The 57,671-nt window shown below is 34.8% G+C and carries 47 protein-coding genes and 1 pseudogene (1 of these 48 running past the window's edge); 41 read left to right on the top strand and 7 right to left on the bottom strand.

Going from position 1 to position 57,671, the window contains the following annotated elements; translation table 11 throughout:
* The first annotated feature begins 342 nt into the window (after positions 1 to 342).
* From BCR26_RS04725 to BCR26_RS04735, 3 genes are all read left to right on the top strand, one after another.
* Positions 343 to 810, top strand: coding sequence for an NUDIX hydrolase (locus BCR26_RS04725; protein ID WP_069697881.1), 468 nt, complete (start codon positions 343 to 345; stop codon positions 808 to 810).
* Positions 811 to 1,421: 611 nt separating this feature from the next.
* A complete protein-coding gene (locus BCR26_RS04730) occupies positions 1,422 to 2,957 on the top strand; it encodes an ABC-F family ATP-binding cassette domain-containing protein (protein ID WP_069697882.1) in 1,536 nt (511 codons plus the stop codon).
* 172 nt (positions 2,958 to 3,129) lie between these two features.
* Positions 3,130 to 9,171: a SpaA isopeptide-forming pilin-related protein gene (locus BCR26_RS04735; protein WP_069697829.1), complete on the top strand. Its 6,042-nt coding sequence runs from the start codon at positions 3,130 to 3,132 to the stop codon at positions 9,169 to 9,171.
* Between the two features lie 65 nt (positions 9,172 to 9,236).
* Here BCR26_RS04735 and efaA read toward each other — a convergent pair whose 3' ends face one another.
* The 4 genes from efaA to BCR26_RS04755 all read right to left on the bottom strand — a co-directional run bounded on the left by efaA (position 9,237) and on the right by BCR26_RS04755 (position 13,158).
* Positions 9,237 to 10,169 (bottom strand): Mn/Fe ABC transporter substrate-binding lipoprotein EfaA, encoded by a 933-nt coding sequence (efaA, locus tag BCR26_RS04740; RefSeq protein ID WP_069697830.1) that lies wholly within the window; start codon positions 10,167 to 10,169, stop codon positions 9,237 to 9,239.
* Between the two features lie 5 nt (positions 10,170 to 10,174).
* Positions 10,175 to 11,026, bottom strand: coding sequence for a metal ABC transporter permease (locus BCR26_RS04745; protein WP_069697831.1), 852 nt, complete (start codon positions 11,024 to 11,026; stop codon positions 10,175 to 10,177).
* Positions 11,023 to 11,781 carry a metal ABC transporter ATP-binding protein gene (locus tag BCR26_RS04750; RefSeq protein WP_069697832.1) on the bottom strand — a complete coding sequence of 253 codons (759 nt, stop codon included), beginning with the start codon at positions 11,779 to 11,781 and terminating at the stop codon, positions 11,023 to 11,025. The genes BCR26_RS04745 and BCR26_RS04750 overlap by 4 nt, the downstream gene beginning before the upstream one ends.
* Positions 11,782 to 11,952: 171 nt before the next feature.
* Complete coding sequence (locus BCR26_RS04755; RefSeq protein WP_069697833.1) at positions 11,953 to 13,158, bottom strand: serine hydrolase domain-containing protein; 1,206 nt, start codon at positions 13,156 to 13,158, stop codon at positions 11,953 to 11,955.
* Between the two features lie 223 nt (positions 13,159 to 13,381).
* On the opposite strand from BCR26_RS04755, the gene BCR26_RS04760 reads away from it, so the two are divergent.
* From BCR26_RS04760 to cydC, 11 genes are all read left to right on the top strand, one after another.
* On the top strand, positions 13,382 to 14,347 hold the full coding sequence (locus BCR26_RS04760) for a ribose-phosphate diphosphokinase (RefSeq protein WP_069697834.1): 966 nt from the start codon (positions 13,382 to 13,384) through the stop codon (positions 14,345 to 14,347).
* 88 nt (positions 14,348 to 14,435) lie between these two features.
* Complete coding sequence (gene rarD / locus BCR26_RS04765; protein WP_069697835.1) at positions 14,436 to 15,335, top strand: EamA family transporter RarD; 900 nt, start codon at positions 14,436 to 14,438, stop codon at positions 15,333 to 15,335.
* A 76-nt stretch (positions 15,336 to 15,411) separates the two neighbouring features.
* Positions 15,412 to 16,557: a cysteine desulfurase family protein gene (locus BCR26_RS04770; RefSeq protein WP_069697836.1), complete on the top strand. Its 1,146-nt coding sequence runs from the start codon at positions 15,412 to 15,414 to the stop codon at positions 16,555 to 16,557.
* A 114-nt stretch (positions 16,558 to 16,671) separates the two neighbouring features.
* Positions 16,672 to 17,013, top strand: coding sequence for a DUF1831 domain-containing protein (locus BCR26_RS04775; RefSeq protein WP_069697837.1), 342 nt, complete (start codon positions 16,672 to 16,674; stop codon positions 17,011 to 17,013).
* 159 nt (positions 17,014 to 17,172) lie between these two features.
* Positions 17,173 to 18,297, top strand: a complete 1,125-nt coding sequence (gene mnmA, locus BCR26_RS04780; RefSeq protein ID WP_069697838.1) for a tRNA 2-thiouridine(34) synthase MnmA — start codon at positions 17,173 to 17,175, stop codon at positions 18,295 to 18,297.
* A gap of 212 nt (positions 18,298 to 18,509) precedes the next feature.
* Positions 18,510 to 18,875, top strand: a complete 366-nt coding sequence (locus tag BCR26_RS04785) for a DUF1033 family protein (RefSeq protein ID WP_069697839.1) — start codon at positions 18,510 to 18,512, stop codon at positions 18,873 to 18,875.
* Positions 18,876 to 19,109: 234 nt separating this feature from the next.
* Positions 19,110 to 21,197 carry a DNA topoisomerase III gene (locus BCR26_RS04790; protein ID WP_069697840.1) on the top strand — a complete coding sequence of 696 codons (2,088 nt, stop codon included), beginning with the start codon at positions 19,110 to 19,112 and terminating at the stop codon, positions 21,195 to 21,197.
* 471 nt (positions 21,198 to 21,668) lie between these two features.
* Positions 21,669 to 23,096: a cytochrome ubiquinol oxidase subunit I gene (locus BCR26_RS04795; protein WP_069697841.1), complete on the top strand. Its 1,428-nt coding sequence runs from the start codon at positions 21,669 to 21,671 to the stop codon at positions 23,094 to 23,096.
* Entirely contained in the window at positions 23,093 to 24,109 is a 1,017-nt protein-coding gene (cydB, locus tag BCR26_RS04800) for a cytochrome d ubiquinol oxidase subunit II (RefSeq protein ID WP_069697842.1), read from the top strand. The genes BCR26_RS04795 and cydB overlap by 4 nt, the downstream gene beginning before the upstream one ends.
* A gap of 4 nt (positions 24,110 to 24,113) precedes the next feature.
* Positions 24,114 to 25,844 carry a thiol reductant ABC exporter subunit CydD gene (gene cydD / locus BCR26_RS04805; protein WP_069697843.1) on the top strand — a complete coding sequence of 577 codons (1,731 nt, stop codon included), beginning with the start codon at positions 24,114 to 24,116 and terminating at the stop codon, positions 25,842 to 25,844.
* Positions 25,844 to 27,598, top strand: coding sequence for a thiol reductant ABC exporter subunit CydC (gene cydC, locus BCR26_RS04810; RefSeq protein ID WP_069697844.1), 1,755 nt, complete (start codon positions 25,844 to 25,846; stop codon positions 27,596 to 27,598). Before cydD ends, cydC begins: the two co-directional genes overlap by 1 nt.
* Positions 27,599 to 27,667: 69 nt before the next feature.
* Here the strand turns inward: cydC and BCR26_RS04815 are convergent, their stop codons facing one another.
* Positions 27,668 to 28,648, bottom strand: coding sequence for a polyprenyl synthetase family protein (locus BCR26_RS04815; protein WP_069697845.1), 981 nt, complete (start codon positions 28,646 to 28,648; stop codon positions 27,668 to 27,670).
* A 118-nt stretch (positions 28,649 to 28,766) separates the two neighbouring features.
* Here BCR26_RS04815 and BCR26_RS04820 point away from each other — a divergent pair, with 118 nt between their 5' ends.
* The 14 genes from BCR26_RS04820 (at position 28,767) to BCR26_RS04875 (ending at position 44,768) form a co-directional block, all read left to right on the top strand.
* On the top strand, positions 28,767 to 29,672 hold the full coding sequence (locus tag BCR26_RS04820; RefSeq protein WP_069697846.1) for a prenyltransferase: 906 nt from the start codon (positions 28,767 to 28,769) through the stop codon (positions 29,670 to 29,672).
* Positions 29,673 to 29,696: 24 nt separating this feature from the next.
* On the top strand, positions 29,697 to 30,908 hold the full coding sequence (locus tag BCR26_RS04825; protein WP_069697847.1) for an NAD(P)/FAD-dependent oxidoreductase: 1,212 nt from the start codon (positions 29,697 to 29,699) through the stop codon (positions 30,906 to 30,908).
* 174 nt (positions 30,909 to 31,082) lie between these two features.
* Complete coding sequence (locus BCR26_RS04830; RefSeq protein ID WP_069697848.1) at positions 31,083 to 33,458, top strand: DNA translocase FtsK; 2,376 nt, start codon at positions 31,083 to 31,085, stop codon at positions 33,456 to 33,458.
* Between the two features lie 195 nt (positions 33,459 to 33,653).
* Positions 33,654 to 34,700 carry a bifunctional transcriptional activator/DNA repair enzyme AdaA gene (locus tag BCR26_RS04835; protein ID WP_069697849.1) on the top strand — a complete coding sequence of 349 codons (1,047 nt, stop codon included), beginning with the start codon at positions 33,654 to 33,656 and terminating at the stop codon, positions 34,698 to 34,700.
* A gap of 167 nt (positions 34,701 to 34,867) precedes the next feature.
* Positions 34,868 to 35,098: a hypothetical protein gene (locus tag BCR26_RS18730; protein WP_069697850.1), complete on the top strand. Its 231-nt coding sequence runs from the start codon at positions 34,868 to 34,870 to the stop codon at positions 35,096 to 35,098.
* 1,115 nt (positions 35,099 to 36,213) lie between these two features.
* The gene (locus BCR26_RS04845; RefSeq protein WP_069697851.1) at positions 36,214 to 36,603 is read left to right on the top strand and encodes a YjdF family protein; all 390 of its coding nucleotides are present in this window, start codon (positions 36,214 to 36,216) and stop codon (positions 36,601 to 36,603) included.
* A gap of 198 nt (positions 36,604 to 36,801) precedes the next feature.
* A complete protein-coding gene (locus BCR26_RS04850) occupies positions 36,802 to 37,503 on the top strand; it encodes a GntR family transcriptional regulator (protein ID WP_069697852.1) in 702 nt (233 codons plus the stop codon).
* A 139-nt stretch (positions 37,504 to 37,642) separates the two neighbouring features.
* Positions 37,643 to 38,392 carry an ABC transporter ATP-binding protein gene (locus BCR26_RS04855; protein WP_069697853.1) on the top strand — a complete coding sequence of 250 codons (750 nt, stop codon included), beginning with the start codon at positions 37,643 to 37,645 and terminating at the stop codon, positions 38,390 to 38,392.
* Positions 38,382 to 40,205: an ABC transporter permease gene (locus tag BCR26_RS04860; protein WP_069697854.1), complete on the top strand. Its 1,824-nt coding sequence runs from the start codon at positions 38,382 to 38,384 to the stop codon at positions 40,203 to 40,205. The genes BCR26_RS04855 and BCR26_RS04860 overlap by 11 nt, the downstream gene beginning before the upstream one ends.
* Before the next feature lie 244 nt (positions 40,206 to 40,449).
* Positions 40,450 to 41,517: a dual-specificity RNA methyltransferase RlmN gene (rlmN, locus tag BCR26_RS04865; RefSeq protein ID WP_069697855.1), complete on the top strand. Its 1,068-nt coding sequence runs from the start codon at positions 40,450 to 40,452 to the stop codon at positions 41,515 to 41,517.
* A gap of 131 nt (positions 41,518 to 41,648) precedes the next feature.
* A complete protein-coding gene (locus tag BCR26_RS17940) occupies positions 41,649 to 42,263 on the top strand; it encodes a hypothetical protein (RefSeq protein WP_084387022.1) in 615 nt (204 codons plus the stop codon).
* A 29-nt stretch (positions 42,264 to 42,292) separates the two neighbouring features.
* Positions 42,293 to 43,177: a hypothetical protein gene (locus BCR26_RS17945; protein ID WP_139124884.1), complete on the top strand. Its 885-nt coding sequence runs from the start codon at positions 42,293 to 42,295 to the stop codon at positions 43,175 to 43,177.
* 30 nt (positions 43,178 to 43,207) lie between these two features.
* A complete protein-coding gene (locus BCR26_RS18480; protein ID WP_169818856.1) occupies positions 43,208 to 43,384 on the top strand; it encodes a hypothetical protein in 177 nt (58 codons plus the stop codon).
* A gap of 178 nt (positions 43,385 to 43,562) precedes the next feature.
* Positions 43,563 to 44,768, top strand: coding sequence for an aminoacyltransferase (locus BCR26_RS04875; protein WP_069697856.1), 1,206 nt, complete (start codon positions 43,563 to 43,565; stop codon positions 44,766 to 44,768).
* Between the two features lie 38 nt (positions 44,769 to 44,806).
* On the opposite strand, the gene BCR26_RS04880 is transcribed toward BCR26_RS04875, so the two are convergent.
* Together BCR26_RS04880 and BCR26_RS04885 are read right to left on the bottom strand one after the other, a co-directional pair.
* Positions 44,807 to 45,577, bottom strand: a complete 771-nt coding sequence (locus BCR26_RS04880) for a DeoR/GlpR family DNA-binding transcription regulator (protein ID WP_069697857.1) — start codon at positions 45,575 to 45,577, stop codon at positions 44,807 to 44,809.
* Between the two features lie 21 nt (positions 45,578 to 45,598).
* Positions 45,599 to 46,360: a hypothetical protein gene (locus BCR26_RS04885; RefSeq protein ID WP_069697858.1), complete on the bottom strand. Its 762-nt coding sequence runs from the start codon at positions 46,358 to 46,360 to the stop codon at positions 45,599 to 45,601.
* A 192-nt stretch (positions 46,361 to 46,552) separates the two neighbouring features.
* Between BCR26_RS04885 and ulaG the strand changes: the two genes are divergently transcribed.
* The 13 genes and pseudogenes from ulaG to comGF form a co-directional block, all read left to right on the top strand.
* Positions 46,553 to 47,617 carry an L-ascorbate 6-phosphate lactonase gene (gene ulaG, locus BCR26_RS04890; RefSeq protein WP_069697859.1) on the top strand — a complete coding sequence of 355 codons (1,065 nt, stop codon included), beginning with the start codon at positions 46,553 to 46,555 and terminating at the stop codon, positions 47,615 to 47,617.
* Positions 47,618 to 47,636: 19 nt separating this feature from the next.
* A complete protein-coding gene (locus BCR26_RS04895) occupies positions 47,637 to 48,095 on the top strand; it encodes a PTS sugar transporter subunit IIA (RefSeq protein WP_069697860.1) in 459 nt (152 codons plus the stop codon).
* A gap of 15 nt (positions 48,096 to 48,110) precedes the next feature.
* Positions 48,111 to 49,589: a PTS ascorbate transporter subunit IIC gene (locus tag BCR26_RS04900; RefSeq protein WP_245341912.1), complete on the top strand. Its 1,479-nt coding sequence runs from the start codon at positions 48,111 to 48,113 to the stop codon at positions 49,587 to 49,589.
* A 19-nt stretch (positions 49,590 to 49,608) separates the two neighbouring features.
* Positions 49,609 to 49,908, top strand: coding sequence for a PTS sugar transporter subunit IIB (locus tag BCR26_RS04905; protein WP_069697861.1), 300 nt, complete (start codon positions 49,609 to 49,611; stop codon positions 49,906 to 49,908).
* A gap of 82 nt (positions 49,909 to 49,990) precedes the next feature.
* Positions 49,991 to 50,629 carry a 3-keto-L-gulonate-6-phosphate decarboxylase UlaD gene (locus BCR26_RS04910; RefSeq protein WP_069697862.1) on the top strand — a complete coding sequence of 213 codons (639 nt, stop codon included), beginning with the start codon at positions 49,991 to 49,993 and terminating at the stop codon, positions 50,627 to 50,629.
* A gap of 6 nt (positions 50,630 to 50,635) precedes the next feature.
* Positions 50,636 to 51,496 carry an L-ribulose-5-phosphate 3-epimerase gene (locus BCR26_RS04915; protein ID WP_069697863.1) on the top strand — a complete coding sequence of 287 codons (861 nt, stop codon included), beginning with the start codon at positions 50,636 to 50,638 and terminating at the stop codon, positions 51,494 to 51,496.
* The gene (locus tag BCR26_RS04920; protein ID WP_069697864.1) at positions 51,486 to 52,196 is read left to right on the top strand and encodes an L-ribulose-5-phosphate 4-epimerase; all 711 of its coding nucleotides are present in this window, start codon (positions 51,486 to 51,488) and stop codon (positions 52,194 to 52,196) included. Before BCR26_RS04915 ends, BCR26_RS04920 begins: the two co-directional genes overlap by 11 nt.
* A 637-nt stretch (positions 52,197 to 52,833) precedes the next feature.
* A pseudogene (locus BCR26_RS04925) lies at positions 52,834 to 54,149 on the top strand (APC family permease).
* Positions 54,150 to 54,712: 563 nt separating this feature from the next.
* Positions 54,713 to 55,684, top strand: coding sequence for a competence type IV pilus ATPase ComGA (comGA, locus tag BCR26_RS04930; RefSeq protein ID WP_069697865.1), 972 nt, complete (start codon positions 54,713 to 54,715; stop codon positions 55,682 to 55,684).
* Positions 55,638 to 56,684 (top strand): competence type IV pilus assembly protein ComGB, encoded by a 1,047-nt coding sequence (gene comGB / locus BCR26_RS04935; RefSeq protein ID WP_069697866.1) that lies wholly within the window; start codon positions 55,638 to 55,640, stop codon positions 56,682 to 56,684. The genes comGA and comGB overlap by 47 nt, the downstream gene beginning before the upstream one ends.
* Positions 56,681 to 56,959: a competence type IV pilus major pilin ComGC gene (gene comGC / locus BCR26_RS04940; RefSeq protein WP_069697867.1), complete on the top strand. Its 279-nt coding sequence runs from the start codon at positions 56,681 to 56,683 to the stop codon at positions 56,957 to 56,959. The genes comGB and comGC overlap by 4 nt, the downstream gene beginning before the upstream one ends.
* On the top strand, positions 56,889 to 57,404 hold the full coding sequence (gene comGD / locus BCR26_RS04945) for a competence type IV pilus minor pilin ComGD (RefSeq protein WP_245676917.1): 516 nt from the start codon (positions 56,889 to 56,891) through the stop codon (positions 57,402 to 57,404). Before comGC ends, comGD begins: the two co-directional genes overlap by 71 nt.
* A gap of 263 nt (positions 57,405 to 57,667) precedes the next feature.
* Positions 57,668 to 57,671, top strand: partial view of a competence type IV pilus minor pilin ComGF gene (comGF, locus tag BCR26_RS04955; RefSeq protein WP_069697869.1) — the beginning only. Its footprint extends 482 nt past the window's final position; only the first 4 of its 486 coding nucleotides appear in the window; its start codon is at positions 57,668 to 57,670; its stop codon lies beyond the right edge, outside the window.

The following is a 57,671-nucleotide window of genomic DNA, read 5'->3' on the forward strand; positions in this document are numbered from 1 at the left end:
TCGTTTGACGCCAGTTAGGAATGAAATCGGCTCGTTTCTTGCCGAGTTGCTTCCGGCTAGCTGCCTCTTCGTTGATAGTTGATCCCTCTTGTTTTTTGAACGGAACATTCTCTTTTTTTAGAAATCAAAAAAGTGAGGCAACAATCAGATGTATTTCTGACTATTGTCCCACTCTCTTGTTGCTTAGGTAAATTATGGTAAAATAAATAGGAATAGAAAACGCATTTATTTTTTGAATCTTTTTGTATAAAGGATTTTTTTATTTAACGAAGATAAGTGGGGCAACTAATTATTTTTTAGTCTGAATGGTAGAAATATAGTGGAGAATTGTGAAAGGTGGGGATGATGTTGGATTGTACGTTTAAGACAAAAAAAGGTCGTTTTAATTATCGTGTGGGTGGAATTATTCTTAAAGATGAAAAAATGCTAGTAATAACAAATTCAAAAGAAAATTACTATTACTCCATAGGTGGTCGGGTTCAAATGAATGAAACGATGGACCAAGCAATTGAAAGAGAAGTTTTTGAAGAGACCGGTTGCCATATTTTAACCAAAAGGTTAGGCATCATTCACGAGAATTTTTTCACCTCCTCAGTTACAAATGAAAAATATCATGAAATTTCCATGTATTATTATGTTGATTTAAAAGAGAAAGTAGTTGAGTGTTTGTCAATCAACGAATTTGGTTCAGAAGAATCATTAGTATGGTTACCATTGAAGGAATTAGAGAAGTTTGATTTAAGACCAGATTTTTTGAAAAATATTTTATCATATGAGAAAACAAGAATCCATCATTTAGTCACAGAATGATTATAAAAAAAGAAGCGAAATTTTCAATAATGAACAATGGAAAAATAGGCCAATCCTTGATAAAATATTACTTCAAAATTTGCTTTTTTTATTAATAATTAAATGAATAACGAATAAATAAAAATAAACTGTCTTTTCAGAATTAGATGTGTTAGAATACATTCTGTAAAGAAAGGTGAGTAAGAATGTTTGTTCTTTCATATAATTTTATAACTAGAATCAGCTCCCAACAAATGAATGTGATGAAGCATTGTTGTGGAGCCTAATAAAAGAAACCTTCATCGTTCTTAACTAAATACTATTTTTTAAGACTGAAACCTAGTCTTATTTAGTGTTGGTTTAAAGAACGAGGAAAGTAATTCTTAATAGTGCTTATTAAAGGACAACGTGTTTCTTGCGTTGTCCTTTGTTTATTTTGGCTGACAAGGGATGAATCAGGGCAACCTATTTATTCCTTTTTTTGTGCTTATTTTTTAATGAGGGGAAGAATAGCTAACGTAAGAAGACGTTGTCTGTTTAGATGAAGATAGAATGGACAATCAGAAACCTGAATACAAATATTAAGAGAGCGTGGGCAACTATCGCTCGCTATGAGAAGTGAGGAAAAAGCAATGAGTTTATTAGAAATTGAAGGATTAACCCAAGGATTTGGTGAGAAGGTGTTGTATGAGAATGCTTCTTTACGAGTCAACAAAGGAGATCATATGGGATTGACAGGTCAAAATGGTGTTGGAAAATCAACATTAATAAAAATAATGACAGGAGAAATTTTACCTGATGAAGGTAAGATTACATGGCAGAACAATAGCAAAGTGGGGTATTTAGATCAATATATGGAAGTAACAGGAAACTTGACGATTAAAGATTTTTTACAGCAAGCTTTTCAACCACTTTATAAATTAGAGCGGCAAATTATGGAACTTTATGAAACTTATGGAGAATTAGGTGATGAAAAGTTATTAGAACGAGCAGGTAATCTACAAATGAAATTGGATGAGAGTCCTTTTTATCGAATTGAAAGTATTATTAAGGATTTAGCCAATGGACTAGGTATTCAAGCAATAGGGATGGATCGTTTTTTGAATGAACTAAGTGGTGGACAACGCTCAAAAGTAATTTTGGCTAAACTTTTATTAGAGGAACCAGATGTTTTATTATTGGATGAACCAACAAACTATTTGGATGATACCCATATTCAATGGTTGACAGGCTATTTGAATCAATTTAAAGGAAGTTTTATCTTAGTTTCTCATGATTACAATTTTTTGAACCATGTTTCTAACTGTATTTGTGATATTGAGTTTGGAAAATTGACAAAATATGCTGGGAATATTGACAAATCTTTTTTACAGAAAGAAAAAAATAAAGAATCTTATTTAAAGCAATACCATGCTCAACAAGCTAAAATAGAAAAATCTGAAGCATATATCCGAAAATATAAGGAAGGAAACCGTGCAACAATGGCGAAAAGTCGCCAAAAGCAATTGAATCGATTGGAACGATTGACACCCCCAGGAAGTATCATGAAGCCAAAATTTTCGTTTCCTTATGAACCAATTGTCTCAACACTTGGTGTTGTAACAAATAAGTTGGAAATAGGCTATAAAAAACCTTTACTAGCACCAATTAATCTCTCAATCCATTCAGGAGAAAAAATAGCAATCAAAGGGTTTAACGGTATTGGAAAATCTACTTTGATTAAAACACTAGTCGATATTATTCAACCACTAAATGGAGAAATCCAGTATCCAGCAAATACTAAAATCAATTATTTTTCTCAAGACTTAACGTGGGAAAATAGTTATCTGACACCATTGACGTATCTGAACAATCAATTTCCAAAAAGTACGATAAAAGAGAGGCGTACTTATTTAGCAAAGTCTGGCTTACCTGAAAAGTTGGTGACTCAACCATTGCGTTTACTAAGTGGCGGAGAGCAAACTAAGGTAAAGTTATGTGAGTTAATGATGATATCTAGTAACATTCTTTTTCTTGATGAACCGACGAATCATATTGATGTCGTAGCCAAGGAAAGTTTAAAACAAGCAATTTGGGATTATCAAGGAACAGTGCTGATTGTTTCTCACGAAGAGGAGTTTTATAGCGAAATAGTTGATCGAATAATAAATTTTGAGGAGATGGTATAATCAGTCAATTTTTGTTTTAACATAAGAATCTATTGATTATTAGAATTTTCTTTTTTATCTATCATTTTTTTGATTTTTGTACTAGAAAATAGTCGAAATATTTTAAAAAAAGTCAAAAACCAGTTATGCTAAATCTATAGGGATAAAATAACTATGGATGGAGTGGGGAAGAATGAAAAAGATAATATCCGCATTTTTAACACTACTACTTTGTTTTCAATTTTTCCCCCCTTTGATTGCAGTGGCAGTTACTATGGATGGGGATGGAGAAGTATCTTTAAGTAATGTCGAAATGGAACCTACCAGTACAAAAAATAGCGCAGAAATCAAAATAACAGTCAACGCAAAAACTATGCAGGCTCAAGAAGCATCAATTGGTATTTCGGCTAATTTCAAATTAAAAGCTATGGATACAAAAGAATTAACAGATACAAAAGGGAATATCCAAGGTACCTATTTAGTAAAAGAAAATAATGTCCAATTAAGCATTAATGATAATGTAGAAGGAATGTTAAGTTTTTACATTGAAGGTGGAATTACTGAAGGTACAAAAATGCAAAAAGTACTATTCAATATGGGAAACTCTTCTAAAGAATTACTATTGCCTATTGATTGGATGGAGTCAAAAACTATAGATAGTCAATCGGAAATATCAAAGGAGAAAGAAGCTGGAAATCAAACTAGCAAAAAGGATAATAAAGATAAGAAAGCTCAACCTAAACAAACTTATCGGGCAGCGATGAATATTGATGACATCTATAATTCTTTAGGATTGCCAGATAATTTTTTAACCTCTATGAATTTGACTTTTGAAGATTCAAATGGAGTTCAAGTAGTTGATCCAACAGTAAATGATACCATCAATTTTAATTTCACCTTTGTTTTACCAGAGGCTGTTCGACAATTAATGCAGGGAGGCGATTATTATACTATTCAATTGCCTGACACAGTAAAAATTGCTCAGGATCAAACATATCTGTTGTCTAGTAATGGTGTCCAATATGCAACGCTTACTATTGATACAAGTGGGTTAGTGACTATTACCTTTACTAATGAGGTACAGGATGCTTCAGATATAAATGGAAACTTTCATTTTACAGGAACATTCAACAAAATAAATATTGGGGGACCAGGTCCAATTATTATTATTCCTGGAACGCATGAAGAGCTACAAGTAACAGTTAATCTTAAGCCAAACTATACTGGTGATAATATTGCTAAAGCGGGCCATTTTGATCGTGCTCAAAATCCTACTGAAATTATTTGGAATGTCGATATTAATGTCGGTCTCAATTCATTAACAAATGCGCAGGTGAGCGAAACTTTTCCAAATGGTACGACCTTTGAAAGCGTTCAAGTATATGAGGTCCAAGTTGATTTCTCTGGGAATGTTGTCGCAGGTTCTGCAACTTTAGTAGATCCGAGCAATTATACAGTGGGTAATAACGGTACAGTGACATTCATTAATCCAATTCAAAATGCTTATCAGATTCAATATACAACATCCATAGATGATGATGCAAAGCCAGCAGCTGGTGGACAAATAAATTTTGTAAACAACGCAGTCTTGCAGTCGGATGGAGTAAATAGTGCAACTGCTCAAGCGACCGTAGCAGCAAATTATGGTAAAGAAATTAATAAAACTAGGGGAAACTATGATTCAAAGAATCAAATTATTAATTGGAAAATTAATTATAATTATGGAGAAAAAAGTATAACGAATGGAATGCTTACAGATACATTTCAAATGTCTGCCATGACCTTGGTTTCAAATTCAGTGAAGCTTTACCCTGTAACCTTTACTAACAATGGAACAGCAATTGAAGGGACTCAGTTAATTGAAGGAACAGATTATAATTTGATTCCAACTGGAGAGGGTTTTCAAATTGAGTTCCTTAATACTCTACAGACTGCTGTGGATATTTATTATCAGACTGGATATAACGGGGTCGTAGATACGACGGTTACTGCTAATAATACTGTGATTACGGAAAGTGGAGAAACAGCTGGTAGTACTGGTTCGTATGTTCAGCAAAATGTTATAAAAAAATTAGGAGCAGTCAACTATGATGCCAAAACCGTTTCGTGGAATATTGCTGTCAATATCAATCAATATTCTATGAATAATTGGCAATTGACTGACACAGCTAGTGTTGGTTTGACGTTGGAAACGAATACCTTTAAAATTTTTGATCAAAATACACAACAGTACTTAGTAGCAGGACAGGATTATACATTTTCCTATGATTCTGTGACAAGAGTTATTAGTGTGGCGTTTATTAATAATTACACTGAAACGAATCATACTTTTTCTGTTTCTTATACAGATGATTATGACACAACCGTTGATCCATCGCCAAATTTGAAATTTGTTAATACTGCCCAAGTGCAATGGGAAACAACTAGCGGACAGACAATAACAGATGAAAATAGCCAAACCTTTGATCCTAATCCGGCAACAATAAACAGTGGATCGAAATCTGGAAGCTACAATGCAATTACAAAATTAATTACTTGGTCTGTGTCAATTAACTATCGAGATGAAGATATTCAAAATTCTAAGATTACTGATCCTATTCTAGGAAATCAAAATTTTGTTCCTAGTTCGATGCATATTTATCACTACACAATAGCTTCTGATGGATCAATCATTCAGGGAGCGGAGTTGACACCTACTGAATATCTAGCATTAGGGATTCAGCTACCTACTGCAGGCAATAATAATACCTTAATCATCAACTTCGCAGATAATTTACCAAATATGTATTTGGTCGTTTATCAAACGAGTCTGAATAACGAACTGATTCATGCAAGTTACACTAATGATGCTATTTACAGTAATGACAGCTACCCGGATTATACCTTAGATGCAGAAGTAACAATTAATCATGGCGATGAGTTGTTAACGAAGAGTGGGGTTCAGGACAGTCAAGGGTACGTAGAATGGTCGGCAACCATCAACGGAGGGCAGTCAACGCTCTATGAAACTGTAATTGTTGATACGCCTTCAGCCAATCAATCAATTGATTTGAGCAGTGTACAATTGTTTAATACTACTGTAGACCAAGCTGGGAATCTCACTCAAGGAAGTCAATTAGTAGCAGGTCAAGATTATTCCATTATACTTGATACGAATAATGTTACTGGACAGCAGGTAATGACGATTGATTTAATTAATAATTATCAAACATTAACTCAAGCATTAATGTTGACCTATAAAACGATGGTTTTGTTGGAAACTAGTAGCGGTAGCGTGACAAATGAAATAGATTTAAGTAGTACTGGAACAACAGAAACTAGTAGCGGTCGCTCTTCTAGTGTGGACGTTGTAGTGGGGAGCGGTGGTGGTGCTGCTTTTGGGGAAATAGGAAGTTTGACTATACAAAAAACAGATCCTATGGGACAGAAGCTGCCATTAGGCGGAACCTTTGAATTGTTAGATAAAAATAAAAATCAAGTTCTGCGTTCAGGAACTGTAGATGTGAATGGATTATTGACATTTGGTGCACTACCTTATGGTTCTTATATCTTGCAAGAAACAGATACATTAACTAATTTAGGGTATACAATTAGTCAGCAATTAGTAGATGGAATTCCAGTAGAAATCAATGCGGCAACGACTCAAGGAACTCCGATTGTTATTCAAAATCAACTAGGGAAAATCCAAATGATTAAAGAAAACGAGCAAGGACAGGCTCTTCCAGGAGCGATATTTCAACTAGAAGTGTTTAATCCGATTACTTCTGTTTGGGAAATTACTGGAACAAATCAAAGTTTGATAACTGATACTGATGGGAACCTGACTATCAATGGGTTATCGCCAGGTCAGTATCGTTTGACTGAGATTCAAGCACCTCAAGGCTATATAAGGAATAGCGAGTCGATTATATTTAATATTGTTGTAAATGAATCAAACCAACTAGTTGCAGTCGGTTTACCGACTTCTTATACAAATTATTTAGCCGCAATTAGCTTCAATAAAACCGATAATCAAGGCTTACCTTTGCAAGGAGCGGTATTCGGTCTGTATAACCAAGAGGATTTGACAACGGTACTTGCAACAGCGACATCAGCTATTAACGGAACTGTTACTTTTGAAAATGTAGGGCCGGGAAATTATGAAATTAGCGAGCAAAGCAGTCCAAGCGGATATTTAACAAATACGGAAGTGTTGACAAATATTGCGGTTCCAAATGTAGCAAGCTCACCAGTGGGAATAATTAATCTTGGGACTACCTTTATTAATTACCAAGGCTCTGTCAAATTAACAAAATATGGGAATAGCTTGAGTGGAAGAGTACCACTCAGCGGTGTGCAATTCAATTTAGAAAATACACAGGAGCAAGTTGTGGCAAGTGGAACAACAGATATCAATGGAAATTTGCAAATTGACAATCTTACTCCAGGAACGTACTACTTTATTGAACAAAATCTAGGTACGAATACCCAATATATTCTGAATACTCAACCAGTGGAAGTAGTTGTGGCAGCGAACGCGTCTGGTGAGCCGACAGTGGTTCAAGTCGAGATGGATAATTATCAAGGGGCTATTCAATTGGAGAAGGTAGACAGTCAAGGAAAACCATTATCTGGTGCGAAGTTTACACTCTATAATAAAGTCAATGATTCAGTTGTTCAATCTGGATTAACATCAGATAGTAATGGAATCGTTAGCCAAGCAAACTTAGCACCTGGGAATTATTATTTGTTAGAGACACAAGCGCCGGTAGATGCTGAGGGTGATGCTTACATTATTAATGATTATCCCATTAATTTTACGATTCCTAGTACTATAGAGGGGGAACCAGATACAATTGATTTACAGCAGTTCCAAAATTTCCAAGGGAAAGTCGGTTTAACAAAGGTTGGGCAAGGTAGTTTACCGATTGCTGGAGCTAAATTCGAACTTTATCAAGCTGTTGGTAGCAATGAAGTGCTTGTTCCAGTGAATGGACAAAATTATATCGAAGCAGATTCAAATGGTACTTTAGCGATTGATGATTTAAGTCCAGGCTCTTATAAATTAATTGAAATTGAAGCTCCAACAGGTTATCTGATTAATCTTCAGCCAATCTATTTTACCGTTCAGGCAGAAGATGCAGGGCAGCCACCGGTTGAGAATTTTTCAATTATTAATTATGAGGTTGGTATTAAGGCAAGAAAAGTTTCTGACAGCAATCAACCATTGCCTGAATATTTAGCCAATGCAACTTTTGAGATTCTCGATTCAAATAACCGACCAGTTCAAGTTTATGATAATCAGAATCAGCCAGTATATAATTTTCAATCAGGTATTAATGGAGAGATTCAGGTTACGGGTTTAGAAGCAGGCAGCTATACCCTTGTGGAAATAGCTGCACCAGATGGGTATGTAAAAAACACTGAGGGTGTTCCATTTACGATTGAAGCAGTAGTAGGGGAACCAAAGCCCTTGATTTTAGATTTAGGTAATATTGTGAACTATCAGGGGAAAATCCAAATTCAAAAACAAGATGAGAACAATCAATTATTAACAGGTGGTCAATTTGAATTACAAGATGAGAATGGTCAGGTAATCAAGGTGTTTAATAAAGCTGGCTTAGAAACAGAGCAGTTGTCGGCTGTAGATGGAGAAATTTTTGCAACAGGAATTCCTCCTGGAAAATACTATCTAGTTGAAACGAAAGCACCAGCTGGCTATATTCTCGAAGATAACCCAAAAGTTTTACCAGTGACTATCAATCAAGCAGGGGCTGGTGAGGCTGGAGCCACATTTACTGGAGCGTTTACTAATTACCAAGGGTCAGTTCTTCTAAATAAATTTTCAGTAGAGGCGAAAAAACCGCTTGAAAATGCAGTTTTCGAGTTATACACAAAAGATGAAAAAGTAATTACCTCTTCTTTAAAAACAAATAAAGAAGGACAAATAGTAGTAGAGAAATTAGCACCAGGAGAGTACTATTTTATTGAAAAAGAAGCACCAAAAGGCTATGAATTGTCACTCGAAAAGCAAGTATTTACTATTAACAAAGCTGCAACTGGAAAACCGGAACAGATAGTATTGACGATGACAAATAAACTCAAACCAGAGGTGCCTGTAAAGCCTAAGAAGTTAGATGAAAAAGAAGGTACAATAGGAAAATTTGGTGAACAAGTAAGGAATGTGTTTGTGATTGTCGGTGCGGTTCTTGTGATAGGTGTTATTGGATACACAATATGGAAAAAGAAAAAATAATGAACTAAGTAAAAAATGGGTGCCAGACTAATTTGTCGGCGCCCATTTTTTTTAGAGGATTCTAGCTATTTTGAAGACAAACCATCATGAATATTGTTTAAATTCCATTCCATCATAGAGTAGTAACTATCGCCATTTTCTCCTTTTTTTGCAACCGAATCAGTAAAAATTGTACTGTAGATAGGCAATCCAGTTTCTTTAGATACTCGTTCCATACTACGTTTATCAACACTTGTTTCTACAAAAAGTGCTGGAACTTTTGTTTCATGAATTTTATCAATAATTTGTGTCATTTGTTCAGGCGTCCCTTGACTTTCAGTGTTAATTTCCCAAATGTAAGCAGCTGTTAAGCCGTATGCTTTGGAAAAGTATTTAAACGCTCCTTCACTGGTTACCAATAATTTTTTGCTTTCAGGAATATCCGCAAATTTTTCCTTTGCTTCACTGTCTAACTTTTTAAGTTTGTTAATATATTCGGTGGCATTTTTTGTATATTCAGTTTCATTTTTAGGATCTTTTTCAATCAAGGTATCTCGAATCACTTCTACATAGGAAATGCCATTTTGAATATCCAACCAAGCATGTGGGTCTTGTTCATTTTCTTTTCCAGCACTAGTTAAATAGAGAGGCGTGACATTTTTGCTGACAGAAAAGTAATCTTCGCCTTCTTTTTTCTTAGAGGTTTCCATTAATTTTAGAAACCAACCGTTTCCGCCAGTCTCTAAATTTAATCCATTGTAAAAGAGAACATCTGCTTCTGTTGATTTGGCAATATCTTCAGGTAACGGTTCGTATTCGTGAGGATCAGTCCCTACAGGCACAATGCTATGAATGTCAATTAAATCTTTTCCGACATTACTGGTCATATCTGCTAGGATGGAATTGGTTGCAACGATTGCTAATTTGTCGTCTTTGGTTTCTTTTGACGAACTACTACCACAAGCGGTTAAAAGTAAAAGTGCAAAAATTGAGCTTAAAAATAAAAATTTCTTTTTCATAAATATTATTCCTCCAATGTTTTTGTTTTATTGACAAAGAAAATCCCTTTTTTAGGTGAGAATAGAAAAGCCAAGATAAAGAATCCTGCTGCAGTTAAAACGATGGTTGCTCCTGAAGCTAAATTATATGAATAGCTAAAAAATAGACCGATAATAGAACTTAAAACTCCGAAAAGAGAGGCTAAGCCAATCATTGTTGGCAAATGATTTGTTAAGAGAAAGGCTGTCGCAGCAGGTGTAATCAGCATAGCAATAACTAAAATAGTACCAACCGTTTGTAACGAAGAAACGGCTACAAGTGTTAATAAAAACATTAAAGCATAGTGGAAAAATTGAACATTTAGTCCGTAAGCCTTCGCCATGGTCGGGTCAAAGGAAGTGATTTGTAATTCTTTATAGAAAAGAGCAACAAATAATAGAACTAAGATTCCAACAATGAGTGTAATCAGGATATCAGAATCTCTGACAGCTAAAACATTTCCGAATAAAATATGGTAAAGGTCAGTGGAGCTTTTAGCAAAAGAAATCATGATAATTCCTAATGCAAAAAAGGAACTAAAAACAACGCCAATCGCTGTATCATTTTTTAACTGGCTTTTTTCAGTGATAAAGCCAATTAACAAAGCAGCTAAAATTCCGAAAATGGAGGCTCCGAAAATGTAGTTTACTCCCAGCATATAAGAAGCAGCAACTCCAGGAAGAACGGCATGTGAAATGGCATCTCCCATCAGAGACATTCCTCTCAGAATGATAAAAGAACCAATAATACCTGAAACTAATCCAACAATGATTGATGTTATCAAAGCATTTTGTAAAAATTGATAACGCATCAACCCGTCAATAAAATTTGTAATCATGCGTCAGCCACTCCTTTAATTATGATGTCTCCCATTGAATCACCATATGCTTCTTGAATATTTCTATTTGTAAATGTTGTTGAAACGGGTCCATTGGCAATTAATTCTTTATTTAAAATAATCAACTCATCAAAGTAATAAGAGACTTTGTGTAAATCATGATGGACAATAATAATTGTTTTTCCACGATCCCGTAATTGTTTTAATATGTCGATAATGACTTTCTCACTTGTCATATCAATTCCTACGAATGGTTCATCTAAAATGATAATATCTGCATTTTGCATCAGAACTCTAGCGATAAAGACACGTTGCAATTGACCACCAGAAAGTTCGCCAATTTGCCGCTTTTCAAAATCAGCTAATTGAACCGTTTCTAAAGCGTTTAATGCTTCGCTTTTTTCTTGTTTACTAGGTCTTTTTAATAAACCTAGTTTGGGATAACTACCTAATAGAACAACTTCTAAAACATTAATAGGAAAAGAGAGGTCAAGTAGGCTTCTCTGCTCAACGTAAGCAATGCGCTTTTTTTCCTCCTTTAAATTGGAGGAACCGATTTTTATCGAACTTGAGTCAGCCTGAACCAAACCAAGCATTCCTTTTAAGAAAGTAGATTTACCTGCACCATTTGGACCAATAATTCCTGTGATTTTTCCAGCAGGTATTGTTAAAGAAATATTATTCAACGCCATCATTCCTTGATAACAAACGGAAAGATTGCTGATTTGAATAGTGTTTGTTTCGTTTTTAGGCATATTTAATTCTCCTTTTCGTTTAACCTTAAAATTAGTATAATACAAAAAAAGGTTTAACACAATATATTTTTAGGTGAGCCTTAAAAATGTGGGAGAGATGAAAAAAACATAAAGAGCTTTTTTCAGTCTCTTTATGTTTTTCTTTGTATGTTATAGAAAATATATCGACAATTACTGAGCTGAATAGAGCTGATTGAATAGTGACTTACCTAATTCTTGGTTGGAACTATTGTCAGGATGCTCATTTGTGGACAAAATCACAGCATTTTGTCCATCTTTTGAAAGGCAGAGCACTGTTTCGAACCCAGATTCTACACCATGTCCATAATAGTAATTGGTGTAGTTGTATAGACCACCAGCATAATTTCCAGTTTCAGAAGAAATCCATAGTAATCCCATAAAATCAGGAGAAATTATTTTTCCTTGCGCAAATGAGCTAAAAAATCTATATAAATCCGCATTAGAAGTAGCGACATTTCCGGTTCCAAGTTCTCTAGTTGATTCAACAGGAGTTTCCTTGACTAACTGAGCATAATCTTGTGATCCTATTTTTTTGTAGGCAGAGGTAGCATTAGGCTGTATTATAAAATCTTGATAAAAGAAGGTCTGGTTTAAATTTAATTTAGACAATATGTTTTGGCTAAATAAATGATAATAATCTTTATCAGTAAGCTTTGTCAGAATCCCAACTAGGAGGGTATAGTTAATAGCGTCATATTGGAACGTCCCATAATTTTCTGATTTAATATGATTGACGGCAAAGTGTATCAACTCGTCATCAGTCATTAGCTGGTTTGGATGTTCAGTTGAATGGAGTCCTGAGGTCATGCTTAACAACTGGCGAATGCTGATTTGCTGACTAGTAGGGATAGTGGGATAAAAAGTACTTAGAGAATCATCTAAGCTTAGTTTTCCTGCTTCCACTTGTTCCATAATTAGAATAGCGGTCATAGCTTTTTGAATCGAACCGATTTGGAATAACGAATTGTAAACATTGGCTATTTTTTGTTCGAAATTAGCGTAACCGTAGCCTTTTTGTAAAATAATTTGTCCGTTTTGAATAATCAATGCAGTTCCGATAAAATTATTTTTTCTAATGGATTCATCAAACGTTTTTGCTGAATTGGTTGTTGGCTCAACTGGTTGGTCAAAATTTTCTTTTTTTGCCTCTTCTTTTTTCTTGTTGTTTGTTAATGATCCAGTAGCAGAGGTAGTCTGATGAGTAGCACTAGAAGGGCGTTTTACTTGAATAAATAGGGTATACATTTCAAGTAAGAGCACACCGACTAAGAGGACTATACAAAGAAGATAGAAGAACGTATAAGGTTTTGTTTGAGATTTTCCTTTATGTTTGGGCTGGCTGCTATATTTACTCATTGATGGACCTCCCTATTAATTCTATTTTATTGTTTCGTAAAAAAATGACAAGTTTTATTTCTTGAAAATAGCATATAAATTTTTACTAGGCTATTTTTAACTAAAAACTTGGGAAAACTTTAAAGAATCCATGCTTTTTTTACAAATCAGTGGTAAAATAATGATGGTAAAAATTCACAGATACATTCTAGTATTACTTATCATTTAAATAACGGAGGAAATCATGACTCAAAAATACGGAGATTCAACATTGCGAATATTCAGTTTGAATGCCAATCGTCCATTAGCAGAAAAAATTGCCAAGGTTGTCGGCACAAAACTTGGTGAAAGTACGGTTCGGCAATTTAGCGATGGAGAAATTCAGATTAATATCGAGGAAAGTATTCGAGGAGATCATGTTTACCTTGTGCAGTCCACCAATTTACCAGTTAATGACCATTTGATGGAACTATTAATCATGATTGATGCATTAAAACGAGCAAGTGCGAAAACAATTAATGTTGTTTTGCCTTATTATGGCTATGCTCGCCAAGATAGAACGGCAAAACCAAGAGAACCTATTACTGCCAAATTAGTAGCAAATATGTTGGAAGAAGCTGGAGCAACGCGTGTGTTAACCCTAGATTTACATACGGTTCAAGTGCAAGGATTTTTTGATATTCCAGTGGATAATTTATTTACAATGCCTTTGTTTGCGCATCACTATCGGGAACAAGAGCTGACAGGTGAAGATATCGTTGTAGTTTCTCCTAAAAACAGTGGAGTACAGCGTGCGAGAAGCTTGTCTGAATATTTAGATGCAACATTAGCTATTGTCGATCAAGAAGAAGTTGATGGAGAGCGTTCAGGCTATGTGATTGGAAATGTTCAAGGAAAAACATGTATTTTAGTAGATGACATTTTAAATACTGGGGATACTCTAATCACTGCTGCTAAAATTTTGAAAGAGCAAGGAGCGAAAACGATTTTAGCTTGTGCTTCACATGCGTTACTTTCAAAAGGGGCGAAAGAGAAATTAGATGCTTCAGAGATAGACCAAATTTGTGTAACGGACTCTGTTTATATTTCTGATGAAAGAAAACCGGATTGTGTAACCATCGTTTCTTGTGGAGAATTAATGGGAGAAGCAGTCAAAAGGATTCATGAAAATACACCGATGAGTCCTTTGTTTCGATTAGAAGAAAAATAGTGACTGGTAGAGAGCTAGGGCGACGAAAAAACGTTGTACTACTCTCTATTTTTGATTTAGAAGGGAATAAAACGGAAGTAGGGAAGAGATGAAGGAACGAAATAAAGGACTTTTATTTGGATTTTTAGCGTATATTTTATGGGGGATTATTCCATTATATTGGAAATTACTTCCAATGGTCAGTCCGATTGATATCTTGTGTTACAGAATTGTTTGGTCATTTCTCTTTATGCTAGGCTACATTCTAATTAGTAGAAATTGGCAAAAATTTATTGAAGAAGTTAAGCGAGTGATAACTGAAAAGAAAAAACTATTTGCGATTATTTGTGCTTCGATTCTAATTTCCATTAATTGGTTTACTTTTATCTTCTCAGTTAGCTCAGGTCATGTGACAGAAGCCAGTTTAGGATATTACATGAATCCACTAGTCAATGTTTTATTAGCAACTATTTTTTTGAAGGAAAAATTAAGTCGTTGGGGAATGGTCGCCTGCATTCTGGCGTTTACCGGCGTACTTTTATTGACAATCCAATCAGGTGTGATTCCTTGGGCATCCTTGATTATGGCTTTTTCATTTAGTCTTTATGGGTTAATCAAAAAGGGAGTAAACGTTCGATCTTATACCGGTTTAACGATTGAAACCTTTGTGATTATGCCTTTTGCTTTAGTCTATTTGCTCTTTTTTTCAAATCAAGGATTTATGTCTTATGAGCTAACGCCTAATTTATTATTGGTAGGAGCAGGGATTGTAACTGCGATCCCGTTATTATTTTTTGCAGAAGCTGCGAAACGAATTTCTTATATTATTCTAGGATTTATTCAATATGTGAATCCAACGTTAATGCTTTTGTTTGCAGTATTTTTATTTCATGAGCCATATACGATGGGACAATTTATTTCATTTGGAATGATTTGGTTAGGTATTTTAATTTTTACTTATGGCAATATTCATACGTATAGAAAAGAACGACAATTTAACCAGCAATAAGTAGAAAAGCATTATTTTGACGATTGTCTGTGACATATGCTAGAATAACTCAAAATAGAAAGAAGAGGTGAGTTTGTTGGAACGAATTTATTTAGATCATGCAGCAACGACACCAATACATCCGCTTGTTATTGAAGAAATGACAGTGGAGATGACGAAAACATTTGGTAATCCATCTAGTGTCCATAGCTTTGGAAGAGAGGCCCATACTAAATTAGAAGAATCCAGACAAATTATTTCCAATAGTTTGAATGTTAGTCCCCGTGAGATTATTTTTAATAGTGGCGGTACAGAAGGCGACAATACGGCGATTATTGAAACTGCATTTTTGAAGAAGGAATCTGGTCAACATATCATTACTTCGGTGTTTGAACATCCAGCGGTCTTAAAAACAATGGCTTATTTGGAAGAACAAGGGTTTGAAGTGACGTATTTAAGGGTTGATTCTAAGGGTCAAATTTCTTTGGAGGAATTTAAGCAAGCACTCAGAGATGAGACAATTTTAGTGTCAATGATGTATGGGAATAATGAGGTGGGCACTTTGCTACCTATTAAAGAAATAGGAGAAATATTAAAAGATCATCCTGCTGTTTTTCATACGGATGCCGTTCAAGCTTATGGGTTAGAAGTCGTTGATCCCAAAGAATTTGGGATTGATTTGTTTAGTATTTCTGCTCACAAAATTAATGGACCGAAAGGAGTTGGCTTCCTTTATAAAAGTGAAGTAGTCCAATTGTTACCATTACTACATGGTGGCGATCAAGAATCTAAAAGACGAGCCGGTACTGAAAACTTGACGGGTATTGCTGGATTAGCGCAAGCTGTGAAGCTATTAACGACAGAGGAAAAAATACTTAGAAAAGAGAAATATCAAAGCTTTCAAAAAATTATTTTGGAAAGACTAGAGACAGCGGCAATTGAGTATCATGTGAATGGCGGATTAGAGAATAGACTAGCTCACATTCTAAATCTATGGATTCCTGGCGTTTCTAGTGAACTACTATTGATGAATTTAGACTTGCAAGGAATCGCAGTTTCGACTGGCTCTGCGTGTTCTGCTGGAACAGTAAAGCCCTCTCGTGTTTTAGAAACGATATATGGAGAAGGACACCCGGCAACAGAAGAATCGGTTAGAATCAGCTTTGGGTTAAATAACACGATTGAACAAATAGAACATTTTGCTGAAGTACTTATTCAAATTATTGAAAGAATTCGTCGTTAACTCTTGCTACATGAGAAACAAAAGAGGAATAAAAATAAAGTTAGGAGTTTGACTGGCAAAAGTTTCAGACAACTAATATAATAAAAGAGACAATGAAATAGAAGAGGTGGAAAAATGGCATTTAAAGACAAAGCAACAGTAGAAGGATCAACTATTTTTTATGTGGTTAATCCAAATGCAAAAAAATATACGTTAAAAGATAATGGTTTTATTGAAACGAATTCTGGGAACTTCCAATTGGTTCGTCCCTTGAATGCAACACCACAAAGTAAAGAAGGATTTAAACTAAAAATGACAATTGCTGCTGACCTAAAAACGTTGAAAATGTCAATTACAACAGCGAATGGTTTGAAATCCATTAACATTTTTAAAGGGGAACAGCATCTAATGAGTCAAGAAAAATTTTATTTCTTGATGGATGGCATGATTAGCAGAGGTGTATTGGAAAGAGCGTAAAATTAGAACTGGCAGAGGCTTTCTTAAGTTTTTGCTAGTTTTTTTGTATAGAGAATTACTTTACATCCCACCAAATCATAGTATAATGAGATTTACTGAAAAGTTACGACCTTCAAATCGTGGATGATTTCAGAATCTAATTGAAATGATGGTGATACAATGACAGATAACAGTAAGACACGAGTTGTCGTTGGAATGAGCGGCGGAGTGGATTCATCTGTCACAGCACTGCTTTTAAAAGAGCAAGGCTATGATGTAGTAGGAATCTTTATGAAGAACTGGGACGATACAGACGAAAATGGTGTTTGTACCGCTACGGAAGATTATAAAGATGTTGCAAAAGTAGCAGATCAAATAGGAATTCCTTATTATTCTGTGAATTTTGAGAAAGAATATTGGGATCGAGTGTTTGAATATTTTCTGACGGAATACCGTCGAGGACGTACACCAAATCCTGATGTGATGTGTAATAAAGAGATTAAGTTTAAAGCGTTTCTTGAGTATGCAATGCAGCTAGGGGCGGATTATGTAGCAACGGGTCATTATGCACAAATTGAACATAAAGAAGATGGTACGGTACGCATGTTGCGTGGTGTAGATAACAATAAAGATCAAACCTATTTTTTAAGCCAATTATCACAAGCCCAATTATCTAAAACGATGTTTCCTTTAGGTGGTATGGAAAAATCTGAAGTCCGAGCAATCGCTGAAAAAGCGAATTTAGCAACGGCTAAGAAAAAAGATTCTACCGGAGTTTGTTTTATTGGGGAAAAGAATTTCAAACAATTTTTAAGTCACTATTTACCTGCGAAAAAGGGAAATATGGTGACAATAGATGGTGAAATAAAAGGTCAACATGATGGTTTAATGTATTATACGATTGGTCAAAGACAAGGGCTCGGAATTGGTGGAGGTGGTGCTTCTCAAGAACCGTGGTTTGTCATAGGCAAAGATTTGGCTACCAATACATTATATGTTGGACAAGGGTTTCATCATGAACAATTATATGCTACTCATTTAGATGCTAGTGAAATTCATTTTACAATAGAAGACGAAATGCCGAGAGAATTTGACTGTACAGCAAAATTCCGCTATCGTCAACAAGATGTTCCAGTGAAAGTCATCTTAACGGAAGATGGAACCAAGGCGAAAGTTATTTTTGCCGATCCTGCCCGGGCAGTTACACCTGGACAAGCAGTTGTTTTCTATGATGGAATGGTCTGTCTTGGCGGTGGCTTAATCGATCAAGCCTACCAAGGAGAAAAAGTTTTACCATATATCTAAAATTGAACTTAAAGAATAAGAGTCTTAAATGGTCTTTATTCTTTAAGTTTTTTCTTATTTAAAAGGAAAAATAGTAACAAGTTTTATCCATAGATCTAGAAAAAATGATAAAATGGCGTAAGGGATTGTAAGCTTTTCACAAGCGGTATAGTTGCATGTTTTTAAGGATGTAACTAAAATGACATATGTACAAAAGAATTGGAGTGGTGGAGATGTATCAAGTCATTACCATGTATGGGGATAATGAGCCATGGTGGTTTTTTGAAGATTGGCAAGAAGACATAGAAAATGAAAAAGAATTTGATTGTTTAGAAGATGCAGAGCGCTATTATATTAAAGAATGGCAAGAGATTTCTTCGGCGTATGAGTACATAAATACTAAAGCAAATTATTTGGCAGCTTTTTGGAATGATGGTGACGAACGTTGGTGCGACGAATGTGATGAGGATTTACAGCAGTACAAAGGATTAGCCTTATTAAAAGATTATCAAGCCGTGACGTTTGAAAATGGTGCTGATTTACAAGAGCGTAATAATCATTGTGGAAAAGTGAAATGCTGTAAAAACATGAAGCTTTAAAAACGAGAAAATATCTTTAACGTTTTGTGGACGTCAAAGGTGTTTTCTTTTTCATTATTTCTAATAAAATATTCCTATTTTCATTTTGGTAGATAAAATCAGAGGAGAACAGTCAGAGTGTGGTAAAATAGAGCTGTTGGAATAAATTGAAGCCGTACGAAGAAACGTATAATTATGAATCGATTTATAGAAGTGTAGCTGACCTAACGAAGAGAAATAGAAGGAGCAAAATAGATGGCAAATAAACAATTAATTATTGCTGAAAAACCTAGTGTAGCAAAGGATTTAAGTAAAGTACTAGGAGCAACACAAAAGAATAAAAATTATTATGAAGGACCGACAGTAATTGTTACATGGGCACTTGGTCACCTTTTAGGGCTGAAGATGCCGGAAGATATAAATAAGGAATGGCAGTCATGGCAGATGGAGACGTTACCGATGATTCCAAAAAACCTAGGGATTAAACCATTGCCGAAAACGGGACATCAATTGAAAGCTATTAAACAATTAGCTAACCGAAAAGATGTATCTGAAGCAGTAATTGCAACCGATGCCGGACGTGAAGGAGAATTAGTTGCTCGTTGGATTTTGGAGTATGTTCATTTTAGTAAACCAGTCAAAAGACTTTGGATTTCTTCCCAGACGGATAAAGCGATTAAAGATGGCTTTAAAAAGTTAAGACCTGCAAAAGAATATGATAATTTATATTATTCCGCCTTAGCAAGAGCCAAAGCGGATTGGTTAGTTGGATTAAATGTCACTAGAGCTTTGACCGTTAAATACCAAGATAGTTTATCAGCTGGACGAGTACAAACGCCAACCCTATCCTTAGTCCGTCAGCAAGAGAAAAAAATCGAAGGATTTCGTCCACAAGCGTATTTTTCAGTAGACTTACAAGTCCAAAAAGAAAAAGCCAAGTTGGTTCAACAAAATCTCTATGCTTTTAAAGAAAGAGATAAAGTCGAGGCTTTTGTAAAAGAATTAAGCAAAGGGAATGGGAAAGTAACAGATATTCAAGAGAAAAGTAAATCGGAACAAGCACCACTTCCGTATGATTTGACTGAAATTCAAAGAGAAGCCAATCAACGCTATCAATTTTCCGCGAAAAAGACGCTTTCTCTCGTTCAAAGTTTGTATGAAATTCATAAGATTGTTACTTATCCTAGAACCGATAGTAAATACTTAACAACAGATATGAAAGCCACCATGAAAGAAAGATTGCAAGCTATTAGCGACTTCTCACCAGAAGTAAAAACCTATATAAAAAATGGTGCACAAGTCAAGTTAAGAAAAGTTTTTCAAAATGAAAAAGTGACGGATCATCATGCCCTTATTCCAACAGAACAACGTCCTCGCTATGAAAAACTAAGTGGAGATGAACAAAAAATCTATACGATGATTGTGACTCGCTTTCTAGGTTTATTTGCGGAAGCCCATAAAACCAAGCAAACCAAAATTACTGTCACTTTTGGTAAAGAAATATTTGTTTTCCGTCAAAGCAAAGTAGAAGTCGCTGGTTGGAAGAAAGAAAAAGAAGAACTTGAAACAACTGTAGATTGGAAGCTAGGGATGAGTGTAGCGCCTTATTTTACAATCAATAAAGAATTAACCTCTCCACCGAAACCATTAACAGAAGGAACATTACTTGGCTTGATGGAAAAACACAGTTTAGGAACACCGGCAACTCGAGCAGAAATTATTGAAAAATTAATCAAATCTGAACTAATGGAGCGTACGCAAAACGGTTTGAGTGTTTCGCCTAAAGGGAAGCAGTTGTTGGAACTGGTTAATCCGTCATTAGTTACGCCTGAATTGACAGAAAAATGGGAAAAAACATTAGAAGCCATTGCAAAAGGGAAACAAAACAGCAATGTTTTCCTAAAAGAAATTGAACAAGAGACGAAAAAACTGGTTTCAGAAATTAGAAATAGCCAAAGTAAATACCAAGACTTTTCAATTACTCAAAAGAAATGTCCAGAGTGTGGCTCTAATTTGCGTGAAAAGAATACCAAAGATGGAAAGATTTATGTATGTTCCAATCAAGAATGTAGCTATCGTCGCCGCAAAGATCCTAAAGTATCCAATCACAGATGCTCCCAATGTCATCGAAAGATGGAAATTATTGATGGGAAGAACGGCGCATACTTCAAATGTAAATATTGTTCCATTACTGAAAAAATGCAAGATAAAAAAGAACGCAGTAAGAAATTAACAAAACAAGAAGAGCGTCGCTTGATGAAAAAGTATTCTCAAGCAGAAGAACCACAAGAAAGTGCATTAGCACAAGCACTAAAAGCAGCTCTAAATAACGAAAAAATATAAAAAGTCAGCGCTATTTTTATAGCGTTGATTTTTTTATCAAAAGATAAGTGAAATTCTCAATTTTTTTCAGTAATCACGGGATTTTAAGAAAAAGTTGAAAAATAAAAGTAAAAAATAAGCCTGAATCATTTGGCTATTTCAAAATAAAGGAGTATACTTTACTTGAAATCATTCATTTTATTTCATAGAATTTTCACAAAACTCAAATAGCTAGAATCACTGAATTTTTTTTAAGACTTTTGAATACGACCGAATAAAAAGTAATTGGATAGAACAATCAAAAAATAACAAGGTATATGAAATTTGATACTTGGAATACATGAAAGCAGTAGGTGACTAAAAAAGTTTAGAGGGTCATACTGTAGAGCGCTGATTGATTAACTATTTTACTCGTATTGTAAACAGTGAAGTTTTTTTGTTTGGCTGAAAAAGCTTTTTCTTTTTGTGAAAATAAAACAAGGAGGATCTTATATGTTGGATATTGTTTCGTTAGCGCGATTCCAATTTGGTATGACAACAGTGTTTCACTATTTCTTCGTACCTTTTTCGATTGGGTTAGCACTTGTAGTAGCAATTATGGAAACAATGTATGTAACGAAGAAAGACGAACGTTACCGTAAAATGGCAAAATTTTGGGGAAATATTTTTCTATTGAGTTTTGCTGTAGGAGTTGTTACAGGGATTATTCAAGAGTTTCAGTTTGGAATGAACTGGTCTGATTATTCCCGATTTGTAGGAGATATTTTTGGTGCTCCATTGGCTGTTGAAGCATTGTTGGCATTCTTTTTAGAGTCGACATTCTTAGGTTTGTGGATTTTCACTTGGGATAAAGTGAGCCCTAAGCTCCATTTGACGTTTATTTGGTTGGTTGTTTTTGGCTCTATGATGTCTGCATTTTGGATTTTAGCAGCGAATAGTTTCATGCAACATCCAGTAGGTTATGTTATTAACAATGGTCGAGCAGAAATGATTGATTTTGCAGCAATTATTGGGAATCCTAAAGTTTGGTATGAATTTAGTCATGTTCTTGCTGGAGCAGTGACGATGGGTGGAATGATTGTTGCAGGTTTAGCTGCATTCCAATTGCTAAAAAAACGTGATGTTGATTTCCATAAAGTCTCAATGCGTGTTGGTTTAGTCGTGACCTTGATTGGTTCAATAGCCGTTTTAGTTGCTGGTGATTTACAAATGAAAGCCTTAATTGAAGGACAACCTATGAAATTTGCCGCGATGGAAGGGATTTATGAAGATTCAGATGATCCGGCTGCCTGGACATTAATCGCTTGGGCAGATGAGAAAGAGCATAAACGAGTATTTGGTGTTGAGATTCCTTATATCTTAAGCATTTTATCTTATAATAAACCTTCTGGAGCTGTAGACGGTATGAATACTGCTAATGAAGCGTTAATCGAAAAATATGGCGAACGTGAAGGTGACTTAAGTTATTTCCCACCAGTAAATGCAATATTCTGGAGCTTTAGAATCATGGCTGGATTTGGTGTCTTGATGCTAATGGTTTCAGCTTTGGGATTATTTTTCACCAGAAAGAAAAAACCATCTCTGTATGAAAAACGTTGGATGCTAAGAATTATGGCGTTATGTACCTTTGCGCCATTTATAGCAAATACGACAGGATGGCTAATCACTGAATTAGGAAGATATCCGTGGACTGTTTATGGGTTATTTACGATTGAAGAGAGTGTTTCACCAAATGTATCTGTCACATCGCTGCTTATCTCTAATATCATTTACTTCATTTTATTTGCTGGATTAGGTGCAGTCATGGTGTACTTAATTACTGTTGAAATGAAAAAAGGACCGGATTACGAAGAGAAAAAATTGGCTGCTAGTCAGTCAATAAGTACGGATCCGTTTGATAAGGAGGTATTTGAAAAATGAGCACGTTACAATTATTATGGTTTGTTTTGATTGGCGTTTTATTTTCAGGTTTCTTCTTCTTAGAAGGATTTGATTTTGGTGTTGGAATGGCTGTTCAAACATTAGCCCACAACGATGGTGAAAAAGATCAAGTAGTAGAAACCATTGGACCTGTTTGGGATGGGAATGAAGTGTGGTTACTAACAGCAGGTGGAGCAATGTTTGCATCATTTCCTTACTGGTATGCTTCTTTATTTAGTGGATTCTATCTCATATTATTTATCATTTTAGTGGGATTAATTATTCGTGGTGTTTCTTTTGAATTTCGTCATCGGATGCCAGAAGGAAAAAGAAAAAAAATGTGGAACTGGACATTAGCAATTGGTAGTTTCATTGTACCGTTTTTCTTTGGTGTTCTATTTATTAGTTTAGTTCAAGGAATGCCAATGGATGCTAATGGTAATATTACCGCTACCTTTACTGATTACATCAATCCGTTTTCAGTGGTTGGTGGAGTAGCGTTAACACTTTTATGCTATTTACATGGACTAAATTACATTACGTTGAAAACAGAAGGACCGATTAGAGAGCGTGCTAGAAATTATGCTTCTTTACTTTATTGGGTACTTTACGTTGGATTAGTTGTTTTTGCTGTATTACTTTACTTTAATACAGATTTCTTTGATAATCATTTCGTAGTAACCTTATTGTTGGTTGCGTTGATTGTTGTTTTAACAGTCATTGCGAATGTGGGTGTGTTCAAGAAGAAAGAAATGTTGGCGTTTCTTGCTAGTGGCTTAACATTAGTTACTTTAGTGGCATTATTGTTTAGTGGATTATTCCCTCGTGTAATGATTAGTTCTATACCAGGAAATGATTTGCTAATTGAAAATGCTTCAAGTACGCCATATACCTTAAACATTATGACTTGGATTACCGTTACAATATTACCGTTTGTGTTAGTCTACACTGGCTGGTCGTATTTTGTTTTCAGAAAACGTATTAAGAATATAGCGATAACAGAGGGGTATTAAACAGATGATTGATAAGGCCATCTTAAAAATGCCTAAAATAAAAAAAGTTCTTGTCTTGCTTGCAGGTTTTTCATTCCTGCAAGCAGTCTTTATTATCGGACAAGCTTTTTACCTTTCTAAGGCAATTACTGGCTTATGGAATGGTGGGCATTTAAATAATCAATGGGATAACGTCCTCTTTTTCTTTGTATTTTACACAGGGCGTCATGTTGTTACTTACTTAAGGGAAAAGTTGCTAGATGATTTTAGCTATCAACGTTCCCAAGAAATTAGAGAAGAATTATTACAAAAGATTTTTCGTTTAGGACCAATTGTTGTTCAAAAAAACGGCACAGGAAACATGGTAACAATGGCTTTAGAAGGAATTAGTCAAACAGAGAACTACTTACATTTAATTTTAATGAAAATGATGAATATGATGATTATCCCTTGGATTATTTTAGCTTTTGTTTTCACTTTGGATATTCGTTCAGGAGTTATTCTATTAGTTGTATTTCCGATTATCATTATTTTCATGATTGTGTTAGGTTATGCAGCTCAAAGTAAAGCTGATAAGCAATATAAAGCTTTTCAAGTGTTATCGAATCATTTTATTGATTCTTTAAGAGGACTCGACACTCTGAAATTGTTTGGATTGAGTAAAAAATATGCAAAAAGTATTTATACAACAAGTGAACGATTTAGAGAAGCAACAATGAGTACGTTAAAAATTGCGATTTTGTCGACCTTTGCACTAGATTTTTTTACGACACTTTCAGTTGCCGTGGTGGCTGTCTTTTTAGGCTTGAATTTAATGAATGGTGGTATTTTACTTTTTTCCGCATTGACAACGTTGATTTTAGCACCAGAATTCTTTTTACCAATTAGAGATTTTGCTAGTGATTATCATGCAACTTTAGACGGGAAAAATTCTTTTCAAGCGATTAAAAGTGTATTAGAATTGCCAGAGGTTAGTCATCAGGATGAACTTGTATTAGACAAATGGCAGCAACACTCTGAATTATCAATTGAGAAATTAACCTTTGCTTATGAAGACTCAACGGAAGCAGCCGTAAAAGAAGTCAGCTTTGCTACAAAAGGCTACAATAAGATTGGTATCATCGGGGCTAGTGGTTCAGGAAAATCGACGTTAATTAATTTACTCAGTGGATTTTTGGCTCCAACTAGTGAAGAAACTAAAATTGAAATCAATCAAGAAAAAATGCCGCATTTTTCTCAAAAAGATTGGCAAAAACAAGTGATTTATATTCCGCAGTCTCCTTATTTATTTCAAGATACACTTGCCAACAATATTCGTTTTTACACGCCAGAAGCGACAGATGAAGATGTTTTGAAGGCTGCTAATTTGGTTGGTTTAGGGCAATTAGTAAACGAGCTAACCGCTGGAATCCATACAGAAATTGGCGAAAGTGGCAGAATGCTGAGTGGTGGACAAGCGCAACGGGTAGCACTAGCAAGAGCTTTTCTAGATAATCAACGCCATATCCTGTTGTTCGATGAACCGACTGCTCATTTGGATATTGAAACAGAAGTAGAAATTAAAGAAAAAATGTTACCTTTAATGGAAAATCATCTTGTGTTTTTCGCAACCCATCGCTTGCATTGGATGAAGGAAATGGATTTTATTTTAGTAATGGATCAAGGACAACTAGTTGAGATGGGAACTCTTGAAGAGCTAATTGCGAAAGATGGTTATTATGTAAAATTAATGAATCAGATGAGGGGGACGAAATAATGGAGAACACCCCAACAAACAAAGAATGGTTAAAGCAGGATCAATGGGTGAAACCCTTTTTGAAAAAATATCGTGTGTTGCTATTTTTTGCTATCTTTTTAGGCTTTTTAACTTTTTTTAGTGCGGGAGCTTTGATGTTTAACTCAGGTTATTTAATAAGCCGAGCAGCTTCACTTCCGGAAAATATTTTGATGATTTATATTCCGATTGTTTTAACGCGAGCTTTTGGAATCAGTCGTCCTGTATTTCGCTATGTAGAACGTTTAGTGAGTCACAATTGGGTACTGAAAATGACTTCTGATTTAAGACTTAAGCTATATCAAGTCTTGGAAAAAGATGCGATTTTCTTTAAATCGAAGTATCAAACAGGAGATATTCTAGGTCTGTTGTCAGAAGATATTAACCATTTACAAAATCTTTATTTACGAACCATTTTTCCAACGGTTATTGCTTGGATTTTATATGTTTTCCTTATTATAGGATTAGGTCTTTTTTCATGGTGGTTTGGGTTGTGCATGCTGCTCCTATTAGGAATTGCGATTTTCTTATTGCCAGCGGTGTCCGTACTAGTGAATGGTGCAAGACAAGAAAAGCAAAAAGTAGCGAAAAATGAGCTGTATAAGAATTTGACAGATAACATTCTAGGCGTTTCTGACTGGGTATTTAGTCAACGTGGCAAAGAATTTGTTCACTCCTATGAAAAAGAAGAGATGAAGCTCCATCAAATAGATAAAAAAATTAAGGATTTTAATCATTTACGTGATTTTCTTTTACAGGTTCTTTTTGGTGGGATTACGATTGCTGTTCTAGCGTGGGCAAGTATCAGATTTCCTGGCAATCATGGCGGAGCAGCTAATTGGATTGCAGCGTTTGTTCTAACCGTCTTTCCTTTAATTGATGCGTTTGCTCCGTTGCCAGCTGCTGCACAAGAAACAACTATTTATAGAGATTCTATTAAACGATTAAATGAGTTGCCTGAGCCACAGCAGTCTGTCCAAGAAGACACACCGATCCTTTTAGAAAATACCAAAATAGAAATTAAAGACGTAACATTTTCTTATAAAGGCTCTTCTAAAAAAGTGTTGAATCAATTGAACTTAACGATTGAACCAAAAGAAAAGCTAGCTATTTTAGGTCGAAGTGGTTCGGGAAAAAGTACTTTAGCAACATTGATTCGTGGCGATTTGACGCCAAACCAAGGAGAGCTTTTATTGGGTGGTGTTCCAACCGCTTCGTTTGGAGATCGTATGACAGAATCAATTGGCGTGATTCATCAAACCCCTTATCTTTTCCATACAACGATTTTAAATAATATTCGGATTGGGAAAGAAGAAGCAAGTGAAGAAGAAGTTTGGCAAGTAATTGAACAAGTTGGATTAAAAGAAATGATTGAAAAATTGCCAGATGGTCTTCAAACAATGGTTGATGAAGCTGGTTTACGATTTTCTGGTGGAGAACGTCATCGTTTAGCATTAGCTCGGATTTTATTACAAGATACACCGATTGTTTTATTAGACGAGCCTACAACGGGCTTAGATCCAATTACTGAACAACAGCTATTAGATACTTTCTTCGATGCATTAAGTGAAAAAACAATTATTTGGATTACCCATCATTTACAAGGAATTCAAAAAATGGATCGTGTGATTTTTATTGAGGATGGTTTGTTGGAAATGAGCGGAACACCAGCACAATTGCTAAAAGAAAATACTCACTATCAGGAGTTATACGCTATTGACCGTGGAACCAACTAAATAGATAGAAAATAGGATGCACAATCCCTTGTTTTTAAGGGGCTGTGCATCCTATAAATCAACTATTCACTAAAAAGAACGTGATAATAGTAATTCTGTAAGCTTTTCTAGTTGTCTTTTACCTACACTTTCTGGTAACGTATCAATATCAGTCAAAGCTTTTTGGGTTACTTTCAAGGCAAAGTATTTTGCTTCATCAATGCCACCTAGTTCTAAAACTAGCTCAGCTACCGCTAACGTCTCTTCAGCAGTGATCTTTTCCTTCTTATCAAGATAAGGCTGAAAACGTTCTGGCGCCTGTTTTATGGCTAAAATAAGTGGTAGGGTATAGACACCTTGGGCCAAATCCTCTAGAACTGGTTTTTTTAGTGTGGTAGTGTCAGCCGTGTAGTCTAAAATGTCATCATAAACCTGAAAGGCAATTCCGATATTTCGACCAATTCGACGTGCGAGTCGTTGGACTTGTTTGGAGGCGTGACCGAAATGGGCTCCTTCCAAGCAACTCAAAGAAAAAAGTTCGGCTGTTTTTCCATTCACACTGCGCAAGTAATCAGAAACCGACATGTCTTTTTTGTAGCGGGTATGCATTTGATCTAATTCTCCAAGTAATAAACGTTTCATTGCATTTGCATTGGTTTTTAAGAAACTAGAACCGTTCATGGTTTCAGACAAGAGTTGGAAAAATTCTGTAAACAACAAATCTCCAGTATACACAGCAACATCTTTTCCATATTTCGATTGAATGGTCACAATTCCTCGCCTTAAAGTAGAATCATCAATGATATCATCATGAATCAAGGTAGCCATATGCAAAATTTCTAGTGAAGCAGCAATTTTGATTAGTTGCTCTTGGTCCTGCTTTGAAGAATCGCCCATTTGTGAAAATAGAAAAAAGAACGCTGGGCGCAGCAATTTTCCACCTGAATGAGTAAGGTCAATTAGTGCCGTTTCAATTTCTTTATTACGTATTTTAACTTGTTGTTCAATTAGTGAACAAGTGTCCTGTAAATTTTGCTGAATCGTCGGGAACTCTTTCCAATAGTCGTTCATAAATCAATAATCCTTTCAATGGTTCAATACTATTGATTGTAAACGAAGTTCAGTAAGAAATACAGTAATTTATTTTATAGGCATTATTTTACAAAAAAAAGTAAAGTAGGAGTATAATTTGGATAGAGAAGTTTTTTTTGAACTAGTAGAAGTAAAAGCCAAGACAGCTAGTGTCTTTCCCTTTTTCATCGGGATTTGTTTTAGTTGGTATCACTATCGAAGTCTTCATTTAGGGTTTGTCTTACTATTTTTTGTTGCGATGTTTGTTTTTAACATGGCGGTAGATATTTTAGACAATTATAATGATTACCTTCATGCGAAAGAAGGGCATGATTATAAAGAAAAAACGAATATTATAGGTCGTGAGAACCTATCTTTACCCATGTTGCGCCGCTGGATCATTTGGATGGTCAGTCTGTCAGCTTTAATGGGTATTGGGCTATCCTTTATTGTTGGTTGGCCGTTATTATTGATGGGAATATATTGTTATAGCATTGGTATTTTTTATTCTTCAGGCCCTAAACCCTTATCAAGTCTACCCTTAGGAGAAGTTTTTTCTGGATTAACGATGGGTTTTATGATTCCGTTGATTTGTATTTATATTAACACTTACGAAATCTTCCAATGGTCATTTGTAAACGTAGGAAGTATTTTTCTAGTAACGTTACCTAATACCTGTTTGATTGCTAACTTGATGTTAGCTAATAATATTTGTGACTTAGAAGAAGATGAGAAAAATCATCGTTTCACCTTAGTCCACTATTTAGGAAAAAAAGTCTCTATTTTATTATTTGTTGGCTTAATTGTTATTGCTTTTTTGTCTATCTTTGTGGCAGTATGGTTTCAATTAACTCCTGTTACGATGCTCTTGACACTGCTGGTCCTACCCTTTATTTGGAAACAGACACGCTTATTTTTAAAAAAACAAGTGAAAACAGAGACATTTAGTTGTGCAATTAAAATACTAGCTGTAGGCGCATTGGCTCAAGTACTATTTTTTAGTATAGGAATAATTTTTTTATAGAAGAGTGAAAAGAGGAGAGTTTTAATGAGTAAACACGTCGTTATTTTAGGTGCCGGATATGCTGGACTTAGAGCATTGCACGAACTTCAAAAAGAAGATCAGGAAATCAAGATTACCTTGATTGATCAAAATGATTATCATTTTGAAGCGACTGCCATTCATGAAGTTGCTGCTGGAATCCAAACGTCAGAACGAATCACGTATCCCATTGAAGATGTTGTAAAAAAATCTTGTACCACATTTATTCAAGCAACAGTGGAAAAAGTGGATAGCTCAAAACAAGTTGTCTGCCTGAAAGATCGTGAAGAAGTATCTTATGATTATCTGATTGTAGCTTTGGGGTATGAATCAGAATCATTTGGAATCAAAGGTGTAGAGGAGTTTTCATTAAAAATGGTGGATATTCCCACCTCTGAAAAAGTCTATCAGCACTTAGTTCAGCAAATGGAGAATTATAAAGAAACAAAAGATGAGAACAACTTAAAAATCGTTGTTTGTGGTGCAGGTTTTACAGGAATTGAGCTACTGGGTTCCCTTGTTGAAGGGAAAAAGAAGTTAGCTGATATTGCTGGTGTATCACCAGATAAAATTCAATTATATTGTGTTGAAGCCGTTACACGCTTGTTGCCAATGTTTAGCGAAAAATTAGGCGATTACGGGATTAGACACCTAAAAGATTGGGGTGTTAAATTCTTACTAGGAAAACCTATCAAAGAAATTAAACAAGACACGGTTGTCTATTTAGACAATCAAGAAACCAATGAGCTAGCCGAACTAAAAGCAAAAACAATTATCTGGACAACAGGTGTCAGTGGAAGTCATGTTGTAGGAGATTCAGGGTTTTCTGAAAAACGTGGTCGTGTAATGGTTAAAGCTGATTTGACTGATTCAGAACACAACAACGTATATATTATTGGTGATTGCTCAGCAGTTATGGATAAAGAAACGAATCGACCTTACCCAACAACGGCTCAAATTGCATTAAAGATGGGGGCCCATGCTGGTAAAAATATTAAAGCTCAAATCAAAGGCCAGTCTACAACAGAATTTAGCTTCCGTTCACAAGGATCGGTGGCATCTATTGGTAATTCCCATGCTTTTGGGGTTGTTGGGAAAAAGGAAATCAAAGGCTATCCAGCTTCAGTTATTAAAAAAGTCATTCTAGATCGTTCTTTACTTGAAACAGGTGGGGTCAAAGAAATGTTAGCGAAAGGTCGCTTTGACTTTTATCATTAAAAAAATTAAGGCATTTGATATTCTTACTAAGAATATTGAGTGCTTTTTCTTTTTTTATCTAGAGACAAAATATAAAACGTTTTCTTTTTAGATTCTATCAATAAAACAAGTGGGGCACTTTTGTTCGGCTCCATTTTTATGTATAATAGAGAGTGATGAAAAGAGGGATGTTAAATGGCACAAAGAAAAGGTGCGAAAAAAAGAAAAACAAAAAAACAAAAGCAACAACAAGAGCATCTTAATTTCATTTTTATTGGTCTTTTCTTTATATTTTTTGGACTATTTGGATTACTAAAATTAGGATTTCTAGGCACATTAGTTGCTAATTGTTTGCGAATTATTGTGGGAAATACATATTCAATCGGAGCATCCCTATTAATGGTATATGGTCTTTTATTGATAATTTATGGAAAAGATTTTCCAATAAAGAAAAGTCGTCCTATCGTTGGTGGCATTATTTTATATTTAGGAATCTTATTATTTATGCATGCCTATTTATTTAGAAATGTTGGTCACACACCCAATGCGATTGGGACCACTTGGAATACTCTCCAAATGGATTTGAGAGGGAATCTTGTATCAGAAAATGTTGGTGGCGGAATGATTGGGGCTGTTCTATATAGCGGAACCTACTTTTTGGTTGCTCAACTAGGGAGTTATCTGATAGCTAGTTTTTTGGTTTTACTAGGTTTATTTTTAATGAGTATGTTGGACTTTCAACAAGTAACTAGTGGTCTTCAAATAATTAGAGAGAAGATTAGTTCCGCAGTAGCCAATAGCCAAGAGCGACAAGAAAAGCGTGATGCAAAACGTTCAGAGAAAAGAGCTGAAAAACAAGCAAAAGCAGAAGCTTTAGCTGAGGAGCGATTAAAAAATGCGGTTCGTGAGCGAACACCAGGGGAAAAATTAGCGGAAGAAGAATGGCAACAAACCGAAAAAATTCCGCAAGAACCTGAACAATTAACGTTAGTACCAATTGATAGCTTTCAAAATCAAGCACCAGAAGATATCGCGCCATTAGAACAACCAATGGCCGAACTATCTGAAGCAGATGAAAATGGTGAACTGGATTTTGATATTTTAGCAGAAGCAGAAGATCGGGACTACCAGTTGCCTCCTTCAACCTTACTAGATTCTATTCCGTCAGCGGATCAAAGTGGCGAATATCAAAAAATTGAAAAAAATATCAGTGTTCTTGAACAAACATTTAATAGCTTCGGTGTGGATGCAAAAGTCGTTAAAGCAAGTTTAGGACCTGCTGTAACAAAGTTTGAAATTCAACCAGCTGTTGGTGTGAAAGTTAGCAAAATTGTTAGTTTGACAGATGATATCGCATTAGCTTTGGCTGCAAAGGATGTGCGGATGGAAGCGCCAATTCCTGGTAAGTCACTAATTGGGATTGAGGTACCTAATAGCACAGTCAGTACGGTATCTTTTAGAGATATTATTGAATCACAGCCCAGTAACCCAGATAAATTGCTGGAAGTACCTTTAGGAAGAGACATTTCAGGGATGGTTCAGTCTGCCGACTTAACGAAGATGCCTCACTTGCTGATTGCGGGTTCAACAGGAAGTGGGAAATCTGTAGCAATTAATGGGATTATAGCTAGTATTTTAATGCGAGCGAAACCACATGAAGTAAAATTAATGATGATTGATCCAAAAATGGTGGAGTTAAATGTTTATAATGGTATTCCCCATTTGTTAACACCGGTAGTAACAAATCCGAGAAAAGCGGCTCAAGCGTTACAAAAAGTTGTTCAAGAAATGGAATTTCGTTATGAAAAATTTGCGGCAACAGGGGTCAGAAATATTTCGGGATACAACGAATTTGTCGCTCAGAAAAATTTGGAAATGGGTGAAAATCATCCTCTGTTACCGTTTATTGTGGTGATTGTAGATGAGTTAGCCGATTTGATGATGGTAGCTAGTAACGAAGTAGAAGATGCGATTATTCGCTTAGCACAAATGGCTCGTGCTGCTGGGATTCATATGATTCTTGCAACACAACGCCCAAGTGTCGATGTTATTACGGGCATCATCAAAGCAAACGTCCCTTCAAGGATTGCGTTTGCTGTTTCTAGTGGAACGGATTCCAGAACTATTATTGATAGTAACGGGGCGGAAAAACTATTGGGACGTGGAGATATGCTCTTTTTACCAATGGGAGAGAATAAGCCTATTCGTGTCCAAGGAGCCTTTATTTCAGATCATGAAGTAGAACGAATCGTTGATTTTGTAACCGATCAGCAAGAAGCTGATTATCAAGAAAGTATGATGCCAACGGAAGAAAGTGCGACCAGTGGTTCTAGTGAAGCCTCTCAAGATGAATTGTATGAGGAAGCGAAAGCCCTAGTGATTGAGATGCAAACAGCGAGCATATCATTGTTGCAAAGACGTTTTAGAATTGGTTATAATCGTGCGGCTCGATTGGTGGATGAATTAGAAGAACATGGTGTAATTGGTCCATCAGAAGGAAGCAAGCCTAGAAAAGTGTTTATTGAACCTCAACCTGAAGAGAGTTCTGAAGATATCGGGCCTGAGCAATAACACATAATCTGAAATAAATAAGAGACATACGTTAAACAGACTGGCTGTTTTAGCGTGTGTCTTTTCTTAACACTTTTTTTGAGAAATTGATGTTCATTTTTCGTATGCTTCTTCAAGTTAATTCTATTATAATTACTGTAACAAAATTTTTTCTTGATAAATCTCAACTATTACTTTTTGAAAAAGGTGAAAAAGATGATAACAAATGAACAGACAAAAAAGAAATACTATCAAGCGATGCTTGAAAAAGACTCAAATTATGACGGAATATTTTTTGCAGGCATTACAACAACAGGAATATTTTGCCATGCAACTTGCCCGGCAAGAAAACCTAAATATGAAAATTGTGCTTTTTATGAAACGGCTGAGGAAGCATTACTTTCTGGATTTAGACCATGCAAACGTTGTAGACCTCTTTCTTATCCAAAAGAACTTTCTCCAGTTGTTCAGCAAATAGTCAGTTTGGTAGAAGAAAATCCTGATAAAAGATGGAAAGACGCTGATTTTGAACGTTTAGGAATCCACGCGGCAACTGCTCGAAGACAATTTAAGAAAAAATATGGAATGACGTTTGTACAGTATGCTCGTGCCAGAAGGATGGGAATTGCTTTGAAGGAGATTAAAGCAGGTGAAAAAGTCATCCATGCTCAAATCGACTCTGGGTATGAATCCTCTAGTGGCTTCAATGACGCTTTTTTTAAAATCATGGGACATTCACCAAATAAATCAAGGGAGTCCATCAATCTTTATGGAAACTGGATAGATACAAAACTAGGTCCAATGCTGAGTATCGCCGATGAAAATTTTTTGTATTTATTAGAATTTGTAGATCGACGAGGGTTAGAGCGAGAAATTGAACGATTAAGACAAAAGTTAAATGCTGCAATTATTCCGGGAAAAACAGTAATCTCTGAAAAAATTGAAGCAGAATTGAAAGTGTACTTTCAAACAGGTCTAGCAAAATTTGAAACTCCCTACCAGCTTATTGGTTCAGATTTTCAAAAAAGTGTGTGGAAAGAGCTTCTAAAAATTGAAAAAGGAAAAACGTCTACTTACAAAGAGTTAGCTGAAAAATTAGGAAATCCTAAGGCAATGAGAGCCGTTGGTAATGCAAATGGCGCAAATCAATTGGCAATCATTATACCTTGTCACCGTGTTGTTCAATCAGATGGAACTATAGGTGGCTATGGTGGTGGAGTAGAAAGAAAACGTTGGCTCTTAAATCATGAAAAAAACGGCTAAAAATAATTTAGTAGCTGCATTTTAAATCTTCACTAAATTATAACATTGCCAACCGGCTATACTAAATCATATATAAAAATAAACACCATTAGTGTTGTATAAACTAGATAAGAATAATCCTATCTTTCAATTAAAAAAAGAAGACTAGGCTCCACTACTAGCAGTTATTGCCAGTAAAAAATGAGCCCAAAGGTCAGGTCTCAGAGCTTCCAAGCTTCAAACTTGGGCTAAATAAATGGCAAGCCCAAGTCATTCACATTGGCTTCTGGTCACGGTTACTGACACTAACTGCTGGTAGTTCCGCTGTTTCTTTGGAAGCAACCCTTTTTTTAAAACGGGTTAAATCTAGAAGAGGAACCTTTGTTTATGCAGCACTTGTGAAATTTTTTTTATTATAAATACATGACTTATGATAAAATATCTTTTGGGTCAAAATTACTTAATATCTACTGAATAAATTACAAATATTGATACACCAGCATTTATCTAGGATATTTACTGAAATAACTGCATGGTTTTTCTTCAAAATCTGGAAAAAGCTATGCACTTTAATTGTTTTGGAGAGTTTTCCTAGTGTGGGTGTTTTAATTTTTGGGTTTGTTAACTGAGTTTGCTGTGAGGAAAGAGCAAGTAGCTTTTAAAGCAATTGGGGAATTGTTTCCTCGCAAAGTACAACTCGTCACAGATAGGCAGTGTTGAGAATCACTGCGATTGCTTGCAGAGCAGATGATGCACAATATAAAGTGGCTTTAGCCACTTTCCTTTCAACTCTCTAAATGCTAAAGCATTAAGAGTTGAAGGAAGGCGAACACAGTGAGCGTTGTTTCATTATAGCTAAAATGGAGGTGCTATTTGCCTTCTTTGTCACCCTGTGACAAACAGTGTTTGGAATGAAATCGGAGTGGAAGTATGTCATCATTGAACGTAGTTGCTTCCGTACTAGCTGCCTCTTCTTTTACTTTAAGTAGGACTCATTTTTTATCATTTTGCATTTATTCAGTAGGCATTCCACTACAGCGAACACAATGATTCAAAATGACATAACTTTCGTCTTATGAAGAAAAGGGAATCAGTTTAACTCAAAAACAGGAACTTTTGTTCACTGATTTGCTCTTTTGCTTTGGGGATAGTTGGTTATTTTACGGATTGTTCGTTGTAGTGTTACTTAGTTGTTTATAAATTGGTGTGGGTTAGTATAGTTTATCGATTTGCTGGGATATGAGCAACTTGATAAGCTAGCTTTTTTATTTTAACCTCTAATTTAGTAAGTCATAGTAGAAAAAAAGAGGACAATCAATCGTCATTGTTGTAGAGCTGAACAATAGTGTATAATAGAAAGAAGGAATAATAATATATATATATATTAATAAAGATAAAAAGAGTATAAAAACACATTTTTTGGTTTGTAGTCCAAAGCAATGATGAATTGTCAGTAACCTTCCCCTCCTTGGGTCGTCCATTACTCTTTTAAACAATCGTTACAAAGGTTTATTAAAGGAGGAGTTTTTATGCAATTAACTATTTTTTTAACGGGCAATTTAGGTGTGGGTTAGTAGAATTTACAGATACAGATGGGCATTTGCAAGTAAGACAACATATTTTTTGGAAAGAGCCCAATGAAGAAGAAATTTTTAGCTTTCTTTCTAGACGCTTGCCTCAATTATTAGAACAAAAGTGGTATGCGGATATAAAAGAAATAAAAGAGCAAAAGCGGGTAAATCCTAAACGGATGCAACGGATGCTTAGAATAGCACGTCAAAAACTAGTCTTATCTACAAAATCCCAACAAGCGATTTCCCAGCAAAGAGATAAGCTAAAAACGATTAAAAACAAAAGGAACAAAGAAGGAAAACAACAATTTATGGAAGAACAATTCAAGAAAAAACAGGAGAAACGTCGTTAAATGAACCTAAAACCAATAACAGACAAGCATGCTATTTTGTAGCAAGAAAGACATGTTTAAACAGTACGCAAAAAATTTGAATTTATATAGATAGAGCTGAATGGATTCTGACGTTTCAATGATAAGCATTAAGAGTAAATATCTCTATAGGTGCCAGATGATTTGGTATAATAAAAATAAAACAAGGATGGAAGATGAATGAGGAGAAAAAGTGTATTATATTTAGAAGTTGCGGATCAAATAAAGTCTGATATTATTAGTGGAAAGTATCCTGTAGGGTCGTTACTACCTACAGAAATAGAATTGGAAAAATTATTTGATGTAAGTAAAATTACTGTTAGGCGAGCAATAGAACTGCTTGCTGACGAAGAGCTAGTTGAAAAGAAGAGTGGTAAAGGAACGACAGTTCTAAGTAATCAACCTTACAACAAGTTGTCAAAAGCAGGAACATTTACGGAATACTTAAATAATTCGGGACAAAAGGTTGAAAAAAAATCTGTAGCTTTAGAACAGGTAACCATATCCGAGGATTCAGAACTTTTTCCTTTTTTTGGCTCTTCGGCCACTAAATTATCACGGTTGTACATATTAGATGGAGAACCCTATATCTTTTTTGAATACTATTTATCAAAAATGTTATCAGATGTGACTTTAGAAGATTTTAACCAGGAATCCTTATATCGTATAATGGATCAACATGGAATAGAAATTGTTAAATTTCAAGACAGTTTTCAACCGATTCAATTGACTCTAGAGCAGCAGCAGACTTTCAAAACAACAGAAACGACCGCTTTAAAACGGATTAGAAAATCATTCAATCCTTCGGGAGCTGTAGTAGAATACTCAGAAGCAATTTACAATACTTCTGTTCATCCGTATGTGATTGAATATGAATCGTAAAAAAGCTTAATACCATAGAATAAAATTACGCAAATAACAAGTTACTTACAATAATGTAAGCAACTTGTTATTTTTTTCAATGTTCAACTTCTATTTTTTATATTAAGCTTGATAAGGTAAAGAAAAGGGAGCGATTAATATGTTACAAGTTGAAAAATTACGGAAAACTTATGGAACTGAAATTAAATATGAAGCATTAAAAGGAATTGATTTAACCGTAGAGGATAGTGAATTTATTGGGATTATGGGACCTTCTGGTAGTGGAAAAAGTACCTTGCTAAATTTATTAGCAACTATCGACCAGCCAACTTCAGGAAATATATTATTAAATGGAAATAATCCCAATAAATTAAATCAAGAAGAAATTGCTAAGTTTAGAAGAAGAGAGCTAGGCTTTGTTTTTCAGAGCTTTAACTTAATGCCAACTTTGACGGTGGAAGAAAATATTGTATTACCATTAACCCTTGACGGTGAGAAGATAGCGGTGATGGATAAAGCGTTAAAAATATTAGCAGATCGTCTTGGAATTGCAAGTTTATTGAAGAAAAGAATTGCTGAAATCTCTGGTGGACAGGCGCAACGTGTAGCAGTAGCTAGAGCGATGATTCATCAACCACAATTACTTTTAGCCGATGAACCAACGGGAAATTTAGATACAAAATCTTCAAAAGATGTTATGCAGCTTTTACAAACCTTAAACCAAGAAGAAAAAGCAACGATTTTGATGGTGACTCATGATCCGTTAGCAGCGAGTTATTGTGAACGAATTGTATTTATAAAAGACGGACAATTGGTTGATGAAATTCATCAAAGAGAAGGGCAAAAACAATTTTATGATGAGATTATGGTAAAACTGGCAGAGATTGAAGGTGTTGAGAATGAATTTTAATCAGTTTGTTGTTCGTAACACGACTCGCAATAAGCATCTATATTTAGCTTATTTTCTCAGCACTCTTTTTTCAGTAATGGTCTTTTTTACCTTTACGGTATTTGCATTCCATCCAGCGTTTTCTCAAGGAATCAATAAAAATGTCCAAATGGGGATGTTAGCAGCAGCCATTATTATTTATGGTTTTGCTTTTCTGTTTGTCTTATATTCAATGGATGTTTTTATTCAGTCTAGGAAAAAAGAGTTTGGATTGCTGATGATTCAAGGGATGAGCCCAAAGCAACTGAAAAAAATGATTTTCATTGAAAACTTGGTCATTGGTTTTTTTGCGACGATATTAGGAAGTATCGGTGGTATTTTCTTTTCGCAGTTTATATTATGGGTTAGCAACCAGTTAATGCATTTACGTTTAGGTTTTTATTTTCCAGTTGAGGCGTTTGGTTTAACAGTGTTATCATTTTCTATTTTGTTTTTGGCTATTTCATTTTTTATTCAATTTAGACTGCCTAAGTTACAGTTACAGGAATTGTTGAAAGCAGGGGACTTGGGAAAAGGCACGATAAAAAATTCTAAAGTAAAAACAGTTCTAGCTATTTTACTGATTGGTGTCGGTTATACTATTGCATTAGTGACACCAGGAACAATGATACTTTTTGTGATGATTCCAGTGATTTTTTTAGTTATCCTAGGAACTCGTTTCTTATTCAATCAGCTAAGTGTATCAATGATTGAAGGGCTGAAGAAAAAGAAAACTATTTTTTGGAAAAAAACCAATATGGTAGTTTTTTCTGATTTAGCTTTTCGAATGAAGGACAATGCACGCTCATTTTTCTTAGTATCTGTTATTTCTACAGTAGCTTTTGCGGCAATTGGAACGCTGTATGGGGTTCAAAATATTATTTTAAAATCTACCAATCAAATTCCTTATGAGTTTCAACTAGATGGAACCAATGAAGAAACGACTCAATTGAAACAAGAGTTTACCCAACTATTAGCGGAAAAAGGGATCAAAGCTGATGAAGGAGAAATCACGGCTTATAGAGACCAAAACCAAGTGAGATTTTTTAAAGAATCCGAATACAACCGTTTAGCTAAAATAGCTGGGGAAACTCAATTAGAAACCAATGGTCAAGCAATTCAATTGATGTCTAAAGAGGTGATGGGGGTGTTGCCAGAGAAGTTAAAAGAAATTCAACTTCCTAATGGTACAAATCTACCTATTGAAAAAATGGAAAAGACATCAGTTGTTTCGGCCTATGGAACAGTGATGCTAGTTCCTGATTCAGCGGATCTGTCAACGCTAGAAACAAGTCAAACAATTGTATGGCAACCCAAAAACGCAAGCTTTAATCAACTAGTTAGTCTTGGAAAATCACAAAAAGAAAATTATAATCTGATGTCGAAAACATATACGCAACAAATGATTATAGACGGGTATGCACCGATTTTATTTGTTGGAATTTTTATCGGAATTGTTTTCTTTGTTTCAGCAGGCAGTTTCTTGTATTTCCGACTCTACAGTGATATGGATGTTGATGTTGAGAAGTTCAAAATGATTTACAAAATGGGCTTAACAAAAAAAGAATTGAAAAAAATGATTTATCAACAAGTTGGGATTCTCTTTTTCACGCCAATTATTGTATCTGTTATTCATGGTGCGGTGGCATTAACCGCGATGTACCACATTTTAAATATTGGCATGCAATTAGCAGGTTGGCAAGTTCTAGGGGTATTCATACTGATTCAGCTTGTTTATTATCTAATTGCCAGAATAGCATATTTTAATAAAGTATATAGATTGGTTCAAGCTTAAGTTAATGAAAGTGAGCACAGACTAGTTCTGTGTTTTTTTTTAGGATAATCCCCAAAGTAAATAATATACGAAGAAGTTCCTTTGCACTTGATTTTCTGTAGTACATTTAAATGCGACTTCTAAACGTATTCTTATTGCTTGTTTCTCTATGTGTTTGTTAGATTCATATTACATTTCTTATTGCATTCATTAGTGGAATAAGTTATAGTATGAAGCGAATGTTTAAATGAAATGAGGAACTGCAATGGAAAAAGCGTCCATTTATGGATTAACAAAAGAAGAACTGATTGAATGGTTCATTGAACATGGTGAAAAGAAATTTAGAGCAACCCAAGTTTGGGAATGGTTATATATTAAACGTGTCAATAGTTTTGAGGAAATGACAAATCTATCAAAGATCACGATTGACTTATTAGAAGAAAATTTTATTATCAATCCCTTGAAACAAGTAATTATTCAAGAAGCAAAAGACGGAACAGTGAAATATTTGTTCCAATTACCGGATAAAAACATGATTGAAACAGTATTAATGCGTCAGGAATATGGTATGTCCGTCTGTGTCACCACTCAAGTAGGCTGTAATATTGGTTGTACCTTCTGTGCCAGTGGCTTGTTGAAAAAGCAACGGGATTTGACTGCTGGAGAAATCGTAGCCCAAATTATGCTCGTACAGCGTTACTTTGATGAGCGAGGGAAAGATGAGCGAGTAAGCCATATCGTAGTAATGGGAATTGGCGAACCTTTTGACAACTATAATAATTTAATGGACTTTTTACACATCATTAATGATGCTAAGGGATTGGCGATTGGTGCACGTCACATTACTGTTTCAACCAGTGGACTAGTGCCAAAAATCAAAGAATTTGCAAAAAATGGTCTGCAAGTAAACCTAGCCATCTCGCTACATGCTCCTAACAATGAAGTTCGAACATCAATTATGCGAATTAATCGCAGTTTCCCGATTGAAAAATTGATGGAAGCAGTAGATGAATATCTTGAAAAAACAAACCGTCGAATTACCTTTGAATACATCATGCTAAAAGGGGTTAATGATCGTCCAGAACATGCGCAACAATTAGCAGATTTATTAAAAGATAAGAAGAAATTAGCTTATGTAAATCTGATACCGTATAACCCTGTCAGTGAACACGACCAATATAGTCGTAGCAAACGAGAAGATGTGATGAAATTTTATGATATCTTGAAGAAAAATGGTGTGAACTGTGTGATCAGAAAAGAACACGGTACCGACATCGATGCGGCGTGTGGACAGCTTCGCAGCAAACAGATGAAAAAAGAAGAAACAAAATAGATTGTATCCCGAACAGGACTAAACAAGAAGCGTTTTGTCCTGTTTTTTTGTCTTTAATAATCATAGATTTTTGATTCGATTGTGAATTGAGTAGAAAAACGATAAAATAAGAAACATAAGGAGGAATGAAAATGATTATACAGTTGGTAATTAGTAGTATCCTATTGATGATTGTAATAGGTTGGTATTTAACAAGTAAGAAATTTAAGTTAGAAAAAAAGCAGAAAACAATTCTCGTGACACTCTTTTTATTGATTCAAGTAATTAATGCAGGATTTATTTGGCTTTTTTTACCAAGTAAATCGTTATTTAATTATCTTTTAAGCAATATTTTTCTAGGGATTATTGGTATTGGAATTATAAGTCTACTTGAAAATTTAGAATCTGTTCAAATAAGTGGAAAAGGAAGAAGAAGTACTGCCAGTTTTAAATTTAGTAAATTGTTAGTTACATTCGTTTTGGCTCTATTTTTATTATTTGGTGCTTCTTTTGGTTATGACATTTATAGTAAAAAACAAGTCTATAAAACCTTGAACTTGGTAGAAGGAACAGACACACCAGAGTTGGATAAAGACGATACACCAGTTACGATTCCACCAAAAACAGTACGAAATAAAATGAAGAAATCAATGAACCAATTTGATAACCAGCAATTTTATAATCTGGGGGAGTTACAAGTCCAAAAAGTGGATGGAGAAGTTGTTTATATTGCTCCATTAGAATTTAAAGGTTTTTTAATTGGTTGAAAGGTGAAAGTTCTGAAGGATATTTAAAAATGTCAGCGACAGACGTTTATGAACAACCTGTTCCCATAAAAAATAAAATGACCTATATACCATCAGCTTATTTTTCTAAAGATGTAGAGCGTAAAATTTATTTTGCAACAGCAACTTATAAATCAATTGGAACTCCGCAATTGGAAATAGATGATGATGGACATGCTTTTTACGTTCAAACCTTGTACAAACCAAGGGGCTTATCTGAAAATCCTAATTACCGAAAAATTAAGATTGCTGTTTTGGATACAGTCGATGGAAAAGTGAATGTTTACGATTTGAAAGATGTTCCTAAGTTTATTGATGCACCAATCTCTCCAGAAATGGCTAGTGAGTTGAATAGTGTTTATGGAAAATATCAACTAGGTTGGCTAAACAGCAAGTTGTCGAAAAAAGGGGTTAAACTAGCTACTGAAAATGGAACGGAAGATGATGTGACACCTATATTTAACGAAAAAGGTGAAATGCTCTACTTTACTGATTTTACGTCTCCTTCTAGTTCTGATGATTCAGCAATCGGCTATTCATTTATCAATGCGCGAACTGGAGAATTAACTTATTATAGCAAGAAAAACATGATGGATAGCGAAGGACTGTTAGCTTTGGTTAATCTTGTTTATCCAGAGAAAAAGTTAAAAGGGAATATGCCCCTCCTTTATAATATTGATGGGGTTCCTACATGGGTTGTTTCAATGCTGGATAAAAATGGGATTTTCAAAAAAATAGCGTATGTTAATGCAACAGACAGTGATATTTTAGCGATGGAAGATACAGTCCAACAAACGTTACAAACCTATCGAGTGAAGCTGCAGGAAAAAAATGTAAATGCGAAGCCTACTTCCGAAGTGACTGAAGTAGAGGTGACAGGGACTGTCCAACGGTGAACTGCGCCAATCACAACCTCTGAAACAACAATGATTAAATTTGTTTTGGATAACGGACTATTATATATTGTAAATGAACGAGACTACGAAAATGCTGGATTTCTTGAAAAAGGAGACAAGGTTTCTTTCAATGCTAAGATGGTAGATAATAAAGTGCAGGGTTATGTAAGTGACTTCAAAATTGAAGGGTTCGAGATAAAAAAATAAAATTTGATTGCTAGTTGCTAAATACATTTTCAGGAAGGAGAATTAAGAACGTATTCTGTGATTTAGCTAAAGAGAGCAAACTTTAGTGAAAGGCGGCGTGCGTTTTTCTATTTATTCACATATAAAAAAACAACTGTGATAGAATGTTTAATATGAAGTTTTGAACAGGAGTGTAGGTATGTACAAATTTGAAATAGGAATTGCTGCTGAAGAACATGATGCATTTGTGGCGAATCATGCACTATGTAATTTATTGCAGTCTTCTTCTTGGGCAAAAGTGAAAGATAATTGGGATTCAGAAATTATTGGTGTGTATCAAGCGGGAAAATTAGTTGCTTCCAGTTTGGTATTGATTCGGTTATTGCCATTTAAATTGACTATGCTGTATACCCCCAGAGGGCCTGTTCTGGATTATAATGATGCATCATTAGTAGCTTTTTTCATGAAAGAATTGAAGCATTATGCTAAGAAAAAACGAGCTCTCTTTGTTAAAATGGATCCTACAGTTCACTATCGAGATTTTCAACTGGGAGAAAAAGTGGACTTAAATCCATGTGCGGAAGACGCCGTTAATTCTATAATAAAAGCTGGTGCTCAACATCAAGGATTAGCTATGGAAATGAGTGCTACGATTCAGCCACGCTTTCAAGCCAATATCTACAAGGAAGATTTTAGCCATGAGCAATTGTCTAAAAGTACCAAAAAGATGATTAATCAGGCAAAAAAGAGGGGCGTAACTATCCGTATTGGACGTGAAAAATTAATCCCAGAATTTTTCAAAATGATTGAATTGACGACAGAACGACAAAAAATATCATTAAGAAATAAGGACTATTTTGAAAAATTACTGTCTATTTATCCAAATAATTCATTTATAATGCTAGCAGAAGTGAACTTAAAAGAGCGATTTGCTGAAACCAAACAGCGTTATGAAAAGAATAAAGAAAACTTACAGAATTTGAAAGAAAATCAAGTCAAGAAAAAGCATAATTTAGAAGAACTGGATGCTTCTTTATCAAGAGAACTTAAAGAATTACAACAAAACATAGCTATTTCAGGAGAAAAGGCTGTTGTTGCTGGAACCTTATCTATTACGTTTGGGACTACAAGTGAGATTTTGTACGCGGGAATGGATGAAAGTTATAAAAGATATATGCCAGCGTACTTTGTTTGGTTTGAGACAATTCAAGAATGTTTTTCTAGGGGATGTCTGAGCTGTAATATGGGTGGGGTAGAAGGTAATCTTAATGATGGTTTAATTAAATTTAAAGCGAACTTCAATCCCACTATTAATGAATTTATTGGTGAATTTGATTTGCCAGTTAATCATCTGTTATTTGGTCTTAGTAAGTTTGCCTACAAATTAAAAAAAGAAGTATTTTAGAGGGAATAATTACTATTTACCTCAAATACTTCTTTTTTTTATCCTTCAACTTGAATTACTTGTACCCCTTGTTTTTCAATTTCTCTAACAACTTCTAACGGGGCAAAGCTATCAGTAATCAAGTAATTAATATCTTTAATGCTTCCACTGGTGAAATTAGAAGAAAAGCCAATTTTTCGGTAATCTGCTACAACCACCACTAAGCCATTTGTCCGTTCAATAATCAATGAGTTGATTTTTGCTTCGTGCAGCACTGGAGTAGTAATGCCGTTTTCTAAGCTGAGTCCAGAACAACCGATAATCGAGATGTCAGATGACATTTTTGAAAAGGAATCAATCGCGATATCGCCAACTAATGCTTCTTTAGGAAAACGAATTTCTCCTCCTGAAAGAATAACGGTAGAGTTTGGGTTATGATCTAAATTGGCTACTTTGACATTATTTGAGACGATAGTTACACGCTTATTTCCTAAATATTTTAAAGCAGATAACGCAGTAGAGCCAGTATTGGTAAAAAGAGTGTCTCCTTCTTTTACCAATTCAGCGGCTTTTTTGGCGATTGCATTTTTCAATTCTTCAATTTCCTCGTTGTAATCTTCAATGCCTGTTTTTTGAACAGCGCTGGCTTTACCATGCTCACGGTGAACAAGACCCATTTTTTCTAAAGCGGTTAAATCCCTGCGAATGGTTATTTCCGAGACTTCAAGTTTTTCACTAATTTCTTTTACTAGCAGTGTTTGTCTTGATTTTTTTAATAAGTTAACCAGTTTTTCTCGTCTTTTCTGTATTGTTTTCTGCGAACTTTTCATTAAAAAACCTCCTTTTTACAATTAAAGTTGAGTAATCGCAAGTGTATTTCCAATTTTCTTCATTTCTTTTATCATTCTGAATCCTTCTGATTTTTTTTCTAAACGAAACAGACATTGCGCTTTCATGTAGAGAATATAAGTTAATTCCCTATTATTTAAATAAGTAGTATCAATTGAATGGAACGTATCATAACTTTTCTTATTTCTATTTTGAGCAAAATAATTTACTCCGTCAATTTCATTCCAAGTAAACAAGCCACGTAGTTGTTTTTTATTTGTATTCTTAAGTTTGCTGATTTTATTTAGTACTTCATTAAGCTTATCAAAATCATTGAGAAAAAAGAAGCACTGCATTTGAGTATGATAATAAATAAACAGATAATCTAAAGTTGATCTGAAGAAAGAGTCATTTTTTTTCAAATGATCTAAACAATCAGAGTATTTTGCTTCATCTAGCAGTAGTAATGCATCAAAAATAACCAGCGATTTTTTGAAACCGTGAAATAGGTCTTTTTTTTGTAATTTTTCTTTTAATCTTTTGGCACTATCAATATCACATTCTACAGTTAAAGCATAGATCATTTTTTCATAAATCATTTTTAAGTATTCAAAAAGACAAACAATAGCAAAAACGCTTAGTCCGACTACCCCAAAAATAGCTTTTGATGCAAAGCCCTCAGCAGTTTTAACTAGATAGAAAATGTACATCAAAAATAAAAGAAAAATAATCCACCAAAAAACTTTTTTTCCTAAGCGAAAACTTTTCCAAATCATTTTTTTCATGATAATCACCTCATCGCTACTATATCATAATTCTTTTTTTATGAACATTAAATAATTAAATTCAATCTTAAAAATATGTATAAGTGCATATTCGGTCTTAAAAAGTTATAAATGAACTTAAAAATAGATTGAAAACGATTTATTTTATTGTAGAATGAAATTGTAATTGATAAATGGAATGGAGGAATATGAATGGTCACAATCAATGATGTTACAAAAGAAAGTTGGATTTTAGCAACATTTCCAGAATGGGGAACGTACCTGAATGAAGAGATTGAGACAGAACAAGTAAAAGTAGGAACTGTCGCAATGTGGTGGCTAGGATGTACAGGAATTTGGTTAAAATCCCATGAAGGCACAAATATTCTTTGTGATTTATGGTGTGGTACAGGTAAAAGAACTCATGGAAATGGAAAAATGAAAAAAGGACATCAAATGATGCGTATGAGCGGTTGTGAAAATATGCAGCCTAACTTGAGAACACAGCCATTTGTGATTGATCCATTTGAAATAAAAAATGTGGATGCTTTAGTCGTTACACATATTCATTCTGATCATTTAGACATTAATACAGCCGCTGCAGTTCATCAAAATTGTCCAGAAGCAAAATTCGTTGGGCCTAAAGAAGTGGTAAATACATGGTTGAAGTGGGGAATTCCTGAAGAAAAAACGATCATTGTTAAGCCGGGAGATCGTGTGAAAATTAAAGATGTAGAGGTAGTTGCTTTAGAAGCATTCGATCGAACAGCTTTAGTTACTTGCGAAGACCCTGAAGTGACCTTAAAAGGAAAACTGCCACAAGAGATGGATCTAATTGCAGTGAATTATTTATTTGAAACGACAGGAGGAAATATTTACCACGCTGGCGATTCACATTACTCTAATTTATTTGCAAAACATGGCAATGAATACAAAATTGATGTTTGCTTAGGTGCATATGGAGAAAATCCAAGAGGGATAACCGACAAAGTGACTTCTGTTGACATGTTAAGAATGGCAGAATCGTTGAATGCCAAAGTAGTAATTCCCGTTCATTATGATATTTGGGCAAACTTTATGGCTGATCCAAAAGAAATAACTGAGCTATGGAATTTCAAAAAAGATCGCTTAGAGTATAAATTTAAACCATTTATTTGGCAAGTTGGCGGAAAATTTACGTATCCTAATGATAAGGACAAATTAGAATTTAATTTTTACCGTGGATTTGAGGATGTTTTTACAACAGAAAATGATACGCCGTTTCCATCATTCTTATAGGAAAGGAGCTACAAACCGAATGTTAAACTATTTTTATGATAATGATCTTATTCGTTTTTGTTCAGAAACCCCTAGTACGTGGCAAGAAGCTGTAAAAATCAGCTGTCAAACATTGCTGGAAAAAGAAATAATCAATCAGAAATATGTGGATGAAATTATTGAGTGTGTCCAAAAGTATGGACCTTATATTGTAATCGTACCTGGAGTTGCGATGCCTCACTCATCTGAAGATAGTGAAGGTGTTTTTGGGACAGCTATTTCCTTTACAAAAATGAATGACTCGGTTGTTTTTGAAGAAGGCAATCCAGAAAAAAATGCACAATTATTCTTTACTTTAGCAGCTAAAAATAGTGAAGAGCATGTAGAAAATATTTCTAAATTATCAGAGATGCTAATGACTGAAGGATTAATTGAAGCCTTAATGGAAGTAACGACGATGGAAGAGTATCAGAAAGTTATGGACACTTTCGACATCTAGAAAGAAGGGGAAAAAATGAATCAGATTTTAGATTTTTTATTGGGGATTTGGGACTATTTTGCTGCAAATATTTTAACGCAACCAGCTTTTCTTATTGGATTTATTGTTCTTTTAGGATACATGCTATTGAGGAAACCACTTTATGAAAGTATTGCCGGATTTTTAAAAGCAACCGTTGGTTACCTCATTTTAACGGTAGGTTCTGGTGGATTGGTCAATAATTTCCGACCGATTCTGGTGGGGTTAAAAGAACGATTCAATTTAGATGCAATGGTGATTGATCCCTATTTTGGACAAAATGCAGTAACCGCAGGAATTGAAGAGACGTTTGGCAGAACTTTTAGTGACACAATGATCTTATTATTGATTGCTTTTGTGATGAATATACTATTGGTTCGCTTTAAAAAATATACGAAACTTCGTGCAGTCTTTACAACGGGGAATGTTCAAATTCAGCAGGCAGCAACAGCTTTTTGGATTTTGCTATTTTGTTTCCCTGATTTAGGACAAATTCAAATCCTTCTGATAATGGGTCTAATTTTGGGTTGTTATTGGGCAGTAGGTTCTAATTTGACCGTAGATATTACGCAAGAATTAACGGAAGGAGCAGGCTTTGCGATTGCCCATCAACAAATGTTTGGTGTCTATATATTTGCTAAACTTTCTGAAAGAATGAAAAAAGACAAAAATAATCGCAAACTTGAAGATGTACAATTACCAGGCTTCCTATCAATTTTTAATGAGAATATGGTAGCTACCTCCATATTGATGCTGTTTTTCTTTGGCATTATTTTAGTTGTACTAGGACCAGAATACTTGATTCAAGCAGAATTCATGGTAGAAGGACAAAGTTTCTTCTTTTATATTTTACAAACAGCACTTTATTTTGCAGTTTACTTAGCGATTTTACAGCTAGGTGTTCGGACTTTCGTTTCAGAATTGACAGAATCCTTCCAAGGAATTTCTAATACTTTACTTCCAGGAGCGGTTCCAGGAATTGATGTGGCAGCAACATTTGGTTTTGGTTCACCTAATGCAGTGACTATTGGCTTTCTATTCGGTGCGTTAGGTCAGTTTATTACGATTGGATTGTTGATTTTATTCAAATCCCCAACGATTGTTATTGCAGGATTTATTCCACTTTTCTTCGATAATGCAGTAATTGCCGTTTTTGCTAACAACCGTGGTGGGTTCAAAGCAGCATGTATTTTCCCATTCATTTCAGGGATTATTCAAGTATTAGGTTCAGCATTAATTGCAACCTTTATCGGACTTTCCCAATACGGAGGATATATCGGAATGTTTGACTGGGCGACAGTTTGGCCAATTATTACATTAGCAATGAAATTCTTAGGCTATTTTGGGATTGCCGCAGTGGTAGTAGCGTTATTAGCAATTCCTCAATTACAATATCGAGCAAATCCAGAGGGATATTTCTTAATTACAGAAGATTATGATGAATATGTAAAGAAAATGGCTGCAAAAGAAGCTTAAATAATAAGGAGGAAGAAAGATGAGAGTTTTAGTATCGTGTGCAAATGGCTCAGGAACAAGCTTAATGATGAAAAAAAGTGTGGAAAAAGCCTTGAAGGAATTAGGCTTTAACATTACAAACATCCATCACTGTGCGATTTCAGAAGGAAAAAGTACAGCTAGTCAGTATGATGTCGTTTTTTGTCCCATGAATTTTTTGAATATGTTTGAAGCCGCTCAGAAAAAAGGAATTACAGTCGTAGGGGTCAAAAACGTTATGTCAGCGAAAGAAATTAGTGAACGAGTACAAGAAACAAATTTAGCAGAACGATTTAAATAGAATAGTCCAAGATAGAAAAGAGTAGCACTGAAAGTAGGTGGTTTTCTTTTCTATCTAATTGATAGATGGAGGCAAATGAAAAATGGGAATTCCAAATTTACAAGTCGCATTAGATCATTCCAACTTGCCCAGTGCAATTGCAGATGTGGTGGCTGTTGGGGAAGTAGTAGATATTATCGAAGTAGGTACAATTTTATGTTTACAAGCAGGTGAAGAAGCAGTTAAATGTATGCGAGCTTTGTATCCTAAAAAGACAATTGTTGCAGATACCAAATGTGCAGACGCTGGAGGAACGGTAGCGAAAAATTGCCGGGAAGCAGGAGCTGACTGGATGACTGTTATCTGCTGTGCAACGATTCCAACAATGAAAGCAGCAGCCAAAGAAGTAAGCGAAGTTCAAGTTGAGCTATATGGTGATTGGACATATGAACAGGCTCAAAAATGGCTGGACGCAGGTATTTCACAAGCCATTTATCATCAAAGTCGTGATGCGTTGTTGGCAGGTGAAACATGGGGAGAAAAAGATTTATCTAAAGTGAAAAAATTAATTGAAATGGGGTTCAGAGTGTCTGTAACAGGAGGCTTGGATGTAGAAACATTGAAATTATTTGAAGGCGTAGCTGTTTATACGTTTATCACTGGTCGAGGAATCACTGCTGCGGAAGATCCGAAAGCCGCTGCACAAGCTTTTAAGGATGAAATTGATCGTATTTGGGGGTAGTAACAAGTGACTACACTAGGAATATATGAAAAAGCATTACCGAAAGATATAAGTTGGAAAGAACGATTATTACTAGCAAAAAAGCTAGGCTTTGATTTTGTTGAAATGTCTATTGATGAAACAGATGAGCGCTTAGCTCGATTGGACTGGACTAGCGAAGAACAAAAAGTAGTTATTGATGCCATCCATGAAACAGGGATTAAAATATTGTCAATTTGTTTGAGTGGTCATCGCCGTTTTCCTTTTGGTTCACGTGACAACCAAAAACGAGAACAGGCATTAACTTTAATGGAAAAAGCAGTGACGCTAGCATCAAATCTTGGCGTTCGAACCATACAATTAGCTGGTTATGACGTATATTACGAAGAAAAAAATCTAGCAACAAGAGAGTATTTTATAGAAAATTTAAAAGAAGCAGTTGCGATGGCATCAGCCAAAGAAGTTGTCTTGTCTATTGAAATTATGGATGATCCATTTATGAACTCCATCTCAAAGTATCTAAATATTAAAGAACAAATTCGTTCGCCTTATCTACAAGTTTATCCAGACTTAGGTAATTTATCTGCTTGGCCAGAAAATGATGTTGGTCATGAATTGGAAAAAGGAATTGATCAAATTTCAGCTATTCATTTAAAAGATACTTTAGCAGTAACCGATAATTTTGAAGGGAAGTTCAAGGAAGTTCCTTTTGGTACGGGCTGCGTTGATTTCTCCGGCTGTTTGAAAACCTTGAAAAGATTAAACTACAACGGTCCTTTTCTAATTGAAATGTGGAGCGAAACAAGTGATAACCCCGAGAAAGAAATCCAGCAGGCGAAGGACTTTTTATTCCCTTATTTAAAGGAGGCAGGTTATCTTGAACCGTAGTCAGTTAGTTGGAGAAATGAAAAAACGTGTTTTTGAAGCAAATTTATTATTACCAAAAGTTGGGCTTGTCAAACTTACGTGGGGGAATGTTAGTGAAATCAATCGTGAAATCGGCGCAATTGTCATTAAACCTAGTGGTGTTCCTTACGCTGAAATGAAGGTAGAAGACATGGTTGTGACCAATTTAGAAGGTGACGTAGTAGAAGGAACAATGAAACCATCATCAGATTTAGCGACCCATGTTGAGCTTTACAAAGCTTTTTCCAAAATTCAATCTGTTGTTCATACACATTCCAAAAATGCGGTCATGTGGGCACAAGCGGGGCGCGCAATTCCAGCCTATGGCACAACCCATGCTGATACGTTTTATGGAGAAGTTCCTTGCACAAGGCAGTTAACGAACGAAGAAGTGGAAAAAGCTTACGAAAAAGAGACAGGTAAGGTTATTATTGAAACTTTTGCAGAAAATAAACTGGACCCTTTAGCTACTCCAGGAGTCTTAGTTTATGGGCATGGACCTTTTACGTGGGGGGAAACACCTCAAAAAGCAGTTGAAAATGGTATCGTTTTAGACGAAATTGCTGACATGGCAAGTATGACAGAGGTAATAAATGAAAATTGTCAATCCATTCCTGATTATTTATTGGACAAGCATTACTTTAGAAAACATGGCGCAACGGCTTATTATGGGCAAAAATAGTGAGTTGAAGTATTAAGTTAACAAAATTAATAATGACATACTAGGTTGACTTAAGGTGTCTTAAGAAGAGTTGATAGAGGTTAGAGAATTTATACTAGCCTATGTCAACTCGTTTTTTATCGTTGACTGTGTGGGTACCACGTAGTTTATAATGAAATAAACTTAGAGAAGGAGAAAGAGATCATCGACTATTTGACAATAAACCAATTATCTAATTTGTTAGAGCCAACGAATATATAGAGTTCGGTATTACGAAAAAATAGGATTGCTAATCCCTGCATATACTGAAGATAAGGGCTAAAATTTTATGAGAAAAAAATTTATCGCTTAGACCAAATATTATTATTGAGAAAGTTTATTTTTTCAATTAATAAAATTTGAAGGAGTCTATTAGATAAGGAGTCGTACAAACAATCATTTGAAAAAAGTTTAAATCATTTAGAATCCGAACGACAAGCAATAAAACGAGCTGAAAAAGAATACTTAAAACTGCTACCAAACTAAGCGTTTATGTTTTTTATCATTTAGAATCCATAGTTAGCTAAGTAAGTAACTTTTTCTACTATGAATTTGGACTTGAAAAAGTTATACTATAAAAATAGTTTTTATTTTTGTGATTTTTGAAAAGGGGATTTATGTGGAGAAGAATCAGTTAAAAAGGGAAATTTCATTACTTGGAGCATTTGCTACCGTTATGGGAACAGTGATTGGTGCCGGTGTTTTTTTAAAGCAGCAACCGTAGTGAGTTATGCTCAATCGGCAAGTTTAACCATCTTTGCTTGGATTTTAGGTGGTGTTTTGACTATTTGTGCAGGACTTACTAGCGCAGAGTTGGCAACGGCGATTCCTAAGACAGGTGGGGCAATCAAGTATATTGAGTATACCTATGGAAAATTACCAGGATTTTTATTAGGTTGGGCGCAAAGTATTATTTATTTTCCCGCCAATATTGCAGCCCTATCAATTATTTTTAGTACCCAATTTATTCATCTATTTCATTTTTCAGATGATTTTTTACTGCCTGTAGCGATAGGAACAGGGCTAACAGTGACTATTATCAATCTATTAGGAACAAAAATAGCAGCAAATGTGCAATCATTTACTTTAATTGTAAAAATGATTCCTATCATAGTAATAGTAGTTGCAGGTCTTTTCATGCCAGCTACAACAGAAGTCTCTCTTTTTCCAGTAGTTGCTGGAAAGAATGTCGGGTTTATCCAAGGCCTAAGTGGTGCTCTTTTAGCAACTATGTTTGCATATGACGGTTGGTTGGGTGTTGGAAATGTTGCTGGTGAGATGAAACGACCAGAAAAAGATTTACCTAAAGCAATTGTTTTTGGCTTATTGTTTATAACTGGAATCTATGCACTCATCAATTTTGTCTTCTTAAAAACATTACCTATAGAAGCAATTGCAGGAAATAAAAATGCAGCTTCTGATGCATCGACAATAATTTTTGGATTAATTGGTGGAAAAATAGTAACCATTGGGATTTTAATTTCTGTTTATGGTGCTTTAAACGGCTACACAATGACAGGAATTCGTGTTCCTTATGCTTTAGCATTAGAAAAGATGATTCCGTTTAGTGGTTATTTTTCTAAACTATCGAAGCGATTTACTGTTCCTTATGTTGCTGGACTATTCCAATTTTTTATCGCTGTGGTAATGATGTTTCTAGGAACGTTTGACTTGTTAACAGATATGTTAGTTTTTGTGATGTGGCTTTTTAGTATACTTATTTTTCTGGCTGTATTTATTTTGAGAAAGAGAGAACCTGATCTACTTAGACCCTATAAAGTTCCTTTTTACCCGGTGATTCCGATTGTAGCAATTATAGGTGGCTTGTTTATTCTAGTTACCACATTGTTTACACAGCCATTTCTTGCATTGACAGGAATTTTGATTACATTATTAGGAGTTCCAGTTTATTTCTTTCAACAAAGCAAAGCTTAAAAAGCTATCTTCTTGATAAGCAACGTAATTTGAACTTTATCGACTTTGTGAAAAAAGTGTCATTTTTTTGATTAAGTAATAAAATAGACGCTTGTGAGTAAAGGGAAAATAATTAATTGAATAAGCGATGAATAAATCTTGTTTTAAAAATAAAATAATTTTTATAAGTATATTGTAAGTCTTATTCCAATAAGTTTGGTATAATAGAAGAGATCTAAGTCTTTGTCTTAAGATAAAGCAGAATCTCTTGCCTGACCCTTTCAGGTGAGAGACTTTTTTTCTCAAAAATTTTAGAAATATTGATAAAAGTTGAAAAGTATTCTCACAAAAATTCTAGTATAATGTAATTATCAAAGAGATATACTATTTTGGGGAAGATAGTGCATCAAAACTCTTAATAAAATGGGAAATGCTGATTTTTCAACGTTTCCTATTTTTTTTTGCTTTAAATATGTAAAATGACTAACAAAACGTAGCTAAAGGCTATGAGTTGTTGGTCATTTTTTTATTTTTCGCAGAATTCCAGAAAAAACGCGTATTTCCTATTAAGGAGGGCAAAAACAATGGCTGTAAAAAAAATATCTCAAGAGCTGATTGAGTGGGGAGTAAAGAACCACGCACAAGATTTATATGTTTTACCTAGTGAAGAGAAGTTTATTGTTTCTTTCCGCTATGATCAGGAAAAAGTAGTTTATAAAGAACTAGAAAAAGAACTAGGTGAGAAATTAATTTTTCATTTTAAATTTATCGGAGGGATGGATGTTGGAGAAAAAAGAAAAACGCAAATTGGAGCAGCTACCTATCGAATAGCAGGGGTAGATAGAAGAATCAGGTTATCAACAGTTGGTGATTTTAGACAAAGAGAGAGCTTAGTTATACGTTTTCTACATTCTTTCGGCGAGAGCCCAGAACGATTTTTTTTGCCACAACAAATCCAAACGATTCAAAAGCAAATTAAGAAACGTGGCTTATATCTATTCTGTGGTCCTGTCGGCTCAGGAAAGACAACAACGATGTATAAGTTAGCAAAAGAAAGTGGAAAGAGTCGTCAAATTATCAGTGTAGAAGATCCAGTTGAAATAGAAGAAGAGAGCTTTCTTCAATTACAAACCAACCATAAAATTGAATTAACATATGACGCGTTGATTAAGCTATGTTTGAGACATCGACCAGATATTTTGATTATTGGTGAAATTAGAGATACTTCAACTGCCGAAGCAGCAATTCGCGCTGCTTTGACAGGACATAGAGTGTTTGCAACCTTACATGCCCGAAATGTAGCAGGTGTCTATGCACGACTACTTGAATTGGGAAGTCAAAAAAGAGAACTTTCAGAGTGTTTAAAAGGAATCATTTACCAAAGGATTCTTCCTTCTACTTTACAAATTGACGAAAAGTATCAAAATGCCATTTTATTTGATTACGATTTTTCAGGAGAACAAAAAAAGCAAACCAGATGGCAAGGTGTGCTAAGAAAGGCATGGACGTATGGTTTTATTACAAATCAGACATTTGCAGAGGAAGCAGAAACATAAGCTGTCAAAGCAACAACAACAGCATTTTATCCATCTATTATCCGACATGTTGCAGAATGGATTTACGATTTATGAAAGTTTTATTTTTATGAAAAAATCGGCTTCTTTTCCTGTGAAAACGATCCAACATATCATTGATGTCATGGAAAAAGGACTGTCCTTTGATTATAGTTTAGACGCGTTAGGATTTAATCAACAAGTGATTATCCAAATCCATTTGGCTCAAGCGCATGGGAACTTGGTTGATACTTTAAAAAAGCTTAACCAGCACCTTAAAGCCATGACCAAACAACAAAAAAGATTATATAAAGTACTAACTTATCCAATGCTGTTACTCTTATTTTTAATAGGTATAGTATTTTGTATGCGTCAATTTTTACTGCCTCAGCTTTTGTTAAATGAAAGTATTCAAAAAGACAACAGTGGCGTTCGATTTATTCAACAAAGTCCTTATTACTTAGTAGGATTTATCATCAGTAGCAGCTTGATTTATATACTGATTAAAGGAGTTCTTCACAAAAAAAGTGCATTAGAGAAAGCGTCATTTTTTGCTAAAGTACCTATTTTGAAACAATTTTATATGGAGTATGTTTCAGCTTTTTTTGCTCTAGAATGGGGGAAGTTATTTTATCAAGGGTTGGAAGCACGAACAATTATTCAGTTGATGAGTCACTCCAGCTATCAAACACTAATGAAGGAATTAGCTACTGAGACTGAAAAAGAACTAATAGAAGGAAAGGCATTGCATCAACAAATAGCAAGCTACCCTTTTTTTTCAGCAGAATTAGCTATGATTATTCAACAAGGGGAAGTGAAAGGGAATCTCGGGAAAGAATTAATTATTTATAGTGAATTATGCTGGAATCGTCTATTCCAAAGGATTGAAAAAGCGATTCAATGGATTCAACCAGTTATCTTTTTAGTCGTTGCTCTTCTAATTGTTAGTATTTATGCGGCGATGCTGCTACCAATTTATGGAAATATGGAGGAATATTTATGAGAAGGAAGAAAATGGATTTTAGAGCATTCACACTTTTAGAAATGTTAGTTGTACTATTAATTATTTCTGTTTTAATCTTACTTTTTGTACCTAATTTGTCTAAACATAAAGAAAGTGTTGATAAAAAAGGGAATGAGGCGATTGTCAAAATTGTTGAGACTCAGATGGATTTATATACCTTGGAAAAAAATACTACCGCAACAGTTGAGCAATTACTTTCAGAGAAATATATTACGCAAGATCAATACAATAAGTACATTAGTAGTCAAAAATAATAATGCCAAAGATTTTACACAAGGGTTCACACTATTAGAGTCACTGCTAGCTTTATCTGTCTGCTCTTTATTTTTATTATTGCCTACATTGGCAATTAATGAATGGCAGCAAGTATTACAGGTAGAGCAATTTTTTAATTCAGTTGAAAAAAATATTTTATTTACCCAGCAAATGGCGGTAGTTCAAAGTGTAGATACGAAGATTTTATTTTCTGAAGAAAAACAACTCATTGAATTTGTCACGCAGGAGGAGAAAAATGGACAGTTGGAGATTCCCGAAGCCATAATGGGAAGAGGACCTGGAAAAGTGACATTTAAAAAAATTACAGGGAATAATGGAGTACTTGGAAAATATGAGTTTGATTGGCCAGAAAAAAGACAACGAGTGGTATTTCAATTTCAATTGGGGAGTGGAAAATATGTCAAAAAAATCCTCTCATTGTAGAGGGTACATTTTTTTAGAAAGTCTAATTGCATTTACGCTAACTTGTTTTATTATAGGAAATTATTTCTCCTTGATGACATTTTTACTGAAAAGCAAACAGGAAAATTTTGATGAAATAACTTTGCGGAGAATACTTTATGAGGAGGTCAAACAATATGAGCATCATGGAGGGAGCCTGCAACGGCAAAGAACAATAAACAATCAAGAGTATGATATTACCTTTTCACTTAACGCTCAAAGACCTCTAAAAATGGAGATTACGAATGG

The sequence above is a fragment of the Enterococcus rivorum genome (assembly GCF_001742285.1).
Taxonomy (GTDB): domain Bacteria; phylum Bacillota; class Bacilli; order Lactobacillales; family Enterococcaceae; genus Enterococcus_L; species Enterococcus_L rivorum.

What these genes read in the sequence shown, in the direction of transcription:
- rlmN (WP_069697855.1), top strand. Translation starts at nt 40,450, where the DNA reads ATGGAAAAAGCGTCCATTTATGGATTAACAAAAGAAGAACTGATTGAA.
- ulaG (WP_069697859.1), top strand. Translation starts at nt 46,553, where the DNA reads ATGGTCACAATCAATGATGTTACAAAAGAAAGTTGGATTTTAGCAACA.
- BCR26_RS04790 (WP_069697840.1), top strand. Translation starts at nt 19,110, where the DNA reads ATGGCAAATAAACAATTAATTATTGCTGAAAAACCTAGTGTAGCAAAG.
- BCR26_RS04885 (WP_069697858.1), bottom strand. Translation starts at nt 46,360, where the DNA reads ATGAAAAAAATGATTTGGAAAAGTTTTCGCTTAGGAAAAAAAGTTTTT.
- BCR26_RS04860 (WP_069697854.1), top strand. Translation starts at nt 38,382, where the DNA reads ATGAATTTTAATCAGTTTGTTGTTCGTAACACGACTCGCAATAAGCAT.
- comGA (WP_069697865.1), top strand. Translation starts at nt 54,713, where the DNA reads ATGGCTGTAAAAAAAATATCTCAAGAGCTGATTGAGTGGGGAGTAAAG.
- BCR26_RS04830 (WP_069697848.1), top strand. Translation starts at nt 31,083, where the DNA reads ATGGCACAAAGAAAAGGTGCGAAAAAAAGAAAAACAAAAAAACAAAAG.
- rarD (WP_069697835.1), top strand. Translation starts at nt 14,436, where the DNA reads ATGAAGGAACGAAATAAAGGACTTTTATTTGGATTTTTAGCGTATATT.
- BCR26_RS18480 (WP_169818856.1), top strand. Translation starts at nt 43,208, where the DNA reads ATGATTAAATTTGTTTTGGATAACGGACTATTATATATTGTAAATGAA.
- BCR26_RS04875 (WP_069697856.1), top strand. Translation starts at nt 43,563, where the DNA reads ATGTACAAATTTGAAATAGGAATTGCTGCTGAAGAACATGATGCATTT.
- comGB (WP_069697866.1), top strand. Translation starts at nt 55,638, where the DNA reads ATGGTTTTATTACAAATCAGACATTTGCAGAGGAAGCAGAAACATAAG.
- comGC (WP_069697867.1), top strand. Translation starts at nt 56,681, where the DNA reads ATGAGAAGGAAGAAAATGGATTTTAGAGCATTCACACTTTTAGAAATG.
- BCR26_RS04905 (WP_069697861.1), top strand. Translation starts at nt 49,609, where the DNA reads ATGAGAGTTTTAGTATCGTGTGCAAATGGCTCAGGAACAAGCTTAATG.
- BCR26_RS04750 (WP_069697832.1), bottom strand. Translation starts at nt 11,781, where the DNA reads ATGCCTAAAAACGAAACAAACACTATTCAAATCAGCAATCTTTCCGTT.
- BCR26_RS04825 (WP_069697847.1), top strand. Translation starts at nt 29,697, where the DNA reads ATGAGTAAACACGTCGTTATTTTAGGTGCCGGATATGCTGGACTTAGA.
- BCR26_RS04745 (WP_069697831.1), bottom strand. Translation starts at nt 11,026, where the DNA reads ATGATTACAAATTTTATTGACGGGTTGATGCGTTATCAATTTTTACAA.
- BCR26_RS04850 (WP_069697852.1), top strand. Translation starts at nt 36,802, where the DNA reads ATGAGGAGAAAAAGTGTATTATATTTAGAAGTTGCGGATCAAATAAAG.
- BCR26_RS17945 (WP_139124884.1), top strand. Translation starts at nt 42,293, where the DNA reads ATGTCAGCGACAGACGTTTATGAACAACCTGTTCCCATAAAAAATAAA.
- BCR26_RS04900 (WP_245341912.1), top strand. Translation starts at nt 48,111, where the DNA reads ATGAATCAGATTTTAGATTTTTTATTGGGGATTTGGGACTATTTTGCT.
- BCR26_RS04785 (WP_069697839.1), top strand. Translation starts at nt 18,510, where the DNA reads ATGTATCAAGTCATTACCATGTATGGGGATAATGAGCCATGGTGGTTT.
- BCR26_RS04855 (WP_069697853.1), top strand. Translation starts at nt 37,643, where the DNA reads ATGTTACAAGTTGAAAAATTACGGAAAACTTATGGAACTGAAATTAAA.
- BCR26_RS04910 (WP_069697862.1), top strand. Translation starts at nt 49,991, where the DNA reads ATGGGAATTCCAAATTTACAAGTCGCATTAGATCATTCCAACTTGCCC.
- BCR26_RS04795 (WP_069697841.1), top strand. Translation starts at nt 21,669, where the DNA reads ATGTTGGATATTGTTTCGTTAGCGCGATTCCAATTTGGTATGACAACA.
- BCR26_RS04835 (WP_069697849.1), top strand. Translation starts at nt 33,654, where the DNA reads ATGATAACAAATGAACAGACAAAAAAGAAATACTATCAAGCGATGCTT.
- mnmA (WP_069697838.1), top strand. Translation starts at nt 17,173, where the DNA reads ATGACAGATAACAGTAAGACACGAGTTGTCGTTGGAATGAGCGGCGGA.
- BCR26_RS04760 (WP_069697834.1), top strand. Translation starts at nt 13,382, where the DNA reads ATGACTCAAAAATACGGAGATTCAACATTGCGAATATTCAGTTTGAAT.
- BCR26_RS04730 (WP_069697882.1), top strand. Translation starts at nt 1,422, where the DNA reads ATGAGTTTATTAGAAATTGAAGGATTAACCCAAGGATTTGGTGAGAAG.
- BCR26_RS04775 (WP_069697837.1), top strand. Translation starts at nt 16,672, where the DNA reads ATGGCATTTAAAGACAAAGCAACAGTAGAAGGATCAACTATTTTTTAT.
- cydD (WP_069697843.1), top strand. Translation starts at nt 24,114, where the DNA reads ATGATTGATAAGGCCATCTTAAAAATGCCTAAAATAAAAAAAGTTCTT.
- BCR26_RS04815 (WP_069697845.1), bottom strand. Translation starts at nt 28,648, where the DNA reads ATGAACGACTATTGGAAAGAGTTCCCGACGATTCAGCAAAATTTACAG.
- BCR26_RS04755 (WP_069697833.1), bottom strand. Translation starts at nt 13,158, where the DNA reads ATGAGTAAATATAGCAGCCAGCCCAAACATAAAGGAAAATCTCAAACA.
- efaA (WP_069697830.1), bottom strand. Translation starts at nt 10,169, where the DNA reads ATGAAAAAGAAATTTTTATTTTTAAGCTCAATTTTTGCACTTTTACTT.
- BCR26_RS04735 (WP_069697829.1), top strand. Translation starts at nt 3,130, where the DNA reads ATGAAAAAGATAATATCCGCATTTTTAACACTACTACTTTGTTTTCAA.
- BCR26_RS17940 (WP_084387022.1), top strand. Translation starts at nt 41,649, where the DNA reads ATGATTATACAGTTGGTAATTAGTAGTATCCTATTGATGATTGTAATA.
- cydC (WP_069697844.1), top strand. Translation starts at nt 25,844, where the DNA reads ATGGAGAACACCCCAACAAACAAAGAATGGTTAAAGCAGGATCAATGG.
- BCR26_RS04725 (WP_069697881.1), top strand. Translation starts at nt 343, where the DNA reads ATGATGTTGGATTGTACGTTTAAGACAAAAAAAGGTCGTTTTAATTAT.
- BCR26_RS04895 (WP_069697860.1), top strand. Translation starts at nt 47,637, where the DNA reads ATGTTAAACTATTTTTATGATAATGATCTTATTCGTTTTTGTTCAGAA.
- cydB (WP_069697842.1), top strand. Translation starts at nt 23,093, where the DNA reads ATGAGCACGTTACAATTATTATGGTTTGTTTTGATTGGCGTTTTATTT.
- BCR26_RS04880 (WP_069697857.1), bottom strand. Translation starts at nt 45,577, where the DNA reads ATGAAAAGTTCGCAGAAAACAATACAGAAAAGACGAGAAAAACTGGTT.